The 56,013-nt window shown below is 68.8% G+C and carries 53 protein-coding genes and 1 other RNA gene (2 of these 54 running past the window's edge); 28 read left to right on the forward strand and 26 right to left on the reverse strand.

Annotated elements, in window-relative coordinates:
- The 7 genes from ACSFBC_RS08680 to ACSFBC_RS08710 all read right to left on the reverse strand — a co-directional run.
- On the reverse strand, positions 1-107 hold the beginning of the coding sequence (locus ACSFBC_RS08680; RefSeq protein ID WP_435509895.1) for a XapX domain-containing protein. It extends 178 nt beyond the left edge of the window; the window shows 107 of its 285 coding nt (coding positions 1-107); the start codon lies at positions 105-107; its stop codon lies off the left edge, out of view.
- A 134-nt stretch (positions 108-241) separates the two neighbouring features.
- Complete coding sequence (locus ACSFBC_RS08685) at positions 242-895, reverse strand: isochorismatase family protein (RefSeq protein ID WP_435509896.1); 654 nt, start codon at positions 893-895, stop codon at positions 242-244.
- Positions 896-927: 32 nt separating this feature from the next.
- Entirely contained in the window at positions 928-1,749 is an 822-nt protein-coding gene (locus tag ACSFBC_RS08690) for an alpha/beta fold hydrolase (RefSeq protein ID WP_435509897.1), read from the reverse strand.
- 190 nt (positions 1,750-1,939) lie between these two features.
- Positions 1,940-4,144 carry an aldehyde oxidoreductase molybdenum-binding subunit PaoC gene (gene paoC / locus ACSFBC_RS08695; RefSeq protein WP_435509898.1) on the reverse strand — a complete coding sequence of 735 codons (2,205 nt, stop codon included), beginning with the start codon at positions 4,142-4,144 and terminating at the stop codon, positions 1,940-1,942.
- Between the two features lie 3 nt (positions 4,145-4,147).
- Entirely contained in the window at positions 4,148-5,098 is a 951-nt protein-coding gene (locus tag ACSFBC_RS08700; RefSeq protein ID WP_435509899.1) for an FAD binding domain-containing protein, read from the reverse strand.
- Complete coding sequence (gene paoA, locus ACSFBC_RS08705; RefSeq protein ID WP_435509900.1) at positions 5,095-5,772, reverse strand: aldehyde dehydrogenase iron-sulfur subunit PaoA; 678 nt, start codon at positions 5,770-5,772, stop codon at positions 5,095-5,097. The genes ACSFBC_RS08700 and paoA overlap by 4 nt, the downstream gene beginning before the upstream one ends.
- Positions 5,773-6,055: 283 nt before the next feature.
- Positions 6,056-6,577: a PPC domain-containing DNA-binding protein gene (locus ACSFBC_RS08710; RefSeq protein ID WP_435509901.1), complete on the reverse strand. Its 522-nt coding sequence runs from the start codon at positions 6,575-6,577 to the stop codon at positions 6,056-6,058.
- Between the two features lie 291 nt (positions 6,578-6,868).
- Here ACSFBC_RS08710 and ACSFBC_RS08715 point away from each other — a divergent pair, with 291 nt between their 5' ends.
- Positions 6,869-7,819, forward strand: coding sequence for a transcriptional regulator GcvA (locus tag ACSFBC_RS08715; protein ID WP_435509902.1), 951 nt, complete (start codon positions 6,869-6,871; stop codon positions 7,817-7,819).
- Between the two features lie 28 nt (positions 7,820-7,847).
- A complete protein-coding gene (locus tag ACSFBC_RS08720) occupies positions 7,848-8,312 on the forward strand; it encodes an EVE domain-containing protein (protein WP_435509903.1) in 465 nt (154 codons plus the stop codon).
- Positions 8,313-8,324: 12 nt separating this feature from the next.
- On the opposite strand, the gene ACSFBC_RS08725 is transcribed toward ACSFBC_RS08720, so the two are convergent.
- The 4 genes from ACSFBC_RS08725 to ACSFBC_RS08740 are packed head-to-tail and all read right to left on the reverse strand — an operon-like array spanning position 8,325 to position 12,319.
- Positions 8,325-9,236 carry an amidohydrolase family protein gene (locus ACSFBC_RS08725; RefSeq protein ID WP_435509904.1) on the reverse strand — a complete coding sequence of 304 codons (912 nt, stop codon included), beginning with the start codon at positions 9,234-9,236 and terminating at the stop codon, positions 8,325-8,327.
- A gap of 16 nt (positions 9,237-9,252) precedes the next feature.
- Positions 9,253-10,245, reverse strand: coding sequence for a Bug family tripartite tricarboxylate transporter substrate binding protein (locus tag ACSFBC_RS08730; RefSeq protein ID WP_435509905.1), 993 nt, complete (start codon positions 10,243-10,245; stop codon positions 9,253-9,255).
- Between the two features lie 33 nt (positions 10,246-10,278).
- Complete coding sequence (locus tag ACSFBC_RS08735) at positions 10,279-11,502, reverse strand: CaiB/BaiF CoA transferase family protein (protein WP_435509906.1); 1,224 nt, start codon at positions 11,500-11,502, stop codon at positions 10,279-10,281.
- Positions 11,503-11,539: 37 nt separating this feature from the next.
- Positions 11,540-12,319 (reverse strand): enoyl-CoA hydratase-related protein, encoded by a 780-nt coding sequence (locus ACSFBC_RS08740; protein WP_435509907.1) that lies wholly within the window; start codon positions 12,317-12,319, stop codon positions 11,540-11,542.
- A 317-nt stretch (positions 12,320-12,636) separates the two neighbouring features.
- Between ACSFBC_RS08740 and ACSFBC_RS08745 the strand changes: the two genes are divergently transcribed.
- Genes ACSFBC_RS08745 through ACSFBC_RS08780 form a run of 8 tightly spaced genes read left to right on the forward strand, consistent with a single transcriptional unit; the run spans position 12,637 to position 20,814 of the window.
- The gene (locus tag ACSFBC_RS08745; RefSeq protein ID WP_435509908.1) at positions 12,637-13,773 is read left to right on the forward strand and encodes an iron-containing alcohol dehydrogenase; all 1,137 of its coding nucleotides are present in this window, start codon (positions 12,637-12,639) and stop codon (positions 13,771-13,773) included.
- 47 nt (positions 13,774-13,820) lie between these two features.
- Positions 13,821-14,786, forward strand: coding sequence for a Bug family tripartite tricarboxylate transporter substrate binding protein (locus ACSFBC_RS08750; protein ID WP_435509909.1), 966 nt, complete (start codon positions 13,821-13,823; stop codon positions 14,784-14,786).
- A gap of 37 nt (positions 14,787-14,823) precedes the next feature.
- Positions 14,824-15,816, forward strand: a complete 993-nt coding sequence (locus ACSFBC_RS08755) for a TRAP transporter substrate-binding protein (protein WP_435509910.1) — start codon at positions 14,824-14,826, stop codon at positions 15,814-15,816.
- Positions 15,813-16,742 carry an amidohydrolase family protein gene (locus ACSFBC_RS08760; protein WP_435509911.1) on the forward strand — a complete coding sequence of 310 codons (930 nt, stop codon included), beginning with the start codon at positions 15,813-15,815 and terminating at the stop codon, positions 16,740-16,742. The genes ACSFBC_RS08755 and ACSFBC_RS08760 overlap by 4 nt, the downstream gene beginning before the upstream one ends.
- Before the next feature lie 39 nt (positions 16,743-16,781).
- Positions 16,782-17,285, forward strand: a complete 504-nt coding sequence (locus ACSFBC_RS08765) for a TRAP transporter small permease (RefSeq protein ID WP_435509912.1) — start codon at positions 16,782-16,784, stop codon at positions 17,283-17,285.
- A gap of 25 nt (positions 17,286-17,310) precedes the next feature.
- Positions 17,311-18,588, forward strand: coding sequence for a TRAP transporter large permease subunit (locus tag ACSFBC_RS08770; protein WP_435509913.1), 1,278 nt, complete (start codon positions 17,311-17,313; stop codon positions 18,586-18,588).
- 22 nt (positions 18,589-18,610) lie between these two features.
- Positions 18,611-19,786 (forward strand): alpha-hydroxy acid oxidase, encoded by a 1,176-nt coding sequence (locus ACSFBC_RS08775; RefSeq protein WP_435509914.1) that lies wholly within the window; start codon positions 18,611-18,613, stop codon positions 19,784-19,786.
- A gap of 41 nt (positions 19,787-19,827) precedes the next feature.
- Positions 19,828-20,814, forward strand: a complete 987-nt coding sequence (locus ACSFBC_RS08780) for a Bug family tripartite tricarboxylate transporter substrate binding protein (RefSeq protein ID WP_435509915.1) — start codon at positions 19,828-19,830, stop codon at positions 20,812-20,814.
- A gap of 3 nt (positions 20,815-20,817) precedes the next feature.
- On the opposite strand, the gene ACSFBC_RS08785 is transcribed toward ACSFBC_RS08780, so the two are convergent.
- A complete protein-coding gene (locus tag ACSFBC_RS08785) occupies positions 20,818-21,753 on the reverse strand; it encodes an NAD(P)-dependent oxidoreductase (RefSeq protein WP_435509916.1) in 936 nt (311 codons plus the stop codon).
- A gap of 332 nt (positions 21,754-22,085) precedes the next feature.
- Between ACSFBC_RS08785 and ACSFBC_RS08790 the strand changes: the two genes are divergently transcribed.
- The gene (locus ACSFBC_RS08790; protein ID WP_435509917.1) at positions 22,086-23,363 is read left to right on the forward strand and encodes a hypothetical protein; all 1,278 of its coding nucleotides are present in this window, start codon (positions 22,086-22,088) and stop codon (positions 23,361-23,363) included.
- 54 nt (positions 23,364-23,417) lie between these two features.
- On the opposite strand, the gene ACSFBC_RS08795 is transcribed toward ACSFBC_RS08790, so the two are convergent.
- Positions 23,418-24,395, reverse strand: a complete 978-nt coding sequence (locus ACSFBC_RS08795; protein WP_435510055.1) for a magnesium and cobalt transport protein CorA — start codon at positions 24,393-24,395, stop codon at positions 23,418-23,420.
- Between the two features lie 164 nt (positions 24,396-24,559).
- Between ACSFBC_RS08795 and ACSFBC_RS08800 the strand changes: the two genes are divergently transcribed.
- The 3 genes from ACSFBC_RS08800 (at position 24,560) to ACSFBC_RS08810 (ending at position 27,837) form a co-directional block, all read left to right on the forward strand.
- A complete protein-coding gene (locus ACSFBC_RS08800) occupies positions 24,560-25,351 on the forward strand; it encodes a TorF family putative porin (protein ID WP_435509918.1) in 792 nt (263 codons plus the stop codon).
- A gap of 66 nt (positions 25,352-25,417) precedes the next feature.
- Positions 25,418-27,073, forward strand: a complete 1,656-nt coding sequence (locus ACSFBC_RS08805; RefSeq protein ID WP_435509919.1) for an MBL fold metallo-hydrolase — start codon at positions 25,418-25,420, stop codon at positions 27,071-27,073.
- Positions 27,070-27,837 carry an RNA pseudouridine synthase gene (locus ACSFBC_RS08810; RefSeq protein WP_435509920.1) on the forward strand — a complete coding sequence of 256 codons (768 nt, stop codon included), beginning with the start codon at positions 27,070-27,072 and terminating at the stop codon, positions 27,835-27,837. Before ACSFBC_RS08805 ends, ACSFBC_RS08810 begins: the two co-directional genes overlap by 4 nt.
- A gap of 115 nt (positions 27,838-27,952) precedes the next feature.
- Here ACSFBC_RS08810 and ACSFBC_RS08815 read toward each other — a convergent pair whose 3' ends face one another.
- The 5 genes from ACSFBC_RS08815 to ACSFBC_RS08835 all read right to left on the reverse strand — a co-directional run bounded on the left by ACSFBC_RS08815 (position 27,953) and on the right by ACSFBC_RS08835 (position 32,685).
- A complete protein-coding gene (locus ACSFBC_RS08815) occupies positions 27,953-29,284 on the reverse strand; it encodes a hybrid sensor histidine kinase/response regulator (RefSeq protein ID WP_435509921.1) in 1,332 nt (443 codons plus the stop codon).
- Positions 29,281-30,777: an RAD55 family ATPase gene (locus ACSFBC_RS08820; protein ID WP_435509922.1), complete on the reverse strand. Its 1,497-nt coding sequence runs from the start codon at positions 30,775-30,777 to the stop codon at positions 29,281-29,283. The genes ACSFBC_RS08815 and ACSFBC_RS08820 overlap by 4 nt, the downstream gene beginning before the upstream one ends.
- Positions 30,770-31,186, reverse strand: a complete 417-nt coding sequence (locus tag ACSFBC_RS08825) for a hypothetical protein (RefSeq protein WP_435509923.1) — start codon at positions 31,184-31,186, stop codon at positions 30,770-30,772. The genes ACSFBC_RS08820 and ACSFBC_RS08825 overlap by 8 nt, the downstream gene beginning before the upstream one ends.
- A 327-nt stretch (positions 31,187-31,513) precedes the next feature.
- Positions 31,514-31,881: RNase P RNA component class A (rnpB, locus tag ACSFBC_RS08830), an RNA gene on the reverse strand.
- 18 nt (positions 31,882-31,899) lie between these two features.
- Entirely contained in the window at positions 31,900-32,685 is a 786-nt protein-coding gene (locus ACSFBC_RS08835) for an AraC family transcriptional regulator (RefSeq protein WP_435509924.1), read from the reverse strand.
- 108 nt (positions 32,686-32,793) lie between these two features.
- On the opposite strand from ACSFBC_RS08835, the gene ACSFBC_RS08840 reads away from it, so the two are divergent.
- Positions 32,794-33,720 (forward strand): DMT family transporter, encoded by a 927-nt coding sequence (locus ACSFBC_RS08840; protein ID WP_435509925.1) that lies wholly within the window; start codon positions 32,794-32,796, stop codon positions 33,718-33,720.
- 14 nt (positions 33,721-33,734) lie between these two features.
- Entirely contained in the window at positions 33,735-34,664 is a 930-nt protein-coding gene (cysK, locus tag ACSFBC_RS08845; protein WP_435509926.1) for a cysteine synthase A, read from the forward strand.
- 6 nt (positions 34,665-34,670) lie between these two features.
- Here the strand turns inward: cysK and ACSFBC_RS08850 are convergent, their stop codons facing one another.
- Positions 34,671-35,303 (reverse strand): hypothetical protein, encoded by a 633-nt coding sequence (locus ACSFBC_RS08850; protein WP_435509927.1) that lies wholly within the window; start codon positions 35,301-35,303, stop codon positions 34,671-34,673.
- Between the two features lie 59 nt (positions 35,304-35,362).
- The gene (locus ACSFBC_RS08855) at positions 35,363-36,583 is read right to left on the reverse strand and encodes an MFS transporter (protein WP_435509928.1); all 1,221 of its coding nucleotides are present in this window, start codon (positions 36,581-36,583) and stop codon (positions 35,363-35,365) included.
- A 162-nt stretch (positions 36,584-36,745) separates the two neighbouring features.
- Between ACSFBC_RS08855 and ACSFBC_RS08860 the strand changes: the two genes are divergently transcribed.
- The 7 genes from ACSFBC_RS08860 to ACSFBC_RS08890 all read left to right on the forward strand — a co-directional run bounded on the left by ACSFBC_RS08860 (position 36,746) and on the right by ACSFBC_RS08890 (position 43,927).
- A complete protein-coding gene (locus tag ACSFBC_RS08860; protein WP_435510056.1) occupies positions 36,746-37,357 on the forward strand; it encodes a TetR/AcrR family transcriptional regulator in 612 nt (203 codons plus the stop codon).
- Between the two features lie 85 nt (positions 37,358-37,442).
- On the forward strand, positions 37,443-38,480 hold the full coding sequence (locus tag ACSFBC_RS08865) for a MerR family transcriptional regulator (protein ID WP_435509929.1): 1,038 nt from the start codon (positions 37,443-37,445) through the stop codon (positions 38,478-38,480).
- Positions 38,477-39,910 (forward strand): carotenoid oxygenase family protein, encoded by a 1,434-nt coding sequence (locus ACSFBC_RS08870; RefSeq protein WP_435509930.1) that lies wholly within the window; start codon positions 38,477-38,479, stop codon positions 39,908-39,910. The genes ACSFBC_RS08865 and ACSFBC_RS08870 overlap by 4 nt, the downstream gene beginning before the upstream one ends.
- A gap of 98 nt (positions 39,911-40,008) precedes the next feature.
- The gene (locus ACSFBC_RS08875) at positions 40,009-41,676 is read left to right on the forward strand and encodes an NAD(P)/FAD-dependent oxidoreductase (protein WP_435509931.1); all 1,668 of its coding nucleotides are present in this window, start codon (positions 40,009-40,011) and stop codon (positions 41,674-41,676) included.
- Positions 41,676-42,230, forward strand: coding sequence for a VUT family protein (locus ACSFBC_RS08880; RefSeq protein ID WP_435509932.1), 555 nt, complete (start codon positions 41,676-41,678; stop codon positions 42,228-42,230). The genes ACSFBC_RS08875 and ACSFBC_RS08880 overlap by 1 nt, the downstream gene beginning before the upstream one ends.
- 28 nt (positions 42,231-42,258) lie before the next feature.
- On the forward strand, positions 42,259-42,891 hold the full coding sequence (locus ACSFBC_RS08885) for a flavin reductase family protein (protein WP_435509933.1): 633 nt from the start codon (positions 42,259-42,261) through the stop codon (positions 42,889-42,891).
- Between the two features lie 55 nt (positions 42,892-42,946).
- Complete coding sequence (locus ACSFBC_RS08890; protein WP_435509934.1) at positions 42,947-43,927, forward strand: ProQ/FINO family protein; 981 nt, start codon at positions 42,947-42,949, stop codon at positions 43,925-43,927.
- A 70-nt stretch (positions 43,928-43,997) separates the two neighbouring features.
- Here the strand turns inward: ACSFBC_RS08890 and htpX are convergent, their stop codons facing one another.
- The 6 genes from htpX to ACSFBC_RS08920 all read right to left on the reverse strand — a co-directional run bounded on the left by htpX (position 43,998) and on the right by ACSFBC_RS08920 (position 49,838).
- Positions 43,998-44,876, reverse strand: coding sequence for a protease HtpX (gene htpX, locus ACSFBC_RS08895; protein WP_435509935.1), 879 nt, complete (start codon positions 44,874-44,876; stop codon positions 43,998-44,000).
- Between the two features lie 262 nt (positions 44,877-45,138).
- Positions 45,139-45,903 (reverse strand): hypothetical protein, encoded by a 765-nt coding sequence (locus ACSFBC_RS08900; protein WP_435509936.1) that lies wholly within the window; start codon positions 45,901-45,903, stop codon positions 45,139-45,141.
- 144 nt (positions 45,904-46,047) lie between these two features.
- On the reverse strand, positions 46,048-46,779 hold the full coding sequence (locus ACSFBC_RS08905; RefSeq protein ID WP_435509937.1) for a DUF3025 domain-containing protein: 732 nt from the start codon (positions 46,777-46,779) through the stop codon (positions 46,048-46,050).
- Positions 46,776-47,651, reverse strand: coding sequence for an NYN domain-containing protein (locus ACSFBC_RS08910; RefSeq protein ID WP_435509938.1), 876 nt, complete (start codon positions 47,649-47,651; stop codon positions 46,776-46,778). Before ACSFBC_RS08910 ends, ACSFBC_RS08905 begins: the two co-directional genes overlap by 4 nt.
- Positions 47,648-48,679, reverse strand: coding sequence for a dihydroorotase (pyrC, locus tag ACSFBC_RS08915; RefSeq protein ID WP_435509939.1), 1,032 nt, complete (start codon positions 48,677-48,679; stop codon positions 47,648-47,650). Before pyrC ends, ACSFBC_RS08910 begins: the two co-directional genes overlap by 4 nt.
- Positions 48,680-48,917: 238 nt before the next feature.
- Entirely contained in the window at positions 48,918-49,838 is a 921-nt protein-coding gene (locus tag ACSFBC_RS08920) for a LysR family transcriptional regulator (protein ID WP_435509940.1), read from the reverse strand.
- 147 nt (positions 49,839-49,985) lie between these two features.
- Here ACSFBC_RS08920 and ACSFBC_RS08925 point away from each other — a divergent pair, with 147 nt between their 5' ends.
- The 5 genes from ACSFBC_RS08925 to ACSFBC_RS08945 form a co-directional block, all read left to right on the forward strand.
- Positions 49,986-52,118, forward strand: coding sequence for a 3-hydroxyacyl-CoA dehydrogenase NAD-binding domain-containing protein (locus tag ACSFBC_RS08925; RefSeq protein ID WP_435509941.1), 2,133 nt, complete (start codon positions 49,986-49,988; stop codon positions 52,116-52,118).
- Positions 52,119-52,167: 49 nt separating this feature from the next.
- A complete protein-coding gene (locus tag ACSFBC_RS08930) occupies positions 52,168-53,358 on the forward strand; it encodes an acetyl-CoA C-acyltransferase (protein WP_435509942.1) in 1,191 nt (396 codons plus the stop codon).
- Between the two features lie 141 nt (positions 53,359-53,499).
- Positions 53,500-54,708 (forward strand): acyl-CoA dehydrogenase family protein, encoded by a 1,209-nt coding sequence (locus tag ACSFBC_RS08935; protein ID WP_435509943.1) that lies wholly within the window; start codon positions 53,500-53,502, stop codon positions 54,706-54,708.
- An 11-nt stretch (positions 54,709-54,719) separates the two neighbouring features.
- Positions 54,720-55,862: an acyl-CoA dehydrogenase family protein gene (locus tag ACSFBC_RS08940; protein WP_435509944.1), complete on the forward strand. Its 1,143-nt coding sequence runs from the start codon at positions 54,720-54,722 to the stop codon at positions 55,860-55,862.
- Positions 55,859-56,013 carry the start of an oxepin-CoA hydrolase, alternative type gene (locus ACSFBC_RS08945; protein WP_435509945.1) on the forward strand. Its footprint extends 658 nt past the window's final position, so only the first 155 of its 813 coding nucleotides appear in the window; the start codon lies at positions 55,859-55,861; the stop codon falls past the right edge of the window. Before ACSFBC_RS08940 ends, ACSFBC_RS08945 begins: the two co-directional genes overlap by 4 nt.

Consider the following 56,013-nt stretch of genomic DNA (forward strand, 5'->3'; position numbering starts at 1 on the left):
AGCCCGACCAGCGCGATGATCGGCGGTGCCGGCGAGCGCACGCTGAACAGCGCGTAGATCACGCCGACCAGCACGCCGAGCGCGAGCGAGACGATGTAAGACTTCATATGTTGGCGACGAAAACGCGTGAAGGAACCGTCGCGAGCGCTCCGAGCTTGCATGGAGGACCGGAGCCGCACTCGCGTGCGGTGAGGACCGCAGATGCGAGATCGGTGCGCGCAGCAGGTTCATTCATGCGTTTTCAACCTTCATGCGCGTTGAACATCGTTTTCGCGTAGGCGATGCCCAGGCCGTAGGCGCCGCCGAACTTGCGCGCGATGCCGGTGGTCATCTCGTAGGTGTCGGTGCGGGCCCAGTCGCGCTGCAGTTCGAGCAGGTACTGCAGCGCGGTCATCGGCTGCGCGCCGGCCTGCACCATGCGGTCCATGGCGCGGTCGTGGGCCTCGGCCGAGACGTCGCCGCAGGCGTCGGCGATCACGTAGACCTCGAAGCCCTGGTCGATGGCCGACAGCGCCGGGCCCACGATGCACACGCCGGTCCACAGGCCCGACAGCACGATGCGCGGCTTGCCGATCTCGTTGATCTTCCGGATCACGGCGGCGTCTTCCCAGGTGTTCATCGAGGTGCGGTCGAGCATGGCCTGGCCCGGGAAGGCGGCCGTGATCTCGTCGAACATCGGGCCCGAAAAGCTCTTCTCGGCCACGGTCGTGAGGACGGTCGACACGCCGAAGCCGGCAGCCGCGTTCGCGACCAGCGCGGCGTTGTTGCGCAGCGTGACCGCTTCGATCGAATGCGTGGCGAAGGCCATCTGCGACTGGAAGTCGATCATCAGCAGCGTGTGGTCCTGCGGCGTGAGCAGCTTGGCGCCGGGCGTGGGGGTGGCGGTGAGGGGCATGGTGTTTCCTTGGACAGAAAAAATGAAGGGACTCAAGCCTGGAGGAAGGCCAGCAGGTCGGCGTTGAGCCGTTCCTTGTGGGTGAAGGGCAGCGCGTGCGGTGCGCCCGGGTACACCTTTAGCTCGGCACCGGCAATGGTTTCAGCGGCGAGCTTGCCGGTGGCTTCGAAGGGCACGACCTGGTCGTCGTCGCCGTGCACGACCAGCGTGGGCACGTCGAACTTCTTCAGGTCGGCGAAGAAATCGGTCTCGGAGAAGGCGGTGACGCAATCGACCGTGGCCTTGATCGAGGCCAGCAGCGCGATCTGCAGCGTCTGGGCGAGGATGCCCTTCGAGACCTTGGCGCCTTCGCGGTTGGTGCCGTAGAAGAGCGTGCCGAAGTCGTCGAGGAACTGCGGACGGTCGGCCAGGATGCCGGCCTTGATGCCGTCGAACACGGCCTTGTCCACGCCCTGAGGGTGCGCGGCGGTCTTGATGAACAGCGGCGTCACCGCGCTCAGCAGCGCGACCTTGGCGATGCGCGCCGTGCCGTGGCGGCCGATGTAGCGCGCCACGTCGCCGCCGCCCATCGAGAAGCCGACCAGCGTCACGTCCTTCAGGTCGAGGGTTTCGATCAGCTCCGACAGATCGTCGGCGAAGGTGTCGTAGTCGTAGCCGGTCCAGGGCTGGCCCGAGCGGCCGAAGCCGCGGCGGTCATAGGCGATCGCGCGCAAGCCTTGCTCGGCCAGGAAGTGCATCTGGTACTCCCACATGTCGGCATCGAGCGGCCAACCGTGGCAGAAGACGACCGGCTGGCCTTGGCCCCAGTCCTTGAAATAGATCTCGCATCCATCGCGCGTGGTGAAAGTGCTCATGTCGGGCTCCGGCTGAGGAGCGCTGACGGCGGAGGGAAGCGCAGGAAACGCGCCCTCCCGTCAGACGCTCGAAAGGAGCCCGCAGGCTACCGGCGCACGACGCCGGCGGCTTGAACAAAAAGGCGCTGCCTTGTCGGATTGCGCGGTGCGCTGCAACAGAAGGCAAACGCAGGGCCGAGTCACGGCGGACTCAGGCCTCCAGCGGCGGCAGCGCACCGATGCGCTTGTCCAGCGTCAGCGGGTAGTCGCGCACGCGTATGCCGGTCGCGTTGTACATCGCGTTCGCGACCGCGGCACCGACACCGCAGATGCCCAGCTCGCCCACGCCCTTGGCTTTCATGGGCGAGGACATCGGGTCGGTTTCGTCGAGGAAGACGACCTCCTGGTGCGGAATGTCGGCATGCACCGGCACCTCGTAGCCCGCCAGGTCGTGGTTGACGAAGAAACCCAGGCGGTGGTCGACCGCCAGCTCCTCCATCAGCGCCGCGCCCACGCCCATGGTCATGCCGCCGATGACCTGGCTGCGCGCGGTCTTGGGGTTCAGGATGCGGCCCGCGGCGCAGACCGCGAGCATGCGGCGCACGCGCACCTCGGCGGTGAACGCATGCACGCCCACTTCCACGAAATGCGCGCCGAAGGTGGACTGCTGGTACTGCTTGTCGAGGTCGCCATAGGTCATCGTGTCCTCGGCCACGAGGTCCTGCGTCGCGGCAAGCTCGGTGAGCGGCACGCTGCGGCCACCCGCCGTGACGCGGCCGTCCGCGAAGGTGGCGCTGGCGGCCGCCGCGGCATCGAAGCCCGCGCGCCGGGCCACCATGTCGCGCAGTTTCACGCAGGCCGCATAGACGCCCGCGGTCGCGCTGTTGGCGCCCCATTGGCCACCCGAGCCGGCCGAGACCGGGAAGCTCGAGTCCCCGAGCCGCACCACCACCCGCTCGATCGGCACGCCCATCATCTCGGCCGCGGTCTGCGCAATGATCGTGTAGGTGCCGGTGCCGATGTCCGTCATGTCGGTTTCGACCGTGACGGTGCCCCTGGCGTTGAGCCGCACGCGCGCGGCCGACTTCATCACCAGGTTGTTGCGGAAAGCCGCGGCCATGCCGATGCCGACCCACCACTGCCCGTCGCGCACACGGCCCGGCACGGCGCTGCGCTGGTTCCAGCCGAAGCGCTCGGCGCCGATGCGCATGCAGTCGATCAAGCGCCGCTGCGAGAATTTGCGCTCCGGCTTGGCGGGGTCGACCTGCGTGTCGTTGAGCACGCGGAACGCGATCGGGTCCAGGCCCAGGCGCTCGGCCATCTCGTCCATCGCGACCTCCAGCGCCATCAGGCCCGGTGCCTCGCCGGGCGCGCGCATCGCGTTGCCTTCGGGCAGGTCGAGCACCGCGAGCCGCGTGCCGGTCAGCCGATGGGCTCCTGCATAGAGCAGCGCGGTCTGCTGCGTCGCCTCTTCGGGTGCACCGCCCGGCTGATCGCCGGACCAGCTCTCGTGGCCGATGGCCGTGAGCCGCCCGTCCTTGCCCGCGCCCAGACGGATGCGCTGGATCGTGGCGGGCCGGTGCGTGGTGTTGTTGATCATCAGCGGCCGCTGCAAGGCGACCTTCACCGGCCGCCGCGCGATGCGCGCACCCAGCGCCGCCAGCAGCGTGTCGGCGCGCAGGAACAGCTTGCCGCCGAAGCCGCCGCCGATGAAGGGCGAGATCAGGCGCACGTTGGTCTTGGGAATGCCCAGCGTCCTGGCGAGGTCGGTGGTCGTCCAGTCGATCATCTGGTTCGACGTCCAGACCGTGAGCTTGTCGCCGCGCCAGGCGGCGATGCTCGCCATCGGTTCCATCATCGCGTGCGAATGGTCGGGCGTGGTGTAAGTGGCGTCGAACTGCACCTCGGCCCGGTCGAAGTTGGCTGCGAAGTCGCCGACCGCCTTGTCCTTCTTCTCCAGCTTGGGTTGCGTCTCCCGGGCCTGCGCCAGGTCGAAGGCCCCGCCGGTGCCGACACAGTCCACGCGCAGCAGTGCCGCGGCCGCGCGCGCCTGCTCGAAGGTCTCGGCGACGACGAGCGCGATGGCCTGGTGGTAGTGGTCGATGGTCGGCCCGCCGAGCAGCTTCGCGGTGTTGAACTTGCCCTTGCCGAGCTTGCCGGCGTTCTGCGCGGTGACGACGGCGATCACGCCGGGCGCGGCCCGGGCGAGCGTCGCGTCCATCGACACGATGCGCCCCTTGGCGATGCCGGCGCCGACCACGTAGCCGTAGGCCTGGTCGGCGACCACATCGTGCTGCTCGTAGGCGTAGCGCGCGGTGCCAGTGGTCTTGAGGCGGCCGTCCACACGGTCGATGGCCTGACCGACCACCTTGAGCTGGTCGATCGGGTTGGTGGTGGCGGGAGTGTCGAACTTCATGGCTCAGGTCCTGGCTTGGGCGAGGGTGGCGGCGAGCGTGCGCTCGGCCAGCGGCAACTTGAAGGCGTTGTGCGTGGTGGGTCGCGCCTCGGCGAACAGCGCGTCGGCCACCGATTTCGCACCGCGCGGCATCGACGCATCGGCGCTCTCCATGCGCCAGGGCCGCGGTGCCACGCCACCGAGCGCGACGCGCCCGCTGCCGTCGCGCTGCACGATGGCCGCGACCGACACCACCGCGAACGCATAGGACGCGCGATCTCGCACCTTGTGATAGATGTGCTTGCCGCCGATCGGGCTCGGCAGCGTGACGGCCGTGATCAGCTCGCCCGCGGCCAGCGCGGTCTCGACGTGTGGCGTGGTGCCGGGCAGCCGGTGCAGCTCGGCAATCGGGATCACGCGGCGCGTGCCGTCGCTGCGCACCGTCTCGACCGAGGCATCGAGCACGCGCATCGCGACCGCCATGTCGCTCGGGTGCGTGGCGATGCAGGCGTCGCTGCCGCCGACCACCGCCAGCTGCTTGCTCACGCCGCCGATGGCCGCGCAACCGCTGCCCGGCTGGCGCTTGTTGCAGGCCTGGTTGGTGTCGTAGAAATAAGGGCAGCGCGTGCGCTGCAGCAGGTTGCCCGCGGTACTGGCCTTGTTGCGCAACTGACCCGAGGCGCCGGCCAGCAGCGCACGCGACAGCACGCCGTAGTCGCGCCGCACCCGCATGTCGGCCGCGAGCTGGGTGTTGCTCACCAGCGCGCCGATGCGCAGGCCGCCGTTGGCTGTCGGCTCGATGGCCTTGAGGCCGAGGCCGTTGAGGTCGACCAGATGCGCCGGTGTCTCGATCTCCAGCTTCATCAGGTCGAGCAGGTTGGTGCCGCCAGCGATGAACTTCGCACCCGGCACGCGCATGGCCTGGGCCAGCGCGTCCTCGGTCGAGGTCACGCGTTGATAGGTGAAGGATTTCATGCCTTGCCTCCCTTGCCCGCGTTACCCGTGTTACCCGCGACTTCGGTGATCGCATCCACGATGTTGCTGTACGCACCGCAGCGGCAGATGTTGCCGCTCATGCGTTCGCGCAGCTCGGCGGCGGAGAACATCGGCTTCGCGTTCAGGTCCTCGCTCACATGGCTGGGAATGCCCTGCTCGATTTCCTCGAGCACGCCCGCGGCCGAACAGATCTGGCCCGGTGTGCAGTAGCCGCACTGGAAGCCGTCGTGCTTGACGAAGGCCGCCTGCAGCGGGTGCAGCCGGTCGGGCGTGCCCAGGCCTTCGATCGTGGTGACCGCGCCGCCTTCGTGCATGACGGCGAGCGTGAGGCAGGAATTGATGCGCTGGCCGTCGACGATGACGGTGCAGGCACCGCATTGGCCGTGGTCGCAGCCTTTTTTCGTGCCGGTGAGGTGCAGGTGCTCGCGCAGGGCGTCGAGCAGCGTGGTGCGCGTGTCGAGCGCCAGGCGCTGCGTCTTGCCGTTGACCTGCAGCGTCACGGTCGTGAGTGGCTGGCTGCCGGCGGATGGACTCGGGGGTCGCGCGGCGTCGGGCGCCTGCGCCGTTCTGGCGACCACCGTCGCCGAGGCGGATGCCGCGCCGGCGGCGAGCAGCCCACGCCGGGTGATCGGCAAATGGTTCGAGCTTTGCATGGGTTCGTCCTTCTTCGTGGGGAGGCGATGTCGAGCGCGGCACGTCACCGCCGCTCGCCCATCGAACGAACCACTCTAGGGACGGTTGGCCCATCGCACCAGAGGCGCATGGCGCGATTCCGTATCCAACGGTGCGCACGAATCGCCGCAGGCACCGGGTCTCAGAGGGAGACGGTCGCACTTGATCGGCGGCCGTCGGCCAACTCCTACGGCAGCTGTCGAATCCAGCCTAAGCCGGTGGCGAGCGCGCGTCTGCACCGCCTCGGTGCAAACAGCGCCTTCCCTACTTCGCACCCGGATACAGCCCCAGCACGTTCGCACCGATGGCCGGGTCCACGAAACGTTCCAGCCGCTGAGGATGCAGGATGACCGTGATCTCGCACGAGCCCGTGCCCACGGTCATGCCCAGGAAGTGGCCTCCGGCGCCGATGAAGCTGCCGTCGGTCACGATGCCGTGCGCATGGATGGAGGGCTTGCCTTCCTTCCACGCGATGCTGCCGGTGAGGTTGGCCATCTCGACGTCCTTGAAGGTCTTGGGGTTGAAGACCTTCTTCGAGAAGTCGTAGAAGCCGAAGGTCGCCTCGCGCATGAAGCCGATGCCGAAGATGCTCGCGCTCTGGATCTGCTCGACCTGCGCCAGCTTCTCGATGTGGGCGAGCACGTCGTCGCCGTTGCGCAGCACCATCAGGTAGCCGGTGGGCGTGCGCGTGATCTTGCCGGTCAGGTCCTGCGCCTGCGCCGACGTGCCGAAGGCGAGCGCGGCGAGCAGTGCGATGCACAGGGAAGTGAAAGTCTTGATGACCATGGGAATGCCTCGATTTCTTGGTTGGGATGAAAAGGGAAATGCACCGATGCGGCTTGCGCCGCGCGATGGCCGTTGCCGCCGCTCTGCCGGTTTCGGCCGGCCGAAGAACGCCTGCACGCGCGGCCGGGGCCGTGCCGATGGAGCGAGGGGCGCCAGTCTAGGAAGGCATGCCCCTGCAGGGCAAACGAGTTTTTCTAGGGCGAATGCGGAGAAAATATTGAAGGCTTTTGGCGCACACTCGGCCGGTGCCCCGGGTCTGCCGATCCGGGCCGGTCACCCAAGGAATCCACTGTGTCGCGCCCCATCCCGCCGCTCAATCCCCTGAGGGCTTTCGAAGTCGCCGCCCGGCACCTGAGCTTCACGCGCGCCGCGGAAGAACTGTTCGTCACGCCCTCGGCCGTGAGCCACCAGATCAAGACGCTGGAAGAAAGCCTGGGCATCGCGCTGTTCACGCGCGATGCCAAGTCGCTGTCGCTGACCGCCGCCGGCAAGGCCTACCTGCCGGGCGTGCAGCAGGCCTTCAAGCAGCTCGCGCATGCCACGCACCAGCTGCAGACCCAGGGCATGCCTGCGCTCAAGATCAACGTGCCGCCGACCTTCGCGGTCAAGTGGCTGATCCCGCGCATGGACCGCTTCATGAAGGCGCACTCCGAGATCGACCTCAAGGTCTCGACCTCCAAGCACATGGTCGACTTCGCGCGCGAGGATTTCGACCTGGCCGTGCGCTACGGCCGCGGCAGGTACCCCGGCCTGCATTCCGAGCTGTGCCTGCCGGTCGAAGTGTTCCCGGTCTGCAGCCCGGCGCTGATGCGCGGCGAGCACCCGCTGCACACGCCGTCCGACCTGCGCTTCCATACGCTGCTGCACGACGACAGCACCTACAGCGACGTGAGCAACCCGCACTGGGCCATGTGGCTCGAGCATGCGGGTGTGACCGACGTCGATGCCACGCGCGGGCCCTCGTTCTGGCCCAGCCACCTGGTGCTCAACGCCGCGGTCGACGGCCTCGGCGTGGCGCTGGCCAAGAAGAATTGGGTGCTCAAGGACCTGGCCGACGGCCTGCTGGTGCGGCCCTTCGACATCAGCCTGCCGGTCGAGTTCTCCTACTTCATCGTCTATCCCGAGGAACGCGTCAACGACCGTCGCATCGCGGCCTTCGTCGACTGGGTGCGCCAGGAGGTGGCCAACGAGCCGCCTGGCAGCGCCCCGGCCATTGCCGGGCTGACCGCCTTCGCGTCCTGAACGGCGAGAAGAGAACGGAAGGCGCGCCATGACCCGCTATTGGCTGATGAAATCCGAACCCGACGAATGCGCGATCGACGACGCGCTCGCCGCGCCCGAATCCACCGTGCCCTGGACCGGCGTGCGCAACTACCAGGCGCGCAACTTCATGCGCGACGGCATGCAGGTCGGCGACGGCGTGCTGTTCTATCACTCGGGCTGCGCCGAGCCGGGCATCGCCGGCATTGCGCGCGTCGCCTCGGGCACGCGCACCGACCCCACCCAGTTCGACCCTGCCTCGCCCTACTTCGACGCGGCGTCGAAGGCCGAGGCGCCGCGCTGGCTGTTGCTGGACGTGCAGGCCCTGCGCAAGACACGCCTGCTCGGCCTGCCCGAGCTGCGCGCGACGCCGGCACTGGCCGAGATGGTGGTGCTCAAGCGCGGCAACCGGCTGTCGATCACGCCGGTCGACGCGGCGCACTGGGAGTTGATCACCGAGGACATGCTGGCCTGAGGCCGGCGCCGTTCAACCCAGCCGATAGACCCGCACCGCGTTGCCGTGCAGCAGCGCACGCCGCTCGGCCACCGGCCGGTCGGCGATGGCCGCGACGAAGCCCGCGAGGATCGACCCGTAGCCGGCCACCAGGCTGTCGACCGGGAAGTTGCTCGCGAACAGGCTGCGCGCGGCGCCGAAGATCGCGATGGCGTCGCGGATCACCGGCACGTTGTCGGCCTGCGTCCACGGCTTGCCGCGCTGGCCCAGGCCCGAGATCTTGATGGCGGTGTTGGGCTGCGCGGCCAATGCCTCCAGCGCGCGGCGCCAGCCCGCGAGGCCGGCCGCACTGCGGTCGGCCGGCAGGCCCGTGTGGTTGAGGATCAGCAGCGTCTGCGGAAAGTCGCGCGCCAGGTCCGCCGCCTGGTCGAGGTTCCACCAGGGCGCCTGCAGGTCGAAGGACAGGCCGTGCGACTGCAGCAGCGCATAGCCGCGGCGCCAGCGCTCATCGTCCATCGAGCCCGCGAGGCCACGCTTTGCCGCGCCCTCTGAAGCCGCGGCCACCGGCTTGTGCCGGATGCCGCGCACCAGCGGAAACGCGGTCTGCGCGGCCAGCAATTCGGGCGCATCGCCCTGGTCGAGCGCCACGTGCGCGACCAGCGCGGTGGGCCGGCCCTGCGTCTGCGCTAGCTGCGTGAGCCAGCGCGTCTCGGCCACCGGGTCTGCGCGCTCCCACTCGGCCTCGATGTGCACCGTGCCCGCGGGCGCATGGCCGCGCGTGTCGCGCGCCAGGTCCTCGGGCAGGTAGTTGCGCTTCAACGCCGCGTAGTCGCCGTAACGGAAGTTCGGCACCGTCTCGCCCTGCAGCCAGGGATAGGGGTTGGCGCCCAGGTCCCAGAAATGCTGGTGCGCATCGATGAAGGGCTCGTCGAACTCGAAATCCATCGCCGGATTCTCGCGCTCAGCCCGCGAGCTTGAGCTTGCCCGCGAGCTCCTTGAAGAAGGCGCTCTCCCTCGTCATCACGGACTCCAGCGTCGCATCGTCGGCGTAGGTGTCGGTGCTGAAGTGCAGCTTGGTGAGCGCATCGATCCAGACCGGCTCCTTGACCGCCCTGGCGGTCGCGGCCCTGAGCACGGCCATCACCTCGTCGGGCGTGTTGCGCGGCGCCGAGAGGCCGCGCCAGATGCCGATCGACAGATCGATGTTGCGCTCCTTGAGCGTGGGGATGGTCTCGAAGCCGTCGGCCACGCGCTTGTCGGCCATCACGGCCAGCGCCTTGAGCTTGCCGGCCGCCACGTAGCTCGACACCTCGGCCGTGCTGACCGTCACCGCCTCGATGTGGCCGCCCAGCAGCGCCAGCACCGCGGGCGCGCCGCCAGGGTACGGGATGTGGTTGAACTTCGCGCCGGTCTTCTCGCCCAGCGCCGCGGCCGCCATGTGCCAGGTCGAGCCATGGCCGGCGTTGCCCACGCGGATGTTCGCGTCGGCCTTGCGCGAGGCGTCGAGGAACTGCTCGAGCGTGGTCCAGGGCGCATCGGCGCGCACCACCACGGCGGCCGGGTCGGCGTTCAGCCGTGCGATCGGCCGCAGGTCCCTGTACGAGAACTTGGCCAGGCCCAGGTGGTTGAGGAAGGTGAGCTCGGTCGACGAGAGCACGATCTTGTAGCCGTCGGGCTTGGCGTTGACCACCTCGCCCAGGCCCAGCACGCCGCTGGCGCCGGGGCGGTTGACCACCACCAGCGGCTGCGGCAAGAACTTCGCGACCGCGGCCCCGAAGGAGCGGCCGACCACGTCGGCACCGCCGCCCGCCTGCCAGGGCACGACCAGTTCGATCGGCTTGGCTGGATAGGCACCGGGCTGGGCCCAGGCGGGCACGGCGAACGTGGCGCCCAGCAGCAGGGCCGCGCGCAGGCCGTGGCGGCGCGCGGGGTCGAAGGAAGGTTCTGTCGTCATGTCCTGTCTCCGTTTTTTTCTGTTCGCATCGCTTCAGTTCGCTGCGGCGGCGCCGACCTTGACGGCACCGAAGGCACCCGCCTGGCGCAGCGCTTCGATGCGTTCCGCCGACAGGCCGATCTCGCCCAGCACCTGCTCGGTGTGCTGGCCCAGCAGCGGCGCGGGATGGCGCACCTGCTGCGGCGTGCCGCTGAGTTTGACCGGAAAGCCCAGCGCACGGGTCTTGCCCTCGACGGGGTGGTCGATGGTCAGCACCATGTCGCGCGCCACCGCCTGCTCGCTGCCGAGCGCCTCGGCGTAGTCGTAGATCGGGCCTGCGGGCACGCCGGCCGCGAGCAGTGCATCGACCCATTCGTCGGCGGTGCCGCGCGCGAACTCGGCCTCGAGCTCGGCGATCAGCACCTCGCGGTTCCGGATGCGCAGCACGTTGTCGGTGAAGCGCGCGTCCTGCACCATGTCGTCGCGCCCGATCACGCCGCACAGTGCCTTCCAGAGCTTCTGGTTGGCCGCGCCGATGACGAAGGGACGGTCCGACGCACGCACCGCCTGGTAGGGCGCGCTCATGCGGTTGGCGCTGCCGATGGGCACCGGCACCTCGCCCGTGCCCCAGTACTCGGCCGACTCCCACACCGACAGGCTCAGCGCGGTCTCGAACAGCGAGGCGTCGATGAACTGGCCCTCGCCGGTGATGCCGCGGCCGATGATCGCGCTCAGGATGCCGTAGGCCGCGAACAGGCCCGCGCCCAGGTCGGCCAGCGGCACGCTCGACTTGACGGGCGGTTGGCCCGCATGGCCCATCACGCTCATCACGCCGGTCATGGCCTGCGCGATCAGGTCGAGACCGGGGCGGCGCGACCAGGGACCGGTCTGGCCGAAGCCCGAGATGCTGGCGTAGACCAGCCGCGGGTTGATCTCGCGCAAGGTGGCGTAGTCGATCTTGAGCCGCGCGACCACGCCGGGCCGGTTGTTCTCGACCAGCACGTCGGCCTCCTTCACCAGCGCATAGAAGGCTTCGAGGCCGGCCGGGCTCTTGAGGTCGATCTCGACGCTGCGCTTGTTGCGGTTCAGCGCCAGGAAGCCGCCGCTGTCCTCGCCCTTGAGGCGGAAGCCCATCGACTTGCGGGTCTGGTCGCCGATGCCCGGCGTCTCGACCTTGATGACGTCCGCGCCCATGTCGCCGAGCAGCATGCAGCAGAAAGGGCCGGCCATGATCTGGCTGACGTCGAGGACCTTGATGCGGGAAAGAGGAAGGGTCACGCGGTGCTCCGTGGGAATGTCGTGAAAACGGGCGCGCTCAGCGGCCCGTGAAGACCGGCTTGGTCTTGGCGAGGAAGGCCTGGAAGCCGATCCGGAAGTCCTCGGTGTCGAAGCAGGCATAGGCCTCGTCGGCCTCGGCCGCTGTCAGCGGCTGGGGCTGCGCCAGGCGGCGCACGAACTTCTTGTGCCAGCGCGCCACCAGCGGCGCGCCGTTGGCGATGCGGCGCGCAGTGGCCTGGCCCTGCGCCAGCACCTCGGCGTCGTCGACCACGCGGTTGACCAGCCGCTTCTCGAAGGCTTCCTTGGCGTCGAACACGCGGCCCTCGAGCACGATCTCGAGCGCGGTGGCGCTGCCCACCAGGTCGACCAGGCCGCCCAGTTCGCCGTACGACATCACCAGGCCCAGCTTGTTGACCGGCACGCCGAAGCGGCTGGACGTCCCGCAGATGCGCATGTCGCAGACCGAGGCGATCTCCAGCCCGCCGCCCACGCAGGCGCCCTCGATCACGGCCAGCGTCGGGTGCTTGCTGCGCGCGATGGCCTGCATCGCCGCGTGCGTGACCTGGGCGTAGTCGCCGGCCTGGGCCGCGCTGGAACGCAGGCGCGTGAACTCCTCGATGTCGGCGCCGGCCGAGAAGGCCTTGCCGCCGGCGCCGCGCAGCACGATGCAGCGCAGTGCGTCGTCAGCCGACAGCTCGGCGAAGGCCTCGCTCAGACCCTGCCACATGCCCAGGTCCATGGCATTCAACTTGTCGGGCTTGTTGAGGATGACGGTGGCGATGCGCTCGTCGCGCTCGATGAGGATGAGCGGGGTCATGTCGGGTCGTCTCTTTCGTGTGGTGCGCCGCGCCTTGGCCGGCGGCGTGGGATGAGGGGTGTGAACGGCCCGAAGTCTAGGAAGCGCGGGCCTTGCGGACAAACGAAAAAAACTGGGCCGGTCTTCAAGAAAAACTCGCGCGACCCCTGGTGCATGGCTTGTGAATTTTTCTCGGTCGGGCTTCAAGTTATTCCACGTTGCCCCGCAGGCGACCCGTTCCTAGACTCGCGGCCCACGACGTCGGAGCGCCGACTGCAGCCGCAGCCGAGGCCTATCGAAGAGACAACACCCGCAATCGCAGCCCGAACGGAGACCGCATGGCCCTCATCAACTACATCACCCAGATCCAGATCGACTTCGGTGCCGTGCAGCTGCTCGCGCACGAATGCGAACGCATCGGCATCCGCCGGCCGCTGGTGGTCAGCGACGCCGGCGTGCGCGCCGCGGGTGTGCTCGACCGCGTGACCGCGCAGCTGGGCGGCCTGCCCTTCGTGGTGTTCGACGGCACGCCCTCCAATCCCACCGAGCGTGCGATGCGCGCCGCGGTCGCGATGTATCTGGAGAACCAGTGCGACGGCATCGTCGCGGTCGGCGGCGGCTCGCCGATCGACCTGGCCAAGGGCGTGGCGGTCTGCGCCACGCACGATGGCCCGCTCAAGTCCTTCGCGGCCATCGAGGACGGTGCGGCACGCATCACGGCCGCCACCGCGCCGGTGATCGCCGTGCCCACCACGGCCGGCACCGGCAGCGAGGTCGGGCGCGGCGCGGTGCTGATCCTCGACGACGGCCGCAAGGTCGGCGTGCTCTCGCCGCACCTGGTGCCGCGCGTCGCGCTGTGCGATCCCGAACTCACGCTGGGCCTGCCGCCGCTGCTCACCGCGGCCACCGGCATGGACGCGATCGCGCACTGCATGGAGACCTTTATGGCGCCGGCCTTCAACCCGCCGGCCGACGGCATCGCACTCGACGGCCTGCGCCGCGGCTGGATGCACATCGAGACCGCGACTTCGACGCCCGGCGACCGCGAGGCCCGGCTTCACATGATGAGCGCCTCGATGCAGGGCGCGCTGGCGTTCCAGAAGGGCCTGGGCTGCGTGCACAGCCTGAGCCATTCGATGGGCGGCCTGAGCCCGCGGCTGCACCACGGCACGCTCAACGCGATCCTGCTGCCGGCCGTGATCCGCTTCAACGCCGAGGCCCCGTCGATGCACCAGGAGCAGCGGCTCGCGCGCATGGCGCAGGCCATGGGCCTGGGCGGCGCCGACGAGGTGGCGCCCGCGGTGAGCGCGATGAACCGCCGGCTCGGCCTGCCCACCGGCCTGGCCGCGCTCGACGTCTCGCCCGGGATCTTCCCGCGCGTGATCGAGGGCGCGCTCAAGGACCACTGCCACAAGACCAACCCGCGCGAGGCCAGCCCCGCCGACTACCAGGCGATGTTGATGGACTCGCTCTGAGCCCTGACGGCCGCGGCCTTTCCAAAGAAAAAACCGGAGACAAAGACATGCAAAGACGCCACTTCCTCGCCACCACCCTCGCCGCCTGCAGCGTGCCGCTGGTGCATGCGCAATCGCCGCTGCCGAGCGGCCCGATCCGCATCGTCGTGGGCTTTCCGCCCGGCGGCGGCACCGACGTGATGGCCCGCGTGATGGCGCAGAAGCTGTCGGTCCTGTGGGGCACGCCGGTCACGGTCGAGAACAAGACCGGCGCGGGCGGCGTGATCGCGGCCGAGTACGTGGCCAAGCAGCCCGGCGACGGCACCACGCTGCTGATGACCAACATCAGCAACCATGCGATCGCGCCCGCGCTCTACCCCTCGCTGTCCTATGTGGTGGAGCGCGACTTCACGCCGATCGTGCTGGTCGGCATCACGCCCAACCTGCTGATCTGCAACACCAGCCAGCCGGCGCGCACGCTCAAGGACGTGGTGGCGCTGTGCCGCAACAAGCCCGGCGCGATCACCTTCGGCTCCTCGGGCGCGGGCGCCTCGCAGCACCTGGCGACCGAGCTGTTCAAGCTGCGCGCCAACGTGGATGCGCTGCATGTGCCCTACCGCGGCTCGGCACCGATGCTGACCGACCTGATCGGCGGCCAGATCAACTACAGCTTCGAGACCATGACCTCGGCCACACCGCACGTGGCCAGCGGCAAGCTGCTGGCCATCGCGCAGACCCGGCCGCAGCGATCGAAGGCCCAGCCCCAGGTGCCGACCGTGGCCGAGCTGGGCTACCCCGGCTTCGACGCCAGCACCTGGTACGGCCTGGCCGGCCCGGCGCGCCTGCCGCCGGCGATGGTGCAGCGCATGAACGAGGACTTCAACAAGGTGCTCTCGATGCCCGACGTGGCCGAGAAGCTGGCCAGCTACGGCGCCGAGGACGGCGGCGGCTCGGCCGCGAAGTTCGTCGACTTCATCGCGGTCGAGAAGGAGAAGTGGGCCAAGGTGGTCAAGGAAGCCAAGGTCACGGTCTGAGCCGCATCGCATCAGCCATTCACAACAGGAGACAAGCATGCATACCCCATTCAAGCCACTCGCGGGTGGCCTGCTGGCCCTCGCCTTCGCGCTCGGCGCCGGCACGGCCGCAGCGCAGGCGCCAGTCAAGCTGCGCTTCAGCCACACCGTGCCCGAGAGCGACTCGCAGCACAAGGCCGCGCTCGACTTCGGCAAGCGCGTCAAGGAACGCACCCAGGGCGGCGTGGAGATCCAGGTCTTCGCCAACAGCCAGCTGGGCAACGACGTGACGCTGGTGACCGGCGTGCGCAGCGGCACCATCGACATCGGCGCCACCGGCAACCCTTTCGTCACCGGCCTCGCGCCCAAGCTCAACGCGCTCGACCTGCCCTACCAGTTCGCCGATGCGCAGCAGGCCTACCGCACGCTCGACGGCCCGGTCGGCCGCGGCCTGCTCGACGAGCTGGGCACGCACCAGATCAAGGGCCTGGCCTTCTGGGAAATCGGCTTTCGCAGCCTGGGCAACAACAAGCGGCCGATCAACACCGCCGCCGACATCAAGGGCCTGAAGATCCGCACCACGCCGAACCCCTCGCACCTCAAGGCCTTCCAGCTGCTGGGCGCGAACCCGCAGCCCATGCCCTTCGCCGAGGTCTTCGGCGCGCTCGAGTCGGGCGCGGTCGACGGCCAGGAGAACCCGCCCACGCTGATGATGTCGTCGAAGATGTACGAGGTGCAGAAGTACCTCTCGCTCACGCGCCATGCCTACACGCCGCTGGTGGTGATCATGAACAAGGCGCGCTTCGAATCGCTCAAGCCCGAGTTCCAGAAGGTGGTCCTCGAAGAGGCCGCCGCCGCAGCGAACTTCCAGCGCAAGCTCAATGCCGACGGCGAGAAGGACGCGATCGCCCAGCTGCGCGCCAAGGGCATGCAGATCAACGAGAACCCCGACACCGCGAGCATCCGGCAGATCGTGCGCGACGAGACGCGCAAGCTCTATGTGGAGAGGAACGGCGACGCGGTGCTCAAGGCCATGGACGCGCAGCCGTGAGCGCGCCGCAGCTCCCCGCCGCAATCGTCGACGCGCACCACCACCTCTGGCACCTGTCGGAGGGCCACTTCCCCTGGCTGCAGGACGGCTACGACGCCGATGCCTTCTTCCTCGGCGACTACAGCGTGCTGCAGCGCGACTTCGGCGTGGCCGACTACCGTGCCGTGACCGCGGGCCTGCCCATCGTCGCCACCGTGCACGTCGAGGCCGAACGCTCGCGCGCCGAGTCGCTGGCCGAGACGCGCTGGCTGCACGCCATCCATGCGCAGCATGGCTTTCCCGATGCGGTGATCGCCAACGTGGAGTTTCTCGCGCCCGATGCCGAGGCGCAGATGCGCCAGCAGGCCGAATGGCCGCTGGTGCGCGGTGTGCGCTGCAAGCCGCGCATCGCAAGCAGTCCCACCGACAGCGTGCGCGGCCAACCCGGCACGCTGCAGCACGAACCCTGGCTCGCGGGCCTGGGCCTGCTGCGCGACCACGACCTGCTGTGGGACGTGCGCGTGCCCTACTGGCACCTCGAAGAAGCGGCCGAGGCCATCGCCCGCTTTCCGGGCCTGCGCGTGGCGCTCGAGCATGCAGGCCTGCCGTGGGACCGCAGCGAGGACGGCCTCGCGCACTGGCGCCGCGGCATGACCGCGTTGGCCGCGCGGCCCGAGGTGGTGGTGAAGCTGTCGGAATTCGGCCTGCCCGATGCGCCCTGGGACGCCGCGAGCAATGTGCGCGTGATCCGCGAGACGGTCGAGATCTTCGGTGCGCAGCGCTGCATGTTCGCGAGCAACCTGCCGGTGTCGGGCCTGCGCGCGCCCTTCGCCGAGGTGGTGCGCACCGTGGCCGAGGCGCTGGCACCGCTCGATGCGGCGGCGCGCGATGCCATCTGGTGCGGCAATGCACTGCGCGTCTACCGCATCGCACCCGCCAGCCGCTGAAGCCGACGCACCCCCTATCGACAACAACAGGAGACCGCCATGCTGTCCCGCCTTTTCGAGCGCGCCGCGAACGTGCTGATGATCACGATGATGGCCGTCATGGTCGCCCTCGTGTTCGGCAACGTGGTGCTGCGCTACGCCTTCAACTCGGGCATCGTCTTCTCGGAGGAAGCCTCGCGCTTCGTCTTCATGTGGCTCACGCTGATCGGCGCGCTGCTGGTGATGAAGGACAACATGCACCTGGGCATGTCGACCATCGTCGCGCGGCTGGGCGAGCGCGGCCAGCGCTTCTGCCGCTTCGTGGCCGACGTGGGCGCGCTGGGCTGCTGCCTGCTGCTGGTGCACGGCGCGTGGAAACTGGTGGTGATCGGCATGGACGACCGCGCGCCGGTCACCGGCGTGCCCCTCGGCGTGGTCTACGCCTGCCTTCTGGTGAGCAGCGCCGGCATGGCGCTGCTGCTGGTGCGCTCGCTCTGGCGCCTGCTGAGCGGGCGCATGCCGCGCGCCGAACTGGTCAACGACACCGGCAGCGCCGGCGAATGAGCCTCCCCCGATTCCGAAAGCACGCATGACCATCTTCGTCTTCGTCTCCTCGCTGCTCGGGGCCATGGCCTTCGGCATGCCCATCGCCTTCGCGCTGCTGTTCTGCGGCGTGGCGCTGATGGTTCACCTGGGCAGCTTCGACACCCAGATCCTCGCGCAGAACATGCTCGAGGGCGTCAACAACTATCCGCTGATGGCGGTGCCCTTCTTCATGCTGGCGGGTGAGCTCATGAACGCCGGCGGCCTCTCGGCGCGCATCGTGCGCGTTGCCGACGCGATGGTCGGCCATGTGCGCGGCGGCCTGGGCTACGTGGCGATCATCGCGGCCACCGTGGTGGCCAGCATCTCGGGCTCGGCCGTGGCCGACACCGCGGCGGTCGCGGCGCTGCTGATCCCGATGATGCGCAACGCCGGCTACAACGTGCCGCGCGCGGCCGGGCTGATCGCCGCGGGCGGCATCATCGCGCCGGTGATCCCGCCCTCGATCGCCATCGTGGTGTTCGGCGTGGTGGCGCAGGTCTCGATCACCAAGCTGTTCCTGGCCGGCCTGTTCCCCGGAATCATGATGGCGCTGACGCTCACCGCCACCTGGTGGCTGTGCGCGAAGAAGGAGAAGAGCGTGGCGGTGCGCGAATTCAGCGGCCACGCGCTGGGCCGCACGCTGCTCGACGGCGTGTGGGCGCTGATCCTGCCGATCGTGATCATCGGCGGCATGAAGTTCGGCGTGTTCACGCCGACCGAGGCCGCGGTGGTGGCCGTGGTCTATGCCTTCGTCGTGGGCATGTTCGTCTACGGCGAGCTCACGTTCTCGCGCATGCCCGAGCTGGTACTGAGCGCCGCCAAGACCTCGAGCATGGTGCTGTTCCTCGTGGCCTGTGCGCTGGTGTCGGCATGGCTCATCACCATCGCCAACATCCCGGCGCAGGTGACCGAATTGCTCGAGCCCTTCGTCGACAGCCCGATCCTGCTGATGTTCGTGATCATGGTGCTGGTGATCATCGTGGGCACCGCGCTCGACCTGATGCCGACCGTGCTGATCATGACGCCCATCCTGATGCCGGTGATCACCAAGGCCGGCATCGACCCGGTGTATTTCGGCGTGATGTTCATCATGAACAACGCCATCGGCCTGCTCACGCCGCCCGTGGGCACGGTGCTCAACGTGGTGGCCGGCACGGCGCGCGTGAGCCTCGACAGCGTGATCTCGGGTGTCTGGCCCTTCCTGCTGTCGCTGACCGCGCTGATGTTCCTGTTCGTGCTGTTCCCGCAGCTGATCCTGATGCCGGCGAGCTGGCTGCGCTGATCTCTTCCCCTTCTCATCCTTCATGACCCTGATCACCAACATCGAAGACCTGCGCGTGCTCGCGAAGAAGCGCGTGCCGCGCATGTTCTACGAGTACGCCGACGCCGGCTCCTGGACCGAGAGCACCTACCGCGCCAACGAGGCCGACTTCCAGCGCATCCTGCTGCGCCAGCGCGTGGCAGTGGACATCGGCGCGCGCAGCACGCGCACGCAGATGCTCGGCCAGGACGTGGCGATGCCCGTGGCCATCGCACCCACCGGCCTGACCGGCATGCAGCACGCCGACGGCGAGATCCTCGCGGCGCGCGCGGCCAAGGCTTTCGGCATCCCGTTCACACTGTCGACCGTGAGCATCTGCTCGATCGAGGACGTGGCCGAAGCCACCGACGGCCACCCCTTCTGGTTCCAGCTCTACGTGATGCGCGACCGCGCCTTCGTCGAGCGGCTGATGGCGCGCGCGCATGCGGCCAACTGCACGGCGCTGGTGCTCACGCTCGACCTGCAGATCAGCGGCCAGCGCCACAAGGACCTGCGCAACGGCCTCTCGGCGCCGCCGCGGCTCACGCTGCCCAACCTGCTCAACATGGCGAGCAAGCCACGCTGGTGCGCGGGCATGCTGGGCACCAGGCGCCGCAGCTTCGGCAACATCGTCGGCCACGTCGACGGCGTGGAGACCATGACATCGCTGGCCGAGTGGACCGCGCAGCAGTACGACCCCACGCTCAACTGGCAGGACGTGGCCTGGATCCGCAAGCAGTGGCCGGGCAAGCTGATCCTCAAGGGCATCCAGGACGTGGACGACGCCAGGCTCGCGGCCGACAGCGGCGCCGACGCGCTGATCGTGTCCAACCACGGCGGGCGCCAGCTCGACGGCGCGCCCTCGTCGATCCGCGCGCTGCCGCGCATCGCCGAGGCCGTGGGCCACCGCATCGAAGTGCACATGGACGGCGGCATCCGCTCGGGCCAGGACGTGCTCAAGGCGCTGGCCCTGGGCGCCAAGGGCACCTTCATCGGCCGCGCCATGCTCTACGGCCTGGGCGCGATGGGCGAGGCCGGCGTGACCCGCGCGCTGCAGGTGATCCACAAGGAGCTGGACCTGACGATGGCTTTCTGCGGGCGCACGGATGTGCGCTCGGTCGATCGAGGCATCCTGCTCGACGAGCCCGCACCCTCGCCTGCCGGCTTTCCGAATTTCTGAGCGCAACGCACGTTCGCCTTTCCGCCACCCCTGGAGACACCATGCCGATCCTCGCTTCCGTCCGTTCCCCTCGCACCCTGCTCGCGTTCTCGCTCGCCCTGGGCGGCCTGCTGGCCACCGGCGCCGCGCAGGCCACGGACTATCCCGTGCGCCCCATCGAACTGGTGGTGCCCTACCAGGCCGGCGGCGGCGCCGACGTGATGGCGCGCGGCTTCGCCGCTGCAGCCGTGAAGCACCTGCCGCAGCCCATCGTGGTGGTCAACAAGCCCGGCGCGGCCGGCGTGATCGGCTGGAACGACGTGATCAACGCCAAGCCCGACGGCTACCGCCTGGCACTCACGACGGTCGAGGTGACCTTCCTGAACCAGATCGGGCTGGCCAAGTTCGGCTGGAACGACCTGACACCCATCGCCCGCCTCAACGCCGACCCGGCCGTGGTGGTGGTGCGCGCCGACGCGCCCTGGACCACGCTGGAGCAGTTCGTCGCCGCCGCGAAGAAGCCCGATGCCAACGTGCGCGTCGGCAATGCCGGCCAGGGTTCGATGTGGCACCTGGCGGCGGCCGCGCTGGCCGACCGCACCGGCGCGAGCTTCAACTACATCCCCTATGCGGGCGGCGCGCCGGCCGTGCTCGCGCTGCTGGGCGGCCATGTGGACGCGGTCACGGTCAGCACGCCCGAGGTGGCGGCCCACATCGGCGCGGGCAAGCTGCGCGCACTGGGCGTGATGGCCGACCGGCGCGTGAAGGGCTTCGAGTCCGTGCCCACGCTCAAGGAACGCGGCATCGACCTCGAACTCGGCACCTGGCGCGGCCTGGCCGTGCCCAAGGGCACGCCGCCCGAGGTGATCGCGGTGCTCAAGGCCGCCACCGCCAAGACCATGAAGGAGCCCTCGCTGCGCGCCGACATGGAACGGCTGAACTTCACGGTGGACACCGACCTGGACAGCGCAGCCTTCGAGGCGCGCATGGCCCAGGAGAGCGCCTACATCAAGGACATCCTGAGCCGGGTCGTGCTGCTGCAGAAATAGGCTCTACCTGGTGTTCCGACCACCCTCCTCGTCGTAGAGGCGCACGACGGAGGCCGAGTCGGCCGTCTCGTTGCCGCGGCCCACGTACGCTGCATAGCGCGCCGTGGCGGCGGCGACCAGCGGCAGATCGAGTTGCAACTGTGACGACAGCGCCTGCACCGCCCGCATGTCCTTGAGCAGTTGCCGCGCATAGCCGCGCGGCTGGGCGAAATCACGCGCCTGCATCTGCGGGTAGATCTTCTGCAGGAGTCCGCTGTCGGCCAGCCCGCCCGCGAGGCAGCGCGGCAGGTCGGCGGCCGCGATGCCGGCCGCCTCGGCCAGCACCAGCGCCTCGGCCATCAGCACATAGCCGGTGCCGACGATGGCCTGGTTGATCGTCTTGGCGGCCTGGCCCGCGCCCACCGGCCCCATGCGCGTGCAGTTGGCAGCGAGGTCGGCGAACACTGGCCGGGCGCGCGCGATGTCGGCCTCGCTGCCGCCGGTCATCAGCGTGAGCGTGCCGTCGCGCGCCTGCATCGGGCCGCCGGACACCGGTGCATCGACCCAGCCCATGCCGGTCTCGGCGGCCAGCCGCGCGGCCATGGCGCGCGTGGCATCGGGCGTGATGGTGGAGTGGTCGAGCAGCAGCTTGCCCGCCGCGGGCCCCGCCGATGCGATGCCGCCGTCGGCGCTGCCGTTGCCGTTGCCGAACACGCAGGCCTGCACGGCCGGCCCGTCGAGCACGCACAGCAGCACGATGTCGCTGGCCGCGGCCACACCCGCCGGATTCGGTGCGGCGACCGCCCCGGCTGCGACCAGCGGCGCCACGCGATCGCTCTCGAGGTTCCAGACCGTGAGTGCCCAGCCCTGTGCGAGCAGCCGGTGCGCCATGGCCGAGCCCAGGAGGCCCAGGCCGATGAAGCCCACGCGCGGTCGTGAAGAGGGTGGGTGCGAAGTCATGCGATGCCTTGTGGAGTCGGTCCGCAGTCTAGGCAGCGCGCGGCCATGCGGCAAACCAGAAAAGTTTGCGCAGCGGGTGACAAAAACTCATGCGCCTCCAGCGTTGCGGCGTCGAGGTGTCACCAAGGTATTGAGCGAGGTGTCGATCCGCATTGCCCGCACCTGAAACAACATGTATCTTCCCGGGCGGCGCGGCATCTCGCGGCGCCGTCGATAACAACACAAGGAAGAGCATGAGGATTCTGTTTTCATTGGCCTGCGTGGCTGCGTTGGCAGGTTTGACGGGGTGTGGAGGTGGTGGTGGAGGAGACGGTGGCGGTGCGAACCCGCCCGTGACGCCGCCGCCGGCGCTCACCATGACGGTCAAGATCAACGGCAGCGCGGCCATCGCCGATGCAAGCGGCCAGTTCATCGCCCAGCCGGGCGACACGGTCGAGATCACACCCAGCGAAGCCACCGACTGGAACGGCGTGGCAGCAGGCGCGGGCGCGGCTGCCATCACCCTGCGCAACCCGAGCGTGACGGCCACGAAGTGGAGCGCACAGATCGTCAATGCATCCGCGAACGCGGGCACTTACACGGTGTCGGCGACCACCACGGCCAGCCCGGCACGCACCAAGGCCACGGTGCTCGCCGTCGCAGCCGGCGACGCGCGCAACGGCACCTATCGCGTCTACGCAAGCAACGGGCTGCAGTACCAGCTGAGCCTGGACTTCAACCTGAACCGCTACACCTTCACCGATCAGGACGGCAGCCACCCGGTGTCCGACACCTTCGGCACCGATGCGTCCGAACCCGGCAGCTTCTTCTTCAAGAGCGACCGGGCCCCGTCGACGGTCAACGTGTCGCGCTTCCGCGTCACGACCGATGCGGTGGTCGGCGCCTTCCCCTTTGTCGAGCCCCTGGCGACGACCCCCACCTACGCGGTCAAGCCCTTCATCGCGGCGCGCAAGCTGATCACGACGGCAGCGGAACTCGACGGCACCTACAACCTGTTCGGCATCAGCCGTGAAGCGGCCGGCAACGGCTCGGCGATCACGCAGACTTCGCTGTCCGCAGGCGGCACAGTGTTCAAGCTCTGCAACAGCATGCAGGTCTTCAGCATCGCCGACTGCCCGTCGGGCGTGATGCTGACCTACAACGTCGAGCCGACGGACGTGAGCGGCGTCTGGCGCATGGTCAACGTGGCGAATGCCAACGACACCAGCCGCTTCGTGGTCGCGCGCATCGGCAACCAGAACGTCTACCTCTCGGGCGGTGCCTCGATCGCCACGGCCGGGCGCTACCTGATGCGGATCGGCGTGCAGGACACCCCGGTGTGGGCCACCGCCACCGGCTACGGGGCCTCGACCGGCGGCTCGTGGGGCAAGGTCAAGCTCACGGCCACGGGCAATACGCGCGAGGTGATCGCCGCCGACGGGTCCTCGTCCTCGTCCACGAACACCTACGTCGGCTTGGGTCTCACCGGACCTGCCGGCCTGCGATTCGTCGCCAACTCCGCACCGCACGCCGGCTACTTCGCCATCTACAACACGAAGCTCCTGGTGCTCATCGGCGGCGCGGCGCCCTCCACCACCGCCGGCTACCTGCAGATCAACCTGCTCGACTAGCCCGCAAACGCCCTCCGGCGGTGCGCATCAGGTGCGCCGCCGGAGGGCCCGCCCTCACACCCACCCGGCCCGGCGAAAGCGGTAGTAGAGGTAGCCGCAGATGCTGACGATCAGGCCCAGCGCCATCGCATAGCCGTAGCGCCATTTCAGTTCGGGCATCTGCTCGAAGTTCATGCCCCAGATGCCGACGAAGGCCGTGCACACCGCGAAGATCGCGGCCCACGCGGCAAGCCGCTTGGTGACCTCGCCGTCGGCGATGGTGACCATCGACAGGTTGGCCTGGATCGCGATGCCGATGGTGTCGCGCATCGCGTCGATCGAGGCGTTGATGCGGTTCAGATGGTCGAGCACGTCGCGGAAATACTCCTGCGTGCCCACGCAGAGCTGCGGCACCCGGCCGCCATGCAGCCGGTTGGCGCCTTCGAGCAGCGGCGCGACCGCGTGCTTGAGCACCGTGAGACGCTGCTTGAGGCCGTAGAGGCCCTGGATGTTCTCGCGCGCGCCACCTTGGGTGAAGATGCGCTCCTCGATGCTCTCGAGTTCGACGTCGAAGGCGTCGATGGCCGGGAAGTAGCGGTCGACCACCGCGTCCATCAGCGCATAGAGCACGAAGCCCGGGCCGTTCTTGAGCAGCTCCGGTTCACGCTGGCAGCGCTCGCGCACCTCGACGAAACCATGGCTGCTGCGGTTGCGCACCGACACCACGTAGTTGTGGCCGACGAACACGTCGAGCTCGCCGACCTCCATGGCGGTGCGCGGCGCGTCGGCGTCCGCATCGAGCAGGTGCAGCACCACGAACAGCGAATCGCCGTACTCCTCGACCTTGGGGCGTTGATGGCCGTTCTGCGCGTCCTCGACGGCCAGCGGATGCAGATCGAAGGCCTGCTGCAGTTCCAGCAGTTCTTCCTGCGAGGCGTCGTGCAGCGCGACCCAGACGAAACAGCGCGGCAGCGCGATGTATTCGCCGATGCGGCTCACGGGAATGTCGGCGAGCTTGGTGCCGTCTTCGTAGACAACGCAATTGATGAGCATGCGGGAGCCGTTGAGCGATGGAGACGTGTGCATCTTGCCACGCCAGGCAAGCACCCTGCACGGGATGTCCACGCGCCTTTTTACGCCCGGGCCCGGCCTTTTTACGCGGGTTTTACACGGCCCCTCCTACGCTCGCGCTTCCTCATTCATCGCTCATTCCTGTCATGTATTTCCGCTCCCCTCAGACCCTGGCCCTTCTTGCACTGTGCGTGCTCCCCACCTTCGCGAGCGCACAGACCACAGCCAACATCGCGCTCAGCAGCGACTACAAGTTCCGCGGCCAGGACCAGGACGTGCTGGGCCACGACGGCAGCGCCAAGACACGCGCGCTCAAGCCCTCGCTGCAGGGCGGCTTCGACCATGCCTTCGGCGACAGCGGCTGGTATGTCGGCAACTGGAACGCCAGCGTCGGATGGCTGGCGGGCAACAGCATCGAAAGCGACCTCTACGGCGGCTACAAATTCAAGGCCGGCGTGTTCGATGTCGACCTCGGTGCGCTGACCTACCTCTACCCTGGCAACAGCGCAGGCAACACGACCGAGCTGTATGCCGGCGCGAGCCACGCCGACGCGACGCTGGGCAGCTTCACGCTCAAGTACGCGCACACGGTCTCGAAGGACTACTTCAACTACGCGGGCAGCGCCGCGGGCTCGGGCCTGTCGGGCCGCAACACCGGCTACCTCAGCCTGGCCTACAGCAAGGAGATCGGCGCGGGCGTCACGCTCAAGGCCGCGCTGGGTCACACCCGCATGGCCAGCGACATCCGGCGGCTGGGCTACCGCAGCTTCGTCGACTACAGCGTGGGCGCGAGCCTCGACCTGGGCAGCGGCGTGTCGCTGGGCGGCGCGGTGCAGGGCGCGAGCCACGAGCGCGCCTATGCGCTCACGAGCGGTCCCGACGCCGGCTGGTCGCCCAACCGGCCGCGGCTGGTGCTGACGCTGGCCAAGACCCTGTGATGCGCCGATAGGGCGCGTCGACCCCGCGCCCGGCGGAGCGTGCCCCGTGCTGCGGATAATCGAGGCATGGTCCGCCCCACACAACTCCTACATCCCCCACGCGAAGCCGCCCCCGTGCGCGACGCCGCCACCCTGCTGCTGCTGCGCGACACGCCGGCCGGCATCGAGGTGCTGATGACGCGCCGCTCCGACCGCGCCAGCTTCGGCGCCGGTGCCTATGTCTTTCCCGGCGGCCGCATCGATGCCGGCGACGCGAAGGCCCACGGCGTGGCCGAACGCCGCGTCACGCAGAGCGATCTGCAGCTGACCCAATCGATCGCGGCCCTGCGGGAATGCTTCGAGGAACTGGGCGTGCTGCTGGCGCGCCATGCCGACGGCCGCCCGGTCGAGGCCGCCGAAGTGGCCGCCATGGACCGCAGCACGGCCGACGGCACGCAACCCTTCGCCGCCCAATGCGCCGCCCAGGGCCTGCGGCTCGCGACCGACCAGGTCTTCACCTTCGCCCACTGGATCACCGATCGCGACCTGCCCAAGCGTTTCGACGTGCCCTTTCTCGTGGCCCGCATGCCCGAGGGCCAGACGCCCACGGCCGACGAGACCGAGCAGTTCGAGCCCGTGTGGGTGCGGCCGGCCGATGCGCTGGAGCGCCACAAGGCGGGCGGCTTCCTGCTGATGTTCCCGACCGTGCGCACGCTCGAACGCTTCACGGCCTACGCCTCGGTCGATGCGGTGCTCGCGGCCTGCGCGCTGGAACAACCGCTGTTCACCAGTTGCCCGCGCGCCGGCCTGCTCAAGGGCCAGGAAGCGCGTTATATGGAAAGCGACACGCCGTACGGCGAACTCGCGCTGGTGTGCCCCGACGGCCAGATCGTGCATGCGCTCGACTGGCAAAGCGAGACGCCCGTGCGGCTGCTGCACAACCTGCAGCGCCTGACCGCGCCCAACCCCAGCGCCATGACCGGCCCCGGCACCAACAGCTACATCGTGGGCGACGCGGCCACCGGCTACATCGTGATCGACCCGGGCCCTCGCGACGAGGGGCACATCGCGCGGCTGCATGCGGCCACGGGCGGCGACATCCGCATGATCGTCTGCACGCATTCGCACGCCGACCATTCGCCGGCCGCCGCGCCATTGCAGGCGCTGTGCACGTCGACGAAGCCGCCGATCCTGGGACTGGCCTCGGCGCCCACCGCGCGTGCCAATGCGCAATTCACGCCCGACCGCGCCCTGGCAGACGGCGAGCACCTGGTGCTGCAGGGTGCATCCCGCGAGACCACCCACACGCTGCGCGTGATCCACACGCCCGGCCACGCGGCCAACCATCTGTGCCTGGTGCTGGAGGAAGACGGCCTGCTGTTCTCGGGCGACCACATCCTCAACGGCAGCACCACGGTGGTCGACCCGCCGGACGGCCACATGACGGCGTACCTCGACGCGCTGGACACCTTGGACGAGGCCTGCGCGACCGGTGGCGTCGACTTCATCCTGCCCGCACACGGCTACGTGTTGGGCTCGGCGCGCGACGCCATCGCCTATCTCAAGATGCACCGGCTGCGGCGCGAGGCCCGCATCCTGGCCGCCATGCGCGCGCAGCCCCAAGGCACCCCCGAGGAATGGCTGCCGGTCGCCTACGGCGACGTGCCGCAACGCATGTGGCCCGTGGCCGCGCGCTCGCTGGCCGCCCATGTCGAACGCATCCGCGAAAGGGGCCTGGCATGAACCGCGCACCCGCAAGACACGGCAAGAACGAAGAAGGCGACGAAGGCATCCGCCTGGCCAAGCGCGTCGCGGCGCAACTGGGCTGTTCGCGCCGCGAGGCCGAGTTGCTGATCGAGAACGGCTCGGTGCGCGTCGACGGGCAACGCATCGAAGTGCCGCAGGCCCGCGTCACACCGGAGCAGACGGTCGAGATCGACAAGAACGCCCAACCCGAGCCGGTGCAGGTCGTGACCTTGCTGCTGAACAAGCTGCCGGGCATGGCCTTCGACGCGCCGATCGCGCGCCTGCTGGTGCCCGCACAACGCTGCGAGCACGATGTGTCGCAGCGCCCGACGCTGCAGCGCCACTTCGCCAACCAGCATTGCTTCACGCCGCTGGAAACCGGCGCGGGCGGACTGATCGTCTTCACGCAGGACCCGCGCATCGAGCGCAAGCTGGTCGAGGACGCCGCGCTGATGGAGTACGAGGTGATGGTCGACGTCCAGGGCGAGGTCGGCCCGCAGGCGCTGCACCGCCTCAACCAGTCGCCCGTGATCGACGGCCGCGCCATGCTGCCGGCCAAGGTCAGCATCAACCGGCAGAACGAGGGCGTGACCGGCTTGCGCTTTGCGATGAAGGGCGCGTGGCCCGGGCAGATCGCGCAGATGTGCGACAGCGTCGATTTGCGCATCGTGGCGATGAAGCGGCAGCGCGTGGGCCGGGTGTCGCTGGCGGGAATGGCGCCGGGCAACTGGCGCTATCTGTTGCCGCACGAGAAGTTCTAGGGTCGAAGCGGCAGCGTGCGCCGCTCTGACGTGGAGCGACGTCTGGCGGGAGGCGGGTGGAGGGAGGCCGCGGCCTTGCTCACCGGCCGCACGCCGCATCACGGCCGAGGCCGATTCAGGCGTGTCCCACGGCCTGGCTGGTATCGATCAACCGCATCAGCTGGTCGAAATCCACGGGCTTTGCGACGTGATGGGTAAATCCGGCCGCCAGGGCGTGGGCGCGATCCGACGGGGCGTCGTACCCGGTCAGGGCAATCATCACGGGCGCCGGTTCGACGTGCCAGTCGCGGATGGTCGACGCCACCTGGTAACCACTCATCCCCGGCAGGCCGATGTCGCACAACAGCACCTGCGGTCGCTGCCGTTCGAACAATTCCAGCGCCGACGGACCGTCCATGGCGACTTCGACTTCATGGCCCGACATGCGCAACAACATCGCCAGAAGAAGCGCGGCGTCCGCGTTGTCATCGACCAGCAGGATGCGGAGCGCCGCGGTTGTCACGGCCGGGGGCGGATCCACCTGGACACTGACCGGCGGCTCGATGCGAGGAAGCGTCACGACGAATTCGCTGCCTTGACCCAGCCCGGCGCTGTGCGCTTCGACCTTGCCCCCATGAAGCTCGGCCATGCTGCGCACGATGGTGAGGCCGATCCCCAATCCACCTTGGCTTCGACTCAGAGAGCGATCTTCCTGGCGGAACAGATCGAAGATGGCGGGCAGTGTGTCGGCGGAAATTCCGCCGCCGTTGTCGGTGACCCGGATGACGACCTCGTCGTCGACCGCGCGCGCGCTCACGGAAATGGTGCCGCCTTCCGGCGTGTACTTGGCCGCGTTGTGCAGCAGATTGCCGATGATCTGCGCCAGCCTTGTGGGATCGCCGCTGACGAACAACGGCGCCACCGGCATGTCCAGCGTGAGCTGGTGGCGCTGCGCTTCGATGATCCCCCGGCTCGTTTCGACCGCCTGATCGACGAACTCGTTGACCGGCGCCGGGCGCCGCTGCAACGTGACCTTGCCGCTCGTGACGCGCGAGACATCCAGCAGATCGTCGAGCAGCCGCGCCATGTGCTCCACCTGCCGCCCGACCACCTTGCGGATGATCGAAAGCGTCGGGTGAACGGTGTCGAGGCGGTCCAGGAGCGCCACGGCGCTGCGGATCGGCGCCAGGGGGTTGCGCAGTTCGTGCGCCAACATGGCCAGGAACTCATCCTGATGGCGCTTGGACAACAGGGCCGCATCCTTGAGTTCCTGCGCCTGCAGCGTGGCCATGACCAGATGCTCATTGGCCTCCAGCACGTCGGCGGCGTGTCCTTCCACGCTCGACTGCACCTGCTCGCGGGCGCTCAGGTCGTCCTCGCGCGTGCGAAGCACCTGCTCGCGCCCTGCAACAGCGTCCTCGCGGTGACGCGCCTGACGGTCTTTGTCGCCTGGCGCGCTCTTGTTCATGGCGGGTCGGCCCTCCAGCCGGGCGCTGTCGATCCCAATCGCGGGTGACCGGTCAGCAATCCTTCCATTTCCGGCCGGGGCTCGCCGATGGCGATGCCTGCATCGGTGATTTCGAACAGCCGAAGTTCATGGCTGTGGGCGCTGTTGCGCAGCTTGACGACCGCCATCACGCGTTCGATCTTTCCCTGCAGTTCGACATAGCGTTGCACGATGATCGCGTCCGTCAGGAACGCGGCGCCGTAGGGACTGAAACGGAGGTCGGTGTAGCGGTCCTCCAGCTCGGAGATCATCAAGACCGATGCGCCCATTCCCGTCAAGACGGCGACCATCCGATGAAGCGACTCGCGAAAGTCTTCGCGGAAGGTCGGCGCCAGGGCCAGTTCGAAGCCGGAAAGCGAATCGATGACCACGCGCGACGCACCGGTGCGTTCGATCATCTCCGTCAGTTCGAACAAGGTCTCGTCGATGGAAAGGTCCAGCGCGCGCGTTTCGACCACGCCCACATCGCCGTTGGCGATCAGCCGGTCCAGCAGAAAAGCGCGCGACCGGCTCGGGCTTTTCTCGAAGGCAGCGATGGCGCCCTTCTCGCCTGCCCGCGCTCCGGCGGCAAGGAAGGCGGCTGCCAGCTGGGACTTGCCGGAGCCGGAAGGTCCGGCGACCAGCAGCGAATAGCCTGCAGGCAGACCGCCGCACATCAGCTCGTCCAGCTGCGGGATGCCCATCGACAGTCGCGGCAAGATGACGGGCGGGCCACCGAGCGCGTCGGACTCCGGCTGCTCGGCCGCACGCGGAATGGTGCGCGGAAAGATATGGAGGCCGTCCCCGCTGATGCGGAACGTGTGCAGCCCGGGGATGGTCGCATGCCCACGCATCTTCGCGACCTGGATCTTCCGCACCATCGAATTGCGATCGATGCTTTGCGCCAGCCAGAGAATGCCGTCGGCGACCGTGAAGATCGGATTCGAGTCGCTTTCGGGCACCACGTATTCGCCGATCAGGAAGGTGGTCGCCTGCCAGGTGGTCAGGTGGATGGCCAGCCGCTGGATGAACTGCTGCAGGTCCATGTTGCCGATGCCGCTGCCCTTCGTCGCCTGGACCACGGAACGAAACGAATCGACGATGACCAGTGCGGGATCGAAGCGCTCGACCTCTTCGATGACGCGCGCCAGCACGCGATCGAAATCGCCGGTCATCACGTCGTCCGCAAGGTTGATGAAGCGGATCGAATCGTTGATCTTGCTGGCGTCGAAGAAGCTGTACTGCTGCTGATAGCGCAGCATCTTCAACGGAGGTTCTCCCAGCACGGTGAAGAACAGGGCCCGCCTGTCGGGCCTGGCCAGCGAGAACATGATCTGGTGTGCCAGGGTGGTCTTTCCCGACCCCGGCGCTCCCGCAATCAGGTTGAAGGAAAACTCCGCGAGGCCCCCGCCAAGCACTGCATCGAGCCCGGGTACGCCTGTCGGCAGTCGCCGGATCTCCACTTTCTCATTCATCGCGCTTGCTCCCAGAAGGCTCATCGTCAGCGGGCAGACCCCAGGCTGAACGCAACAAGCGGTGTGTTAATGGCTCGCCGATCAGCGTGGCGAGCAGATCGGCGAAGGTGCGTAGAAGGCCTGCGCCCGCTTGGCGCGCCTCGTTCGCCTCGCGTGCGCACAGGTCGCTGTACAAGGTCGAAAACAATGCGTCCGACGCCTCCACGGCCTGGGAAAGCCATGGGAAGCCCGGACGGGTCAGATGAAGACTGCGCACATACAGCGCGCCCGCGGCCCGAGATCCGATCAGCGAACCGAGTTCGGCGTAGAGCAAACGCAGGGCACCCACGGTCGTCTCCGCGATGGCGTCCGAAGTCGCCGCATCGCCGACCGTTCCAGCGAGTCTCTGATCGATTATTTTCTCTCTCATGACCCTTCCAGCATTGGGCGGCGGCGAACTCGGGCTAGGCATGCCCTTTCCTGGCCGAAAGAAGTTCAGGTGAATGGCACATTCGGTCGAGCATACCCGTGTACCTGTTCAACACCGTATGTCGGCGCATGGCGCGGGGACCGCCCGCCAAACGGGTGATCGTGCGTAGGAGGGGACCCTCTGCAGGGAAAAGGTGTGCCGCGCTTGCCGAAAATCGAGGGTTGCCGGTGAATGAATCTCCGCACCATCTGCCGTCGCGGCGAGTGCTACCGCGGCAACCTCCGCAGCGCGACAGTTACGGCCCGCAGGCAGCGGACCTAAAAATAAGTGTGAAGCGCGCCGATAAGCCGGATTCTGTGCACCGGCGCTCCTTGCGGAATGCCGGCGTGACCGCCATTACTCTGGGCCGTCTGTCGCCAGACGGCTCGATGCCACCTACCCGCCAGCTCAGCGGAACCACCTCGATACTGGCCTACTTGGTGTTGCTGCGCGCAGAGATTGCCCGTTTCACCCGGATCCGGGTTGCCCCTTCACCGACTCGTCTCTGTTGCTCTGATCCTCACCTCACGGTGGAGAGCCGTTAGCTCCTGCGCTGTCCTGTGCAGTCCGGACGTTCCTCCAGTGCGGTCTTTCGACACGGCGCCTTGCGGCGTCGCCCCTTGCGGGCTTGCACCAGCGGCGGTCTGGCGTGCTTCACGGGACGGATTATCGCCTCACATCCCGCAGAACTCTTTTCGGTACTGCTCGGGCGTGGTGCCGGCCTCGCGCTGGAACATCGCGATGAAGGCCGAGGCGGTACCGTAGCCCAGGTCGAAGGCGATCTGCTGCACCGTCTGGCCGGCTTCGAGCACATCGACGGCGCGCAGGAAACGCAGCCGCTGCCGCCATTCGCCCAGGCTCATGCCCAGCTCGCGCTGGCAATGCCGCGCCAGCGTGCGCTCGGTGACGTGGACCTGCCGCGCCCAGTCGGCCAGCGAGCGGTGGTCGCCCGGCGCGGCCTGCAGCGCATCGAGCACCGCGACCAGCGCGGGCGATTGCGCATCGGGCAGGTAGCAGCGCTGCTGCGGTGCCTGCGCCAGCTGGTCGACCACCACGTGCGCCAGCCGCAGGTCGGCCTCGGTGCGCGGCACGTTCAGTTCGCGCGCGGCGAAGTCGGCCAGGATGCTGCGCACGATCGGGCCCACGCGCACCGTGCAGGCCTGCGGCGGCAGCGCGGCGCAGAGCGCGCGTTCGACATAGATCGAACGGTAGGCGATCGCATGGCGCAGATGGCAGCTGTGCACCACGTCGGGCGGAATCCAGACCGCGTACTGCGGCGGCGACAGCATGCGCAGGCCCTCGGTCTCCATCTGCATCGTGCCGTGCGCCGCGTAGTTGAGATGGCCCCAGCTGTGGCTGTGCGCCTCGGCCACGCTGTCCCCATCGAACTCGTCGTAGCGGAAATAGAAAGGGCCGGGCATGCCCTCGACGTCCTGGATGCGAAGCTGTCTGGAAGCCATGGCGGGTGCTGCGGTGGAGAAGGTCCGAAACGACGGACCGAATGTCCTGAATGAGCTACATGCCACAGGACGGACGAATCGATCATAGGCGCACTTCAAGGAACTCCCATGTGGCGCTATGCATTTCCCCTGATCGCGGTCGCGATCTGGTCCGTCAACACGGTCGTGAGCAAGATGGCCGCGGGGGTGATCGCGCCCGCCGAGATCAGCTTCTTCCGCTGGCTGCTCGCCGCCCTGCTGCTCACGCCGCTGGCGCTGCGCGCGACGCTGCGCAACCTGCAGGCGATCCGGCCCGCGCTGGGCCGCATCGTGGTGCTGGGGCTGCTGGGCATGGTGATCTACCAGAGCCTCGCCTACTACGCGGCCTACATGACCAGCGCCACCCACATGGGCATCATCGGCTCGCTCACACCGCTGCTGGTGCTCGGGCTGTCGGTGCCGATGCTGCGCCAGCAGCTCAGCGCGGGCGCGGTGGCCGGCTCGCTGCTGTCGATCGTCGGCGTGCTGACCGTGGTGAGCGAGGGCAGCCTGCACACCCTGCTCGCCTCGGGCATCGGACCGGGCGACGGCCTGATGCTGCTGGCCATGCTGGCCTATTCGCTCTACGTGGTGCTGCTCAAGCGCTGGAACCTGCGCGAGGTGCCGCCACTGCAGCTGATGTACCTGCAGGTGGTGGTGGCCGCGGTGGCGCTGTTCCCGGTCTACCTGCTGTCGCCGCGCATGGGGCTGTCGGCCGCCAACCTGCCGCTGGTGCTGTTCGCGGCCGTGTTCGCCTCGATGGCGGCGCCGCTGCTGTGGATGCATGCGGTGGGCCGGATCGGCCCCAGCCGCACCAGCATGTTCTTCAACCTGATGCCGCTGTTCACCGCGCTGATCGCGGCCGCGACGCTCGGCGAGACGCTCGAGGGCTACCACGCGATCGGCGGCGTGCTGACGGTCGGGGGCGTGCTGCTGGCCGAAGTCTGGAAAGCCCCGCTTGCCGTATGGAAGCCATCGGCCGGCGCCACAATGGCGGTCCGCAAAGACCGACCCTGAAGGAGACCGCACCCATGAAAGCCGACACCATCCTCGCGACCATCGGCCGCACGCCCCACATCCGGATCCAGCGGCTGTTCGCGGACACCGCCAAGGGCACGCAGCAGGTCTGGATCAAGTCCGAGCGCGCCAACCCCGGCGGCTCGATCAAGGACCGCATCGCGCTCGCGATGGTCGAAGACGCCGAGCAGTCCGGCGCGCTGAAACCCGGCGGCACCATCATCGAACCGACCTCGGGCAACACCGGCATCGGCCTGGCGATGGTCGCGGCGGTCAAGGGCTACAAGCTGGTGCTGGTGATGCCCGACTCGATGTCGGTCGAGCGCCGCCGCCTGATGCTGGCCTACGGCGCCAGCTTCGACCTGACGCCGCGCGCCGGCGGCATGAAGGCCGCCATCGCGCGCGCCGAGGAACTGGTGGCCAGCACGCCGAACAGCTGGATGCCGCAGCAGTTCAACAATCCGGCCAACGTGGCGGTGCACGTGCGCACCACGGCCGAGGAGATCGCGGCCGATTTCCCCGAAGGCCTCGACGCCATCATCACCGGCGTGGGCACGGGCGGCCACATCACGGGCGTGGCCAAGGTGCTCAAGGCCAGGTGGCCGAAGCTCAAGGTCTATGCGGTCGAGCCGGTCGCGTCGCCGGTGCTGTCGGGCGGCAGCCCGGCACCGCACCCGATCCAGGGCATCGGCGCGGGCTTCGTGCCCAAGATTCTCGACATGGGGCTGATCGACGGCGTGATCCAGGTCGATGCCGACCCGGCGCGCGAGATGGCACGCCGATCGGCGCGCGAGGAGGGCACGCTGGTCGGCATCTCCTCGGGCGCCACGCTGGCCGCCATCGCGCAGAAACTGCCCGAGCTGGCCGACGATGCCGTGGTGCTCGGCTTCAACTACGACACGGGCGAGCGCTACCTGTCGGTCGAAGGCTTCCTGCCGGCCTGAAGGTTTTCAGCTCGCCTGTTCGCGGAGGCGTTCGGCCTTCTGTGCCAGCGCCACCGCCTCGGCGAGCTGCGCGATCGACAGCGGGCCGGTGATCTCCACCTCGCCCACCAACAGGCTCTTCAAGGCCTCGCTCCCCGCCGGCCCCGCCACCCAGGCAAAGGCCGAGGTGATCGAGCCGCCGCCGAACTTGGCGCGCAGCGCCTTCGAGGCGGCGCGGCCCACCTCGGCGAACGACGCCTGGTCCGCGGCTGTCGAAGCGGCCTGCACGATCACACAAAAGGCTTCGAACTTTTCGGCCTCGGTGTGCAGTCGGCGCGCCTTGGCCGCACTGTGGACCGCGGCGCCGAGCAGGGCCGGCTCGTTCAGCGCGGTGAAAACGACGATCTCGCGCCCTTCGACCCACGCGGCATCCGTGCGCGACACCACCTGGACCTTGGCGCCACGCGCTGCCGATGCCCGCTCGGCCGCGGCCCGCGCAGCCTCCGCCTGCGCCGACGGCCACACCAGCAGCGGCACCGACGCAAAGCCCTGAACCGCCCAGCGACCCGCGCTGTTGAGGCAGCGCATGGTTTCAGCCGACGGAGCCGCCGACGGCGACGCGTCGGGAGGGGAAAGGAGCAGGTACGTGGGGAGCGACATCGGTGCGTTCGTTCTTCGGGAGAGCGTCCGATTGTCGCCGCCCGCGCACGCCGGCCGCCTCAGCCGTGCCCTGCGCGCCGCGACGGGAAACCGCGCGCGCGTGCCGCGGAGGCGATCAGGAAGCCGACCAGCACCAGGCCCAGCGCCGCCCAGGGCAGCGACGCGACACCCACGCGATCGAGCAGCACGCCGCCCAACACGCCCGCGGCCGCAATGGCGCTGTTCCAGGTCACGACGTTCATCGACAGGGCCACGTCAGCGCCCTCGCCCGCCGTGTCGGCCAGGGCCGTCTGCAGCAGGGTCGCAGCGCCGCCGAAGGTCGCGCCCCAGACGCCGACCCCGACGAAGATCATCAGCGGGAGCGACGCGAAGATCCCGAACAGCAGCGCCACGAGCGCGAACACGCCCAGGCTGCCCAGCACCGCGCGCCGCAGGTGCCGGTCGACGACGCGGCCGGTGATCCAGATGCCCAGCAGCGCCGCGGCGCCGAAGACCCCCAGCACCACGTCGACCGAATCGCTCAGGCCCGAGGGCGCCACGAAGGGTGCGACGTAGGTGTAGAGCAGGTTGTGCGCGAGCATCCAGGCCAGCACCACGCCCAGAACGGGACGCACGCCCGGCGTCGTGAGCACGCGGCGCAAGGGCATGGCCTGCGCATCCGCCGCCTGGCCCGGATAGTCCGGCACCTTGGCGATGACCCAGGCGATCAGGCCCAGGCTCAGCAGCGACATGACGCCGAAGGTGGTGCGCCAGCCCAGCAGCGCGCCCATCCAGGTGCCCAGCGGCACGCCCAGTGACAGCGCCACGGGTGCACCGACCATCGCCACGGCCATGGCCCGGCCTTGCTGGTGCGGCAGGACCATGCGCCGCGCATAGCCGGCCAGCAGGGCCCAGGCGAGGCCTGCCGAGGCGCCGGCGAAGAATCGCGCCACCAACGTGAGCGCATAGCTCGAGGACAGGGCGGTGAGCGTGTTGAAGACCAGGAAGCCCACGATGGTCGTGAGCAGCACCGTGCGGCGGCGCCAGCGGCGCGTGGCGATCGTCAGCGGAATGGCCGCCAGCAGCGAGCCCAGCGCATAGAGCGTGACCATCTGGCCGGCCAGCGAGGCCGACACCCCCAGCCCCTCGACGATCTGCGGCAGCAGGCCGGCGGGCAGGGTCTCGGTGACGATGCAGATGAAGCCGGTCATGGCCAGCGCCAGCAGGGCGGCCAGGGGCAGGGGTTCGGCACGCTCGTTGGCGGGCATGCGCGCGGGCGGCGCGGTTCGGGACGAAGACATGGGATTCCTGAAGTGGGGGATTGCGAAGAAGCCGCGAGGACCGCGACCACGACATATATATCGATTGGTATAAATGTAGGTCGCCCGTCACCGGCTTGTCAACGACTTTTGTATCGACTAGTATTGAAGTCAACCAGAAACCAGGAGACTGCCGTGGCACAGATGGGCCGCCCCCGAAGCTTCGACCGCGATGCCGCGCTGACGCAGGCGATGCACCTGTTCTGGGAGCAGGGTTTCGAGTCGACCTCGCTGAGCCAGCTCAAGGCCGCGATCGGCGGCGGCATCTCGGCACCCAGCTTCTATGCCGCCTTCGGCTCCAAGGAGGCGCTCTACCAGGAGGCCATGGCGCGCTACCTCGCCACGCACGGCCAGGTGACGCAGGCGCTGTTCGACAAGGCGATGGCGCCGCGCGACGCCATCGAACGGGCCCTGCGCACCTCCGCGAAGATGCAGTGCGAAGCCGGCCATCCGCGCGGCTGCATGGTGACGCTGGGCGCGGCCTATGGCGGCGGCCCGGGCCAGGAAGCGATCACGCAGCCGCTGCGCGACTCGCGCGACCGCACGCGTGCGGGCATCCTCGCCTGCGTGGAGCGCGGCATCAAGAGCGGCGAGCTGTCCGAAGCGACCGATGCCAAGTCCCTGGCCGCTGTGTTCGACAGCTTCCTGCTCGGCCTGTCGATCCGGGCGCGCGACGGCGCCCGGCATGCGCTGCTCGACGCGGCGATCACGCAGGTCCTGACGCTCTGGGATGCGGCGAGCGCGCGCAAGCGCTGAATTGCACCGCTTTTTCGTCGCGAAACGCCTTGACCCTCACGCAACGTGAGGTCCTACGATGCCTTCAACTTTTGAGAATGAAGGCATGCAGTTGAAGATTGGCGAACTCGCGAGACGCACCGGCCTGACCGTGCGCACCCTGCACCACTACGACGACATCGGCCTGCTCAAGCCCGCGGCGCGCAGCGAGAGCGGCTACCGGCTCTACGGCCGCGAGGACATCGCGCGGCTCTACCGGATCCAGGCCTTGCGTCGGCTGGACGTGTCGCTGGGCGACATCGCAGCCTTGCTCGACGACGAGGCCCACGGGATCGGCGACATCGTGGCCCGGCAGTTGAACGCGCTCGAACGGCAGATCCGCCAGGCGAGCGCGCTGCGCGACCACCTGCTTGCACTGCAGGCCCAGGTGCGCGTCCAGGCGGAGCCGAGCATGGACGAGTGGCTGGTGGCGCTCGAGGGCATGGTCGCGGGCACCAAGTACTTCAGTGACGCCGAACGCGCCCGGTTGAACACCCCCGCGGCCGAGGCCCAGCGGCAGCACAAGGCCGCGCTGACCGCCACGCTGCAGGCCTTGATGCGCGCGGGCGCCGCGCCGGACGGCATCGAGGCCATCGACCTCGCGCGTCAATGGATCGCGATGCTGCTCGACGAGGCCCAGGGCGACGAGGGTCTGCTCATGAAGCTCTACGCGATGCACTGGCACGAGCCCGGCCTGCGCGCGCTCACCGGCGTCGACCAGGCCGGCATGCGCTTCATCTCGCTGGCCATGGCGCACCACCGGCTGAGCCTGTACGCGCCCTTCTGCAGCGTCGACGAGATGGCGCTGCTGCGCCGGCACTACGTCGACCGCACCGACGACTGGCCCGCGCTGGTCGCGCGCGTGCGCGACTGCCTGCAACGCGGCGTGGCGGCGAACAGCCTCGAGATGCGGGCGCTGGCCGCGGACTGGCAGGCGTTGTCGCTGGCCAAGGCCGGCGGCGACGCGGCGCTGCAGGCCAAGCTGCAGACCGCCTTCGCGCACGAGCCCGCGCTGCGCCGGGGCTCGGGCATCGACACGACGCTGACGGCCTATGTCGGCGAAGCCATCCGCGCATCGAATTTCTCCAACCACCGCCCCGCATGACATCCACGCCCCCCGCCACCGCCCATTTCTTCACCGGCAACTACGCACCCATCGACACCGAGCACGACCTCGACGCCCTCGAGGTGATCGGCGAGATTCCCGAAGCCCTTTCCGGCGCGCTCTACCGCGTTGGCCCCAACCCGCAGCACGCACCGCGCGACGACCACTACCACTGGTTCTCGGGCGACGGCATGGTGCATGCGTTCTTCATCGACGGCGGCCGGGTCCGCTACCGCAACCGCTGGGCGCGCACGCCCAAGTGGCAACTCGAGCACCAGGCCGGCCGCGCGCTGTTCGGTTCCTTCGGCAACCCCGCAACCAGCGACCCGTCGGCGCTGGGCCGCAACAGCGGCACGGCCAACACCCACATCGTGTGGCACGGCGAACGGCTCTTCGCGCTGGAGGAATCGCACCAGCCCTTCGAGCTCGATGCCTTCACGCTCGCATCCAAGGGCCACCAGGACTTCGACGGCCGGATCGCGGCGCGCTGCACCGCCCATCCCAAAGCCGATGCGGCCACCGGCGAACTGCACTTCTTCGCCTATTCACCCGAAGGCCCCGGCACGCGCGGCATGCAGTACGGCGTGATGGACGCGCAGTGCCGGGTCACGCGCCTCGAAAGCTTCGATGCGCCTTACGCCAGCATGGTCCACGACTTCATGCTCACGCGCGAGCATGTGCTGTTCCCCGTCATGCCGCTCACGATGCGCGTCGAACGCGCCATGCGCGGCAAACCGCTGCTGGCCTGGGAGGACGGCCTGCGCACCCACGTGGGCGTGCTGCGGCGCGGTGCACCGGCCGCTGCGATGCGCTGGTTCGAGACCGATGCCTGCCATGTGTTCCACGTGATGAACGCCTGGGACGACGGCGACACCGTGGTGGCCTACGTGATGCAGGCCGACCGGGCGCCGGGCCTGCCCGACGCCGAGGGTCGGCCCGGCGATCCCGAGGCCATGGCCGCGCGGCTGTGGCGCTGGACCTTCGACCTGGCCGGCGAGGCCCCCTCCTTCGAGCGTGTGCAGCTCGACGACCTGGTGGCCGAGTTCCCGCGCATCGACGAGCGCTACACCGGCCTGCGCAACCGCTACGGTTTCTATGCCTGCCATGCAACGCCGCAGGCGCGCGACGATTCGCAGAGCACGCTCTACGACAGCCTGGCCTGCTTCGATTTCGCCACCGGCCAACGCAGAACGTACACGCTGCCCTCGGGCGACGTGGCCTCCGAACCCGTGTTCGTGCCGCGCAGCGCCGACGCGCCCGAAGCCGACGGCTGGCTGCTCAGCGTCGTCTGGCGCGAGACCGAGCAGCGCAGCGACCTGCTGGTGTTCGATGGCATGCGGCTGGACGCCGGTCCGCTGGCGATCGCCCGGCTGCCGCACCGCGTGCCCTTCGGCTTTCATGGCGGCTGGCGCGCGAACGACCGGGGCTGACGGCGCCTGCCCCTTGACCGCGGAAGGCGGCTGTCAGCCGGGGGATGGCCAATGGGTCTAAGATTCGGGCCCTGCTTGATAACCACAAGCCCATTCCCATGCTCAGACTCTCAGAAATCAAGCTCCCGCTCGATCCGCCCGCCGATGCGCTCGCGCATGCCGTGCAGGGCCTGCTCGGCGTCGACGCCGCGGCCATCGCCCACATCCACGTCCACAAGCGCAGCTTCGACGCCCGCAAGGTCGATCTGCTGCAGGTCTACATCGTCGACGTGACCCTGGCCGACCCGGCCGACGACGCCCGCCTGCTGGCCAAGCTGGCCGGCAACCCGCGCGTGACGACCGCACCCGACATGGTCTACCGGTCGAGCGCCCAGGCGCCGGCCGCGCTGCCGATCCGCCCCGTGGTGATCGGCTTCGGCCCCTGCGGCATCTTCGCGGCGCTGATGCTGGCGAAGATGGGCTTCAAGCCCATCGTGCTCGAACGCGGCAAGACCGTGCGCCAGCGCACCCGCGACACCTGGGGCCTGTGGCGCAAGAGCGTGCTCGACCCCGAGTCGAACGTGCAGTTCGGCGAAGGCGGCGCCGGCACCTTCTCCGACGGCAAGCTCTACAGCCAGATCAAGGACCCGCGCTTCCTGGGCCGCAAGGTGATGGAAGAGTTCGTCCAGGCCGGCGCGCCGCCCGAGATTCTTTACGTCGCGCATCCGCACATCGGCACCTTCAAGCTGGTGAAGGTGGTGGAGAACATCCGCGCGCAGATCGTGGCGCTGGGCGGCGAGATCCGTTTCGAGCAGCGCGTGACCGACGTGCACATCGAAGACGGCCACCTGCGGGGCCTGACGGTGCTCGACCAGCAGACCGGCGCGTCGAGCGAACTGCGCTGCGACCACGTCGTGATGGCGCTCGGCCACAGCGCGCGCGACACCTTCGAGATGCTGCACGCCCGCGGCGTGCACATCGAGGCCAAACCCTTCTCGATCGGCTTCCGCGTCGAGCACCCGCAGGGCCTGATCGACCGCGCGCGCTGGGGCCGCCATGCGGGCCATCCGCTGCTGGGCGCGGCCGACTACAAGCTGGTGCACCACGCGAGCAACGGCCGCTCGGTCTACAGCTTCTGCATGTGCCCGGGCGGCACGGTGGTCGCGGCCACCAGCGAGCCGGGGCGCGTCGTCACCAACGGCATGAGCCAGTACTCGCGCAACGAGCGCAACGCCAACGCGGGCATCGTGGTGGGCATCGAGCCCTCGGACTACCCCGGCTGGGAAAACGGCCAGACCGGCTCGCCGCTGGCCGGCATGGCACTGCAGCGCCAGCTCGAATCCAACGCCTTCGTGCTCGGCGGCAGCGACTACCGCGCGCCCGGGCAATTGGTGGGCGACTTCATCGCCGGCACGCCCTCGACCGCGCTCGGCAGCATCGTGCCCTCGTACAAGCCGGGCGTGACGCCGACCGACCTGCATCAGGCGCTGCCGGCCTATGCGATCGAGGCGATGCGCGAAGCCTTCCCGGCCTTCGGCCGCAAGATCAAGGGCTTCGACACGCACGATGCGGTGCTGACCGGCGTCGAGACGCGCACCTCCTCACCGATCCGGATCACGCGCGGCGAGGACTTCCAGAGCCTCAACACGCGCGGCCTGTATCCGGCGGGCGAAGGCGCGAGCTACGCGGGCGGCATCCTGTCGGCCGGCGTCGACGGCATCAAGGTGGCCGAGGCGGTGGCGCGTGCGGTGCTGCAGGACGCCGAGCGCCTGCCGAAGGCCGCGTGATGGCGTTTCCAAAGGCTTCCGCCGCGCAGTTCGCCGGCGCCACGCTCGCCATGGCGACGGTGGTGCTGGCCTCCAACATCCTGGTGCAGTTCGCGATCAACGACTGGCTCACCTGGGGCGCGTTCAGCTACCCCGTGGCCTTCCTGGTGAGCGATCTGATCAACCGCCGCTTCGGCCCCGGCCCCGCACGCCGTGTGGCCTGCATCGGCTTCGCGGTGGCGGTGATCGCGTCGCTGGCCCTCGCGCCGGTGCGCATCGCGATCGCGTCGGGCCTGGCCTTCATCGCCTCGCAACTGCTCGACATCGGCATCTTCGACCGGCTGCGCCGCGGCACCTGGTGGCGCGCGCCGCTGGTGGCCACGGTGATCGCGGCCGTGCTCGACAGCGCGGTGTTCTGGGGCATCGCCTTCGCGGGCACCGACGGCCCCTGGCTGACCTGGGCGCTGGGCGACCTGGGCGTGAAGCTGGCGGTCGGCGTGCTGATGCTGCTGCCCTTCCGCCTGCTGATCGGCCGCACGGTCGGTGCGGGCCCGGCACAGGCGCCCAGCCGCTGAGAAGATAAAAAAGAAGAAGGAGAAGCCCATGGCCGACGACGCTTTGCACGATTTCCATTTCTACGAGCCTGCCAAGGGCCACGGCCTGCCGCACGATCCGTTCAATGCGATGGTCGGCCCGCGACCGATCGGCTGGATCTCGTCGCAGGACAGCGAAGGCCGGCGCAACCTCGCGCCCTACAGCTTCTTCAACGGCTTCAACTACAAGCCGCCGATCATCGGTTTCGCCAGCATCGGCGCCAAGGACAGCCTGCACAACATCCGCCAGACCGGCGAGTTCGGCTGGAACCTGGCGACCCGGCCGCTGGCCGAGCGCATGAACGCCTCGTGCGCCGCGGTGCCGCCCGAGGTCGACGAGTTCGTGCTCGCCGGGCTCACACCCGTGGCCTCGCGCTGCATCGCCGCGCCGCGCGTGGCCGAGAGCCCGGTGTCCTTCGAGTGCAGGCTCACGCAGATCGTGCAGCTGCAGGGCGCCGACGGCCATGCCGTCGAGACCTGGCTGGTGCTGGGCGAAGTGGTGGGCGTGCACATCGCGCGCCACCTGCTCCAGAACGGCATCTACGACACGGCGGCGGCCGAACCGATCCTGCGTGCAGGCGGCCCGGCCGACTACTTTTCCGTGACCCCCGACAATCTCTTCAAGATGTTCCGTCCGCGCTGAGCGCGGGCCCCTCGTTTTGCGGCACTTCGGTGCGGCCCTCACCCCGAACAGATCCATGACAGACGCTCCCGAAACCACCACCCCCGCACCGGTCGAAGCCGTCGCCGTGCCTTCGCCGGCGGCCGATACCGCAGCGCCCTCATCGCCCGACGCACCGCAGGAATCGACCGGTCGCCCGCCCCGCTCGCGCGGCGGACGGGGCGGCCGCGGCCGCCGCGCGCGCCCGGCCGATGGCGCAGCGGCTCCCGATCAAGACCAGCCAGCCGCGCAACCGGCGGCGAAGCAGGCGAATGCCCAGCGCAAGCCCCAGCAGCAGGCCGCACGCAAGGTGCACCCGGTGCTCGAGCGCCTGTTCGAGCTCTACCCCAAGCTCTTCGGCGCACGCTTCCTGCCGCTCAAGCTGGGCATCTACCAGGAACTGCTGGCCGCGCACGGCGACGAGTTCAAGGCCGAGGACCTGAAGCTCGCGATGGGCCTGCATGCCCGCTCGACGCGCTATCTCGAATGCGTGGCCGCCGGCCATCCGCGCCATGACCTGCAGGGCAACCCGGTCGAGCCGGTCGCGCCCGAGCACATCCACCACGCGATCCTCGAGGCCTTCCGCCGCCGCCAGGCGCGCAGCAAGGAAGACCTGGGCCCGCAGCTGCGCGAACGCATCATGGCCGCGATCGAAGCCTCGGGCGTCGGCCGCGAAGCCTATGCCGAGCGCGTGCGCGCACGCGACGACGCATCGAACGCAGCCCTCGACGACGCGCTGGCCGAACTGGGCCGCCAGGCCGCCAAGCGCGAAGCGCTGGCCCGCGCCTTCGAGGCCAGCGGCAAGACCGAGGCCGAGTTCGCCGACATGTACGGCATGGACCCGAAGGACGTCGCGCGCACGCTGAACCGGGTGCGCCGCGACAAGGCGGAGGACGAGAAGCGCGCCGCCGCGGCAGCCGTTGCCGCGGCCGAAGCTGCCGAAGCGACGGAGGCCGTCGAAGCCGAAACCCCGCCCGCCGACGACACGGCACCGACGACCGAAACGCCGGCCGCCTGAGCGCCCGGCGCCCATGAAAAAGCCGGCGTCCAGCGCCGGCTTTTTCATGGGGAGAGGCGTGCTTCGTCGCTCAGCCGCGCTGCGCGTTCTGCAGCGCCGCGATGCGCTCTTCGATCGGCGGGTGGGTGGCGAACAGCTTGCCCATCTTGCCCGTGATGCCCATGGTTTCGACCGCCTTGGGCAATTCACCAGCGGGCAGGCCGCCCAGGCGGGCCAGTGCGTTCATCATCGGCTGCTTGCGGCCCATGAGGTCGGCGGCACCGGCGTCGGCACGGAATTCGCGCTGGCGCGAGAACCAGGCCACGACGATCGCGGCGGCGAAGCCCAGCACGATGTCGAGCACGATGGTGCTCACGTAGTAGCCGATGCCGGGGCCCGAGCTGCGGTCGTCGCCGCGGCGCAGGAAGGAATCGACCGCATAGCCGATCACGCGCGACAGGAACACCACGAAGGTGTTCATCACGCCCTGGATCAGCGCCATCGTCACCATGTCGCCGTTGGCGATGTGGGCCACCTCGTGGCCGATCACGGCCTCGACCTCTTCGCGCGTCATGCCCTGCAGCAGGCCGGTCGACACTGCGACCAGCGAGGAGTTCTTGAACGCACCGGTGGCGAAGGCGTTGGGCTCGCCCTCGAAGATCGCGACCTCGGGCATGCCGATGCCGGCCTTGTCGGCGAACTTGCGCACGGTGGCGACGATCCAGGCCTCGTCGGGCGTCTGGGGGTTGTCGATCATGCGCAGGCCGGCGGTCCACTTGGCCATCGGCTTGCTGATCAGGAGCGAGATGAATGCGCCGCCGAAGCCCATGACGAGCGCGAAGCCCAGCAGCGCCGTGAGGTTGAGCCCGTTGGCCGTGAGGAAGCGGTTGACGCCGAGCAGGCTCGCGACCACGCCCAGCACCGCGACCACCATCACGTTGGTCAGGACGAACAGAAGAATGCGTTTCAAGTTGGTTTCTCCGTGGGGGGAATCTGCCCCTCTCAGATAGGGGCCCCGGGGCTTTCTTCAAGCCATGCACGGCATGGAGGCCCTGGCGTTGAAGCGTCATGGGCGTTCCGGACGGCGGCAGCCGGGCAAGCATGATAGGAGCAAAAACCAGCGCGCCGTGGGAATCCCCCTGTTCGCCAGGGCCTGTCGGTCGCCTGGGCGATCGAGGCGCGCCGCGGCGTGGTCCAGGCGCGCAAGGCCTCATGCCTTGCCGCGGCTGCACTCAGCCGGCGAGCTTGGGGTTCGGGTATTCGCAGCCCACTTCGACACGCCCCTTGAGCTGGCTCGCCACGACCCACGCGCCCTTGCCCGCTTCGCGCGCCAGGCCGCGGCCGTCGACGCCGCGCAGGCCCAGCTGGCGTGCGACCGCATCGAGGTCGGTGCTGGTGGTCACGGCATGCACCGAATAGTTGCCCAGTTCGTGGCTGCCGAAGCGCACGTCCTGCACCTGGAAGCCCGCGACCGTGATCGGCTGGGGCATGTGCCAGACGTCGGACAGGAAGGCGCTGAGTTCCGGGCTCCGGGTCCAGCCCGCGAGCGTGCCTTCTTCCAGCCTCGCGGCATAGGCCGGAATGCCGCCGGCCGTGCCCTTGCATTCGATCAGACCCTGCAGCGACGGCAGCGCCTTGGCGCCGGCCGACGGTGCGGCCTGGGTCGACTGCGCGAGCAGCACGAACACGCCGATGACCGCCACCGGGAACGACCAGTACTGCATCGGCACCCAGAAGAGCTTGTGCCGCTTGTAGAGCAGCACCGTCTGCTGGGTCTTGGGGTCGATCAGCTCGCGCGGCGGCTTGCTGTTGAGCTTGCGGCCGATGAACCAGTTGGCCGCCGCACCGGAAAAGATGCCGAGCGCAATGGCGGTCGTCACCCACTCGCTGTGCCCGATGGCGCCGAGCAGCCCCTCCAGCAGCATCGTCACCACCATGGCGGTGATGGCCACGATGGGCACCACCAGAAAACCGAGACCCGACCAGACAAAGATCATTTTGTTTCTCCCTCTTGCCGCACACGCGGCGTTTTCAAAAGGGGCGAAGTATCGGCGAAAGCGGCGGGTGTTTTCCGTTCGGGCCGGATCGTTCGGGGCACGCATGCCGCGGATGCGATCGACCCGGCGCGGCACGCGAACCGGTCATGCCCTGGGCCTGAAGACCTGCGCATCGGCATAGAAACTCGCCGACGCGTTCTCGGCGCACCAGCCCGGCACGCCCAGCACCGGCAGCGCCACGAAGGGCTTGGTTCGCAGCCATGCCGCGTCGAGTGCGTCCGCCAGGGCGGCATCGTCGAAAGCGTCGGCCGTGTACGGCCCGGGCATGCGCAGCACATGCGCGGTGATGGGCTTGCGCGGCGTCACCAGCTTCTCGAGCAGCGCATGGCCGAAAACCAGCAGCCGCGCATCGCGCCAGCGCGCCCGCTCGGTGACGAACAGCGCGTGCCAGTCGCGTTCGATCAAGGCCTGCCACAGCACGGGCGGTGCCTCGAGCAGCGCGCCGTTCTCGTCGAACAGCGTGAGCGCATCGCGCAGCGGCCCGCGCGTGGTGCCGATGCCGGCCCGTGCGATCTCCGCGGCCTGCAGCGCATTGAGCTGACGTTTGCTGTGCGGGAAGGCGCACCACACGAGGCCGTTGAAGAAGTCGTGCAGGTTGTCGCGGGTCGGGACACTGCGGGTTTCGAAGATGTGGGCCTCGTAGGCCTGGCCCGTGGGCAAGGCATCCTGCGGCACGAAGGCGGGCGCATTTCCGGGCTTCGATGCCGACAACGCCGCGGCCACCGATGCCTGCTGCGCGGCCTGCGCCACCGCTTCGCCGCGCAAGCGATACGGCGCGAGCCAGGGCTGCGCCCAGTCGATCGCGCTCAGGCTCAAGGCGCGGGCGCGCCCGTCCAGCGGATGCGGTCGGGGTGCTGCATCACCGCGAACTCCGACGTGAGCTTGTCGAACAGCTTGAGCGAGCTGCCGCTCTTGCTCAGCAGGCCGGCCGCGCGCAGCGCCTGCGCCACGTCGTTGAGCTGCACCTCGTTCCCGCTGCGCAGTGCCGGCACGGCCGTGAGGATGAACTCGGCCGCTTCGGACACCGGCGCGGGCTGGGGCGCGGCGGCCGTCTTCCGGGCGGCGGTCTTGCGCGCGACCTTCTTGGCCGGCGCGGTCTTGGCTGCGGGAGCGGGTGCAGGCGACGGCGCGACCGTGCGGGCCGCCGGTTTGGCGACGGCCTTCGCGGCGGTCTTGCGCGCCGGACGGGGCGCGGCTTCGGCCGCGGGCTGCGCACGCCGCGATCGAGACGCCGATTCTGCAGCGGCGGATGGCGCGCGCGCCGCGTGGTGCTGCAGGTCGGTGAAGGCGTCGTAGGCGGCCACGGTCTCGTCGCCGGTCTTGCCCTGCTGGCCGATGCCGCAGACGCGGCAGCCCTTCTCGCGCAGCCGGATCACCAGCGGCGCGAAGTCGGAGTCGGAGGACACCAGGTAGACGATCTGCGGCCGCTCGGCGATCGCCAGGTCGATCGCATCGACGGCCAGCGCGATATCGGTGCTGTTCTTGCCCGCGGCCAGGTTGACCATCGGCCGCACCGAGAGCCGCTTGAACAGCGCCTGGTGCTTGAGCGCGACCTCGGGCGTGCCGTAGGCGCGGCGCACGTGCAGCGCGCCGTGTTCCTTCAGCACCAGCTGCACCGCCTGCTCCATCACGTCGGCCGAGACGTTGTCGGCATCGATCAGCAGCATGACCTTCGGGGCCGCGTTCATACGAGCCTCCAGGGCAGCGACTCGCCACCGCGCAGCGGTTTCAGCTCGGCCTCGCCGTAGGGCACGGTCTCGGGCACGGTCCACGCTTCGCGGCGCAGCGTGACGGTGTCGGTGTTGCGCGGCAGGCTGTAGAAGTCGGGTCCGTGAAAGCTCGCGAAGCCCTCGAGCTTGTCGAGCGCGCCCGCGTTGTCGAAGGCCTCGGCGTAGAGCTCGATCGCGGTCAGCGCGGTGTAGCAGCCCGCGCAGCCCAGCGCATGCTCCTTGAGGTGCGAGGCGTGCGGCGCGCTGTCGGTGCCGAGGAAGAAGCGGTCGCTGCCGCTGGTGGCGGCCTCGACCAGCGCCACGCGGTGGGTCTCGCGCTTGAGCACCGGCAGGCAGTAGTAGTGCGGCCGGATGCCGCCGGTGAAGATCGCGTTGCGGTTGTAGAGCAGGTGGTGCGCCGTGATCGTGGCCGCGGTGAAGCGGTCGGCGGAGCGCACGTAGTCGGCGCCTTCCTTGGTCGTCAGGTGCTCGAACACGATCTTCAGCTCGGGGAAGTCGCGCCGCAGCGGGATCAGCACGCGGTCGATGAAGACCGCCTCGCGGTCGAACAGGTCGATGCTCGGATCGGTGACTTCGCCGTGCACCAGGAACAGCAGGCCGTGCTTCTGCATGGCCTCGAGCGTCTTGTAGGTGTGGCGCAGGTCGGTCACGCCGGCGTCGCTGTTGGTGGTGGCGCCGGCCGGATAGAGCTTGAGCGCGCGCACGCCGGCTTCGGCCGCCAGCGCGATTTCCTCGGGCGGCAGCTTGTCGGTGAGGTACAGCGACATCACCGGCTCGAAGGCCGTGCCGGCCGGCACGGCGGCCAGGATGCGGTCGCGGTAGGCCAGGGCCTGTTGCGCGGTCGTGACCGGCGGACGCAGGTTCGGCATGATCAGTGCGCGGCCCATCTGGCGGGCCGAATGCGGCACAACGGCTTCGAGGGCGGCGCCGTCGCGCACGTGCAGGTGCCAGTCGTCGGGGCGGGTGATCGTGAGTGTGTCTGTCATGGCGGGGGCGATTGTCGCATCGCCTCCAGCTGGCATTCGCGCGGGATGACGGCGCACATCCACGACGAAAGGGCTGCGGCCGGGTTCAACAGATGTACGCGCTGGCACCCTGCAGCGACTTGCCGCCGTTGGCCGAGCCGAACCCGACACGGCCGCCACTTCGGCGCGCCGATGCGCTTCCTGAGCAACCCCCTGTCCACAAAGTCCCGGCCTCGGGCGTGCCGGCCGGTGAAGTCATCTACCGCTGCGACTGATCGCCGGCGTCCAGCGCCCGCTCCCGCGTCCGCGACAGAATGAATTCGATGAAGGTGCTGATCGCCCGCGTGTGCTGGCGGTTCGGCATGTAGAGCATGAACATCTGGGTGCCGAAGATCGACAGGCGCCAGTCGTCCAGCGTGGTCACCACGTCGCCGCGGCGCACGTCCTCCTGCACCACGTAGTCGGGCACGAGGCCGACGCCCAGGCCCGCGAGGATGGCCTGGCGCAGGAACAAGAAGTTCTCCGAGATCAGCGTCGGCTCCAGGATCACCTCGCGCCGCGTCTCGCCCTGATAGGCCGAGATGCGCAACTGCCGCCCGATGACCGCGGCCGTGACCACGGGCGTGGTGCGCAGCGCGTCGAGCTGCACGGGCAGCGGGTGGCGCTCGGCGAATGCGCGCGTGGCGCAGGCCACGTAGCGCACCGGCCCCATCTCGCGCGCCACGAGGTTCTGCGGCGGCTCGGGAATCACGCGGATCGCGATGTCGACCTCGTCGCGCAGCAGGTCTTCGATGCGGTTCTCGAACACCACGTCGAGCACGATGCCGGGGTACTGGCGCTTGAAGTCGATGAGCCAGTCGGCCATCACGAGCTGGCCGTAGCCGCTGGGAACGCTCAGGCGCACCCGGCCCTGCAGCCCCTCGCCCAGCGCCGTGACCGACTCACGCGCCGCCAGCAGCTCGGTCTGGATCGCCACGCCGTGCTGGTACAGCCGCAGGCCGATCTCGGTGGGCTCGGCGCGGCGGGTGGTGCGCCGTATCAGTTGCGCGCCGACCGAGCGCTCCAACTGGTTCAGGTGGTAGCTGACGTTGGCGCGGCTCATCTTCAGCCGCCGCGCGGCGGCGCTCAGGTTGCCGGCGTCAAGGATTTCCACCAGCAGGGTCAGCGATTGCAGGTCCATGGACGGAGTGTGTCAAATATTATTTGACAGTCTGTCAACCATCTATGCAATTGTCAAAGCCGCGATGCGGGCCAAGAATGCGGGGTTCACCCGCAGAGCCTCGGGCCCCTCGCGTTCGCAGGGTCCGCCAACGCAAGAGACAAGCACATGGCCACCACAACCCCCAGCCCTTCCACGTCCGGTCCCGTCACCTCTCAACGTCAAGGCGACGTGTTCGTGGTGACCATCGACAACCCGCCCGTCAACGCCCTGGGCGTGGAAGTGCGCCGCGGCCTGGCGGCCGCCATCGACGCGGCCGAGGCCGACAGCGCGGCCAAGGCGGTGCTGATCGTCGGCGCGGGCCGCAACTTCATCGCCGGCGCCGACATCCGGGAGTTCGGCCAGACGCCGCAGCCGCCCTCGCTGCCCGAGGTCTGCCTGAAGATCGAGAACTGCACCAAGCCGGTGGTTGCGGCCGTTCATGGCGCCGCACTCGGCGGCGGACTGGAGATTGCGCTGTCGGCGCACTACCGCCTCGCTTCGCTCACCGCCAGGCTGGGCCTGCCCGAAGTGGCGTTGGGCCTGCTGCCCGGCTCGGGCGGCACGCAGCGCACGCCGCGCCTGATCGGCGTGAAGCCCGCGATCGAGCTGATGCTCAGCGGCCGCCATGCGGGTGCGAAGGAAGCGCTGTCGCTCGGCCTCGTGGACCGCGTCGCCGCAGACACCGACGCGCGCGCCGAAGGCCTGGCCTACGCGCAGGAACTGGTCGCCGCCAACGCCCCGGTGCGCCGCACGCGCAAGGCCACCGGCCTGGCCGACCAGGACGCAGCCCGCGCCGCCCTCGACGCCGCGCGCGCCGACACCGCCAAGAAGAGCCGTGGCCTGTTCTCGCCGATGAAGATCGTCGAAGCCGTCGAAGGCGCGCTCACGCTGCCTTTCGACGACGGCATGGCGCTGGAGCGCAAGCTGTTCCTGCAGTGCATCGACAGCCCGCAGCGCGCCGGCCTGATCCACGCCTTCTTCGCCGAACGCGAAGTGCTGAAGGCGCCCGAAACCCGGTCGGCCAAGCCGCGCGCGCTCGCATCCGCCGGCATCGTCGGTGGCGGCACCATGGGCGCGGGCATTGCCGTGGCCATGCTCGACGCGGGCATGCCCGTGACGATGATCGAGCGCGACGACGCCCAGCTCGCGCGCGGCCGCGCCAACGTCGAGAAGGTGTACGACGGCCTCATCAAGAAGGAGCGCATGACGCCCGAGGCCAAGGCCGCCTTGATGGCGCGCTTCAACGGCGCCACCAGCTACGACGCCCTGGCCGACGTCGACATCGTGGTCGAGGCCGTGTTCGAGGACATGGCGGTCAAGAAAGCCGTGTTCGCCGAACTCGACCGCGTGTGCAAGAAGGGCGCCGTACTGGCCACCAACACCTCGTACCTGGACATCGACGAGATCGCGGCCAGCATCTCGCGGCCGCAGGACGTGGTCGGCCTGCATTTCTTCTCGCCGGCCAACATCATGAAGCTGCTCGAGATCGTGGTGCCCGCCAAGGTCCGCGCCGACGTGGTCGCCACCGGCTTCGAGCTGGCGAAGAAGCTGAAGAAGGTGCCGGTGCGCGCCGGCGTGTGCGACGGCTTCATCGGCAACCGCATCCTGGCCGTGTACCGCCAGGCGGCCGACCACATGATGGAAGACGGCGCCTCGCCGTACGACATCGACGCGGCCGTTCGCAACTTCGGCTACCCGATGGGCCCGTTCCAGGTGTCCGACCTGGCCGGCGGCGACATCGGCTGGGCCACGCGCAAGCGCAAGGCCGCCACGCGCGACCCGCAGGCGCGCTACGTGCAGATTGCCGACCGCATCTGCGAGCGCGGCTGGTTCGGCCAGAAGACCCAGCGCGGCTACTACCTGTACCCCGAAGGCGCACGCACCGGCGTGCCCGACCCCGAGGTGCTGGCCATCATCGACGCCGAGCGCGAGCGCGTCGGCATCACGCCGCGCGCTTTCACCGAAGAGGAAATCATGCGCCGCTACATGGCCGCGATGGTCAACGAAGGCGCCAACGTCGTGCTGCAGCGCATCGCGCTGCGCCCGCTCGATGTGGACGTGACCTTCCTCTACGGCTACGGCTTCCCGCGCCATCGCGGCGGCCCGATGAAGTACGCCGACACGGTGGGTCTGCCGAAGGTGCTGGCCGACATCCGCGAGTTCGCCAAGGAAGACCCGATCTTCTGGAAGCCGTCGCCACTGCTGGTCGAACTGGTCGCGCAGGGCGCGGACTTCGCCAGCCTCAACAAATCCGAGTAATCAGCGTTCATCCGAGTCCGTACAGGTCCGTCCATCAAGGAGTCATCCCATGCGTGAAGCCGTCATCGTTTCCACCGCCCGCACCCCGCTCACCAAGGCGCACCGCGGCGAATTCAACATCACCTCCGGCGCCACGCTGGCCTCGTTCGCGGTGAAGGCCGCGGTCGAGCGCTCGGGACTGGACCCGGCGCTGATCGAGGACGCGATCCTCGGCTGCGGTTACCCCGAGGGCACCACGGGCCGCAACATCGCGCGCCAGGCCATCATCCGTTCGGGCCTGCCGATCAGCATCGCCGGCACCACGGTGAACCGCTTCTGCGCCTCAGGCCTGCAGGCGATTGCCATGGCCGCGGGCCGCATCGTGGTGGACGGCGCGCCGGCCATGATCGCGGGCGGCGTCGAAAGCATCTCGCAGATCCGCGGCCGCAGCCCCGGAGACGGCGGCGACCTCAGCCTGGACCCGTGGATCGTCGAGCACAAGCCCGCGCTCTACATGGCGATGATCGACACCGCCGACATCGTGGCCAAGCGCTACAACATCAGCCGCGAAGCGCAGGACCGCTTCTCCGCCGAGAGCCAGCGCAAGACCGAGGAAGCGCAACTGGCCGGTCGCTACAAGGACGAGATCGTCGCCTGCACCACCACGATGGCCGTGACCGACAAGGACACGAAGGAAGTGACGCACCGCGAAGTCACCGCCACGGAAGACAACTGCAACCGCCGCGGCACCACCTACGAAGCGCTGGCCAAGCTCAAGCCGGTGATGGGCGAAGACAAGTTCATCACCGCCGGCAACGCCTCGCAGCTGTCCGACGGCGCCTCGGCCTGCGTGATGATGGAAGCCAAGGACGCCGAACGCGCCAACCTCAAGCCGCTGGGCGCGTTCCGCGGCCTGGCGCTGGCCGGTTGCGAGCCCGACGAGATGGGCATCGGCCCGGTCTTCGCCGTGCCCAAGCTGCTTGCGCGCCACGGCCTGAAGGTCGAGGACATCGACCTGTGGGAACTCAACGAAGCCTTTGCCTCGCAGTCGATCTACTGCCAGGACAAGCTGGGCATTCCGTCGGAACGCCTGAACGTGAACGGCGGCGCCATCTCCATCGGCCACCCCTTCGGCATGACCGGCGCGCGCCTCACGGGCCACGTGCTGATCGAAGGCAAGCGCCGCGGTGCCAGGTACGCCGTGGTGACGATGTGCATTGCCGGCGGCATGGGCGCGGCTGGCCTCTTTGAAATCTACTGACAGCCTTCACTCTCCCCCAGGCTTCGCGCACTTCGTTTCGCTTCTCCACCCCCCTTTCCGGGGGCACCCCCTGCGGCCCGGCAAAGCCGGTTCCGCGGGGTTCCACTTGAATACGTCAACCCTCTATCCGAGAGATAAGACATGGACCTGAACTTCACTTCCGAAGAAGAAGCCTTCCGCGCCGAAGTGCGCGCCTTCCTCGCCGACAAGCTGCCCGCGCGCCTCTCGGCCAAGGTCGGCGGCGGCCAGATTCTGAGCAAGGCCGACATGCAGGAGTGGCACGCCATCCTGAATGCGCGCGGCTGGCTCGCCAACCACTGGCCCGAGCAGTACGGCGGCCCGGGTTGGACGGCGGTGGAGAAGTTCATCTTCGAGCACGAATGCGCCCTCGCCTTCGCGCCGCGCATCGTGCCCTTCGGCGTGAAAATGCTGGGGCCGGTGCTCATCAAGTACGGCAACGAAGCGCAGAAGCAGCGCTGGCTGCCGCGCATCCTCGACGGCGCCGACTGGTGGTGCCAGGGCTATTCGGAACCCGGCGCGGGCTCCGACCTGGCCGCAGTGAAGACCTCGGCCGTGCGCGGCATCGATGCCCAGGGCGACCACTACATCGTGAACGGCCAGAAGACCTGGACCACGCTGGGCCAGCACGCCAACATGATCTTCTGCCTGGTGCGCACCAACCGCGAGGCGAAGAAGCAGGAAGGCATCAGCTTCCTGCTGATCGACATGACCTCGCCCGGCGTCGAAGTGCGCCCGATCATCACGCTCGACGGCGAGCATGAAGTCAACGAAGTCTTCTTCTCCGACGTGCGCGTGCCCGCCGAGAACCTGGTGGGCGAAGAGAACAAGGGCTGGACCTGCGCCAAGTACCTGCTGACCTACGAACGCACGAACATCGCGGGCGTGGGCTTCTCGGTGGCCGCGCTCGAACAGCTCAAGGGCATTGCCGCGAAGCAGACGAAGACCGGCAAGCCGTTGAACGAAGACCCGGCTTTCGCCGCACGCATGGCGCGTGTCGAGATCGACCTGGAAAACATGAAGACGACGAACCTGCGCGTGATCGCGGCCGTGGCCGGTGGCGGTGTGCCGGGTGCGGAGAGTTCGATGCTGAAGATTCGCGGCACCGAAATCCGCCAGGAGATTTCGTCGCTGGCCCGTCGTGCGATGGGCGTGTACGGACGGCCCTTCGTCGAGGAAGCGCTGCACGACGGCTTCGACGGTGAGCCCTTCGGCCCCGCCTATGCGTCGGCCGCCGCCGCGCGCTACTTCAACAACCGCAAGCTGTCGATCTTCGGCGGCTCCAATGAAATCCAGAAGAACATCATCAGCAAGATGATCCTGGGCCTGTAAGGAGACATGCAGTGAACTTCGAACACACCGAAGACCGGCGCATGCTCGCCGACAGCCTGAACCGCTTCATCGCCGAGCAGTACGCCTTCGATGCGCGCGACCGCATCGCGAAGTCCGAGCACGGGTTCAGCAAAGAGACGTTCCAGCAGTTCGCCGAACTGGGCGTGATCGGCGCTCTGTTCAACGAAGCCGATGGCGGCTTCGGCGGCGGCGGCTTCGACATCGCCGTCGTCTTCGAGGCGCTGGGCCGCGGCCTCGTGGTCGAGCCGCTGCTGGGTGCGGTGATGGTCGGCGAGGCGCTCAGCGCGGCCGGCAACGCCGCGCAGAAAGAAAAGCTCGGCGACATCATCAACGGCGTGACTGTTGCTGCCTTTGCGCACGACGAAGCCGATACGCACTACGAGCGCACGCGCGTGGCGACGAAGGCCGAGCGCAGCGGCGACGGCTGGGTGCTGAAGGGCGCCAAGGCTGTGGTGCCGCAAGGCGAGCAGGCCGACCTGTTCCTGGTCTCGGCCCGCACCTCGGGCAATGTCGACGACGAGGCCGGCATCTCGCTGTTCCTGGTGCCCGCGAAGACGGCAGGTCTTTCGGTCCGCGGCTGCCCCGCCATCGACGGTGGCCGCGTCGCCGAACTCACGCTGGACGGCGTGACGCTCGGCGCCGATGCATTGCTCGGCGCGGAAGGCCAGGGCCATGCAACGCTGGAGCGCGCCATCGGCCGCGGCGTGCTCGCGCTGTGCGCCGAAGCCTTGGGCGCCATGGAAGCCGCCAAGACCGCCACGCTGGACTACCTGCGCACACGCAAGCAGTTCGGCATTCTCATCGGCAGCTTCCAGGCGCTGCAGCATCGCATGGCCGACCTGCTGCTCGAGATCGAACAGGCCCGCTCGGCGGTCATCAACGCCGCAGCCGCCATCGATGGCACGGACCGTGTGGCGCGCGAGCGTGCGCTGTCGGCCGCCAAGTTCAGCATCGGTCGCATCGGCGCGCTGGTCGCGGAAGAGAGCATCCAGATGCACGGTGGCATCGGCATGACTTGGGAGCTGCCGCTGCCGCATTACGCCAAGCGGCTCGTGATGATCGACCACCAGTTGGGCGACGAAGACCACCACCTGCAGCGCTACATCGCGCTCGGCAAGGAGCTGGCGGCATGACGGACAAGACCGTGCTGATTTCGCAAGAAGGCGCCGTCCGCATCCTGACCAACAGCAACCCCGGCGCGCGCAACGCGATCACGCCGACGCTCTATGCCGAATTGTTAGCCGCGCTCAACGATGCGGTGAACGATCCCGAAATCGGCGCCAT

The sequence above is a fragment of the Variovorax frigidus genome (assembly GCF_051216515.1).
Taxonomy (GTDB): domain Bacteria; phylum Pseudomonadota; class Gammaproteobacteria; order Burkholderiales; family Burkholderiaceae_C; genus Variovorax.

Excerpts from the sequence above, each read along its gene's own strand:
- ACSFBC_RS08805 (WP_435509919.1), top strand. The coding sequence starts at position 25,418 with ATGGTCCGCCCCACACAACTCCTACATCCCCCACGCGAAGCCGCCCCC.
- ACSFBC_RS08725 (WP_435509904.1), bottom strand. The coding sequence starts at position 9,236 with ATGGATTTCGAGTTCGACGAGCCCTTCATCGATGCGCACCAGCATTTC.
- ACSFBC_RS08930 (WP_435509942.1), top strand. The coding sequence starts at position 52,168 with ATGCGTGAAGCCGTCATCGTTTCCACCGCCCGCACCCCGCTCACCAAG.
- ACSFBC_RS08815 (WP_435509921.1), bottom strand. The coding sequence starts at position 29,284 with ATGAACAAGAGCGCGCCAGGCGACAAAGACCGTCAGGCGCGTCACCGC.
- pyrC (WP_435509939.1), bottom strand. The coding sequence starts at position 48,679 with ATGACAGACACACTCACGATCACCCGCCCCGACGACTGGCACCTGCAC.
- ACSFBC_RS08765 (WP_435509912.1), top strand. The coding sequence starts at position 16,782 with ATGCTGTCCCGCCTTTTCGAGCGCGCCGCGAACGTGCTGATGATCACG.
- cysK (WP_435509926.1), top strand. The coding sequence starts at position 33,735 with ATGAAAGCCGACACCATCCTCGCGACCATCGGCCGCACGCCCCACATC.
- ACSFBC_RS08925 (WP_435509941.1), top strand. The coding sequence starts at position 49,986 with ATGGCCACCACAACCCCCAGCCCTTCCACGTCCGGTCCCGTCACCTCT.
- ACSFBC_RS08935 (WP_435509943.1), top strand. The coding sequence starts at position 53,500 with ATGGACCTGAACTTCACTTCCGAAGAAGAAGCCTTCCGCGCCGAAGTG.
- ACSFBC_RS08745 (WP_435509908.1), top strand. The coding sequence starts at position 12,637 with ATGGCCCTCATCAACTACATCACCCAGATCCAGATCGACTTCGGTGCC.
- ACSFBC_RS08850 (WP_435509927.1), bottom strand. The coding sequence starts at position 35,303 with ATGTCGCTCCCCACGTACCTGCTCCTTTCCCCTCCCGACGCGTCGCCG.
- ACSFBC_RS08690 (WP_435509897.1), bottom strand. The coding sequence starts at position 1,749 with ATGAGCACTTTCACCACGCGCGATGGATGCGAGATCTATTTCAAGGAC.
- ACSFBC_RS08835 (WP_435509924.1), bottom strand. The coding sequence starts at position 32,685 with ATGGCTTCCAGACAGCTTCGCATCCAGGACGTCGAGGGCATGCCCGGC.
- ACSFBC_RS08865 (WP_435509929.1), top strand. The coding sequence starts at position 37,443 with ATGCAGTTGAAGATTGGCGAACTCGCGAGACGCACCGGCCTGACCGTG.
- ACSFBC_RS08770 (WP_435509913.1), top strand. The coding sequence starts at position 17,311 with ATGACCATCTTCGTCTTCGTCTCCTCGCTGCTCGGGGCCATGGCCTTC.
- ACSFBC_RS08910 (WP_435509938.1), bottom strand. The coding sequence starts at position 47,651 with ATGAACGCGGCCCCGAAGGTCATGCTGCTGATCGATGCCGACAACGTC.
- ACSFBC_RS08750 (WP_435509909.1), top strand. The coding sequence starts at position 13,821 with ATGCAAAGACGCCACTTCCTCGCCACCACCCTCGCCGCCTGCAGCGTG.
- ACSFBC_RS08775 (WP_435509914.1), top strand. The coding sequence starts at position 18,611 with ATGACCCTGATCACCAACATCGAAGACCTGCGCGTGCTCGCGAAGAAG.
- ACSFBC_RS08780 (WP_435509915.1), top strand. The coding sequence starts at position 19,828 with ATGCCGATCCTCGCTTCCGTCCGTTCCCCTCGCACCCTGCTCGCGTTC.
- ACSFBC_RS08710 (WP_435509901.1), bottom strand. The coding sequence starts at position 6,577 with ATGGTCATCAAGACTTTCACTTCCCTGTGCATCGCACTGCTCGCCGCG.
- ACSFBC_RS08890 (WP_435509934.1), top strand. The coding sequence starts at position 42,947 with ATGACAGACGCTCCCGAAACCACCACCCCCGCACCGGTCGAAGCCGTC.
- ACSFBC_RS08920 (WP_435509940.1), bottom strand. The coding sequence starts at position 49,838 with ATGGACCTGCAATCGCTGACCCTGCTGGTGGAAATCCTTGACGCCGGC.
- ACSFBC_RS08795 (WP_435510055.1), bottom strand. The coding sequence starts at position 24,395 with ATGCTCATCAATTGCGTTGTCTACGAAGACGGCACCAAGCTCGCCGAC.
- ACSFBC_RS08785 (WP_435509916.1), bottom strand. The coding sequence starts at position 21,753 with ATGACTTCGCACCCACCCTCTTCACGACCGCGCGTGGGCTTCATCGGC.
- ACSFBC_RS08730 (WP_435509905.1), bottom strand. The coding sequence starts at position 10,245 with ATGACGACAGAACCTTCCTTCGACCCCGCGCGCCGCCACGGCCTGCGC.
- ACSFBC_RS08840 (WP_435509925.1), top strand. The coding sequence starts at position 32,794 with ATGTGGCGCTATGCATTTCCCCTGATCGCGGTCGCGATCTGGTCCGTC.
- ACSFBC_RS08880 (WP_435509932.1), top strand. The coding sequence starts at position 41,676 with ATGGCGTTTCCAAAGGCTTCCGCCGCGCAGTTCGCCGGCGCCACGCTC.
- ACSFBC_RS08700 (WP_435509899.1), bottom strand. The coding sequence starts at position 5,098 with ATGAAATCCTTCACCTATCAACGCGTGACCTCGACCGAGGACGCGCTG.
- ACSFBC_RS08800 (WP_435509918.1), top strand. The coding sequence starts at position 24,560 with ATGTATTTCCGCTCCCCTCAGACCCTGGCCCTTCTTGCACTGTGCGTG.
- ACSFBC_RS08810 (WP_435509920.1), top strand. The coding sequence starts at position 27,070 with ATGAACCGCGCACCCGCAAGACACGGCAAGAACGAAGAAGGCGACGAA.
- ACSFBC_RS08855 (WP_435509928.1), bottom strand. The coding sequence starts at position 36,583 with ATGTCTTCGTCCCGAACCGCGCCGCCCGCGCGCATGCCCGCCAACGAG.
- ACSFBC_RS08720 (WP_435509903.1), top strand. The coding sequence starts at position 7,848 with ATGACCCGCTATTGGCTGATGAAATCCGAACCCGACGAATGCGCGATC.
- ACSFBC_RS08685 (WP_435509896.1), bottom strand. The coding sequence starts at position 895 with ATGCCCCTCACCGCCACCCCCACGCCCGGCGCCAAGCTGCTCACGCCG.
- ACSFBC_RS08755 (WP_435509910.1), top strand. The coding sequence starts at position 14,824 with ATGCATACCCCATTCAAGCCACTCGCGGGTGGCCTGCTGGCCCTCGCC.
- paoC (WP_435509898.1), bottom strand. The coding sequence starts at position 4,144 with ATGAAGTTCGACACTCCCGCCACCACCAACCCGATCGACCAGCTCAAG.
- ACSFBC_RS08870 (WP_435509930.1), top strand. The coding sequence starts at position 38,477 with ATGACATCCACGCCCCCCGCCACCGCCCATTTCTTCACCGGCAACTAC.
- paoA (WP_435509900.1), bottom strand. The coding sequence starts at position 5,772 with ATGCAAAGCTCGAACCATTTGCCGATCACCCGGCGTGGGCTGCTCGCC.
- ACSFBC_RS08885 (WP_435509933.1), top strand. The coding sequence starts at position 42,259 with ATGGCCGACGACGCTTTGCACGATTTCCATTTCTACGAGCCTGCCAAG.
- ACSFBC_RS08825 (WP_435509923.1), bottom strand. The coding sequence starts at position 31,186 with ATGAGAGAGAAAATAATCGATCAGAGACTCGCTGGAACGGTCGGCGAT.
- ACSFBC_RS08900 (WP_435509936.1), bottom strand. The coding sequence starts at position 45,903 with ATGATCTTTGTCTGGTCGGGTCTCGGTTTTCTGGTGGTGCCCATCGTG.
- ACSFBC_RS08875 (WP_435509931.1), top strand. The coding sequence starts at position 40,009 with ATGCTCAGACTCTCAGAAATCAAGCTCCCGCTCGATCCGCCCGCCGAT.
- ACSFBC_RS08860 (WP_435510056.1), top strand. The coding sequence starts at position 36,746 with ATGGGCCGCCCCCGAAGCTTCGACCGCGATGCCGCGCTGACGCAGGCG.
- ACSFBC_RS08820 (WP_435509922.1), bottom strand. The coding sequence starts at position 30,777 with ATGAATGAGAAAGTGGAGATCCGGCGACTGCCGACAGGCGTACCCGGG.
- ACSFBC_RS08740 (WP_435509907.1), bottom strand. The coding sequence starts at position 12,319 with ATGACCCCGCTCATCCTCATCGAGCGCGACGAGCGCATCGCCACCGTC.